General features: G+C 30.1%; 58 protein-coding genes (1 of these 58 running past the window's edge). 29 read left to right on the top strand and 29 right to left on the bottom strand.

The window, feature by feature from the left end:
* The 10 genes from EAH69_RS06000 to EAH69_RS05955 all read right to left on the bottom strand — a co-directional run.
* Positions 1 to 383: the 5' portion of an SRPBCC family protein gene (locus EAH69_RS06000; RefSeq protein WP_121934280.1), read on the bottom strand. It extends 73 nt beyond the left edge of the window; the window shows 383 of its 456 coding nt (coding positions 1-383); it begins with the start codon at positions 381 to 383; the stop codon falls past the left edge of the window.
* 68 nt (positions 384 to 451) lie between these two features.
* Positions 452 to 1264 (bottom strand): purine-nucleoside phosphorylase, encoded by an 813-nt coding sequence (locus tag EAH69_RS05995; RefSeq protein ID WP_121934279.1) that lies wholly within the window; start codon positions 1262 to 1264, stop codon positions 452 to 454.
* Positions 1248 to 2276: a tetraacyldisaccharide 4'-kinase gene (gene lpxK / locus EAH69_RS05990; protein ID WP_121934278.1), complete on the bottom strand. Its 1029-nt coding sequence runs from the start codon at positions 2274 to 2276 to the stop codon at positions 1248 to 1250. Before lpxK ends, EAH69_RS05995 begins: the two co-directional genes overlap by 17 nt.
* A gap of 107 nt (positions 2277 to 2383) precedes the next feature.
* A complete protein-coding gene (locus EAH69_RS05985) occupies positions 2384 to 2995 on the bottom strand; it encodes a DUF4230 domain-containing protein (protein ID WP_121934277.1) in 612 nt (203 codons plus the stop codon).
* On the bottom strand, positions 2992 to 3552 hold the full coding sequence (locus EAH69_RS05980; protein WP_147439097.1) for a TlpA family protein disulfide reductase: 561 nt from the start codon (positions 3550 to 3552) through the stop codon (positions 2992 to 2994). The genes EAH69_RS05985 and EAH69_RS05980 overlap by 4 nt, the downstream gene beginning before the upstream one ends.
* A gap of 31 nt (positions 3553 to 3583) precedes the next feature.
* Positions 3584 to 4741 (bottom strand): M14 family zinc carboxypeptidase, encoded by a 1158-nt coding sequence (locus EAH69_RS05975; protein WP_121934275.1) that lies wholly within the window; start codon positions 4739 to 4741, stop codon positions 3584 to 3586.
* 1 nt (position 4742) lies between these two features.
* Positions 4743 to 5864 carry a GNAT family N-acetyltransferase gene (locus EAH69_RS05970; protein WP_121934274.1) on the bottom strand — a complete coding sequence of 374 codons (1122 nt, stop codon included), beginning with the start codon at positions 5862 to 5864 and terminating at the stop codon, positions 4743 to 4745.
* A gap of 93 nt (positions 5865 to 5957) precedes the next feature.
* Complete coding sequence (locus tag EAH69_RS05965) at positions 5958 to 6545, bottom strand: hypothetical protein (RefSeq protein WP_121934273.1); 588 nt, start codon at positions 6543 to 6545, stop codon at positions 5958 to 5960.
* A 77-nt stretch (positions 6546 to 6622) separates the two neighbouring features.
* Entirely contained in the window at positions 6623 to 7321 is a 699-nt protein-coding gene (locus tag EAH69_RS05960; protein WP_121934272.1) for a pseudouridine synthase, read from the bottom strand.
* 63 nt (positions 7322 to 7384) lie between these two features.
* Positions 7385 to 8179 carry a prohibitin family protein gene (locus EAH69_RS05955; RefSeq protein WP_121934271.1) on the bottom strand — a complete coding sequence of 265 codons (795 nt, stop codon included), beginning with the start codon at positions 8177 to 8179 and terminating at the stop codon, positions 7385 to 7387.
* 296 nt (positions 8180 to 8475) lie between these two features.
* On the opposite strand from EAH69_RS05955, the gene EAH69_RS05945 reads away from it, so the two are divergent.
* Entirely contained in the window at positions 8476 to 9219 is a 744-nt protein-coding gene (locus EAH69_RS05945) for a Rossmann-fold NAD(P)-binding domain-containing protein (RefSeq protein ID WP_147439096.1), read from the top strand.
* Positions 9220 to 9409: 190 nt separating this feature from the next.
* Here EAH69_RS05945 and EAH69_RS05940 read toward each other — a convergent pair whose 3' ends face one another.
* The 4 genes from EAH69_RS05940 to EAH69_RS05925 form a co-directional block, all read right to left on the bottom strand.
* A complete protein-coding gene (locus EAH69_RS05940) occupies positions 9410 to 10309 on the bottom strand; it encodes a tetratricopeptide repeat protein (RefSeq protein WP_121934268.1) in 900 nt (299 codons plus the stop codon).
* Positions 10310 to 10389: 80 nt separating this feature from the next.
* Positions 10390 to 11790, bottom strand: coding sequence for a dihydrolipoyl dehydrogenase (gene lpdA, locus EAH69_RS05935; protein WP_121934267.1), 1401 nt, complete (start codon positions 11788 to 11790; stop codon positions 10390 to 10392).
* A 282-nt stretch (positions 11791 to 12072) separates the two neighbouring features.
* Positions 12073 to 13083, bottom strand: a complete 1011-nt coding sequence (locus EAH69_RS05930; protein ID WP_121934266.1) for a 3-oxoacyl-ACP synthase III family protein — start codon at positions 13081 to 13083, stop codon at positions 12073 to 12075.
* 117 nt (positions 13084 to 13200) lie between these two features.
* Positions 13201 to 14082: a DMT family transporter gene (locus tag EAH69_RS05925; RefSeq protein ID WP_121934265.1), complete on the bottom strand. Its 882-nt coding sequence runs from the start codon at positions 14080 to 14082 to the stop codon at positions 13201 to 13203.
* Between the two features lie 149 nt (positions 14083 to 14231).
* Between EAH69_RS05925 and EAH69_RS05920 the strand changes: the two genes are divergently transcribed.
* The 3 genes from EAH69_RS05920 to EAH69_RS05910 all read left to right on the top strand — a co-directional run bounded on the left by EAH69_RS05920 (position 14232) and on the right by EAH69_RS05910 (position 16890).
* Positions 14232 to 15038, top strand: coding sequence for a TerC family protein (locus EAH69_RS05920; RefSeq protein ID WP_121934264.1), 807 nt, complete (start codon positions 14232 to 14234; stop codon positions 15036 to 15038).
* A gap of 36 nt (positions 15039 to 15074) precedes the next feature.
* Complete coding sequence (locus tag EAH69_RS05915; protein WP_121934263.1) at positions 15075 to 15872, top strand: HAD family hydrolase; 798 nt, start codon at positions 15075 to 15077, stop codon at positions 15870 to 15872.
* A 145-nt stretch (positions 15873 to 16017) separates the two neighbouring features.
* Positions 16018 to 16890, top strand: coding sequence for a polysaccharide deacetylase family protein (locus EAH69_RS05910; RefSeq protein WP_230466723.1), 873 nt, complete (start codon positions 16018 to 16020; stop codon positions 16888 to 16890).
* A 25-nt stretch (positions 16891 to 16915) separates the two neighbouring features.
* Here the strand turns inward: EAH69_RS05910 and EAH69_RS05905 are convergent, their stop codons facing one another.
* A complete protein-coding gene (locus EAH69_RS05905; RefSeq protein ID WP_121934261.1) occupies positions 16916 to 17389 on the bottom strand; it encodes a DUF1810 family protein in 474 nt (157 codons plus the stop codon).
* Positions 17390 to 17505: 116 nt separating this feature from the next.
* Entirely contained in the window at positions 17506 to 19278 is a 1773-nt protein-coding gene (gene argS / locus EAH69_RS05900) for an arginine--tRNA ligase (RefSeq protein WP_121934260.1), read from the bottom strand.
* 138 nt (positions 19279 to 19416) lie between these two features.
* Between argS and EAH69_RS05895 the strand changes: the two genes are divergently transcribed.
* Together EAH69_RS05895 and EAH69_RS05890 are read left to right on the top strand one after the other, a co-directional pair.
* Entirely contained in the window at positions 19417 to 20766 is a 1350-nt protein-coding gene (locus tag EAH69_RS05895) for a DEAD/DEAH box helicase (RefSeq protein ID WP_121934368.1), read from the top strand.
* A 72-nt stretch (positions 20767 to 20838) separates the two neighbouring features.
* Entirely contained in the window at positions 20839 to 21048 is a 210-nt protein-coding gene (locus EAH69_RS05890) for a cation transporter (RefSeq protein ID WP_121934259.1), read from the top strand.
* A 74-nt stretch (positions 21049 to 21122) separates the two neighbouring features.
* Here the strand turns inward: EAH69_RS05890 and EAH69_RS05885 are convergent, their stop codons facing one another.
* From EAH69_RS05885 to EAH69_RS05875, 3 genes are all read right to left on the bottom strand, one after another.
* Entirely contained in the window at positions 21123 to 21887 is a 765-nt protein-coding gene (locus tag EAH69_RS05885; RefSeq protein ID WP_121934258.1) for a T9SS type A sorting domain-containing protein, read from the bottom strand.
* A gap of 185 nt (positions 21888 to 22072) precedes the next feature.
* Positions 22073 to 22819 (bottom strand): T9SS type A sorting domain-containing protein, encoded by a 747-nt coding sequence (locus tag EAH69_RS05880; RefSeq protein ID WP_121934257.1) that lies wholly within the window; start codon positions 22817 to 22819, stop codon positions 22073 to 22075.
* Positions 22820 to 22944: 125 nt separating this feature from the next.
* Positions 22945 to 24297 carry a T9SS type B sorting domain-containing protein gene (locus EAH69_RS05875; RefSeq protein WP_230466722.1) on the bottom strand — a complete coding sequence of 451 codons (1353 nt, stop codon included), beginning with the start codon at positions 24295 to 24297 and terminating at the stop codon, positions 22945 to 22947.
* Positions 24298 to 24484: 187 nt separating this feature from the next.
* Between EAH69_RS05875 and EAH69_RS05870 the strand changes: the two genes are divergently transcribed.
* From EAH69_RS05870 to EAH69_RS05850, 5 genes are all read left to right on the top strand, one after another.
* Complete coding sequence (locus tag EAH69_RS05870) at positions 24485 to 25801, top strand: WD40/YVTN/BNR-like repeat-containing protein (RefSeq protein ID WP_121934255.1); 1317 nt, start codon at positions 24485 to 24487, stop codon at positions 25799 to 25801.
* An 80-nt stretch (positions 25802 to 25881) separates the two neighbouring features.
* On the top strand, positions 25882 to 26649 hold the full coding sequence (locus tag EAH69_RS05865) for a sulfite exporter TauE/SafE family protein (RefSeq protein ID WP_121934254.1): 768 nt from the start codon (positions 25882 to 25884) through the stop codon (positions 26647 to 26649).
* Positions 26630 to 27421, top strand: a complete 792-nt coding sequence (locus EAH69_RS05860) for a hypothetical protein (protein ID WP_121934253.1) — start codon at positions 26630 to 26632, stop codon at positions 27419 to 27421. The genes EAH69_RS05865 and EAH69_RS05860 overlap by 20 nt, the downstream gene beginning before the upstream one ends.
* 7 nt (positions 27422 to 27428) lie before the next feature.
* On the top strand, positions 27429 to 28049 hold the full coding sequence (locus tag EAH69_RS05855) for a deoxynucleoside kinase (protein ID WP_121934252.1): 621 nt from the start codon (positions 27429 to 27431) through the stop codon (positions 28047 to 28049).
* Positions 28050 to 28142: 93 nt separating this feature from the next.
* Positions 28143 to 29117 carry an EamA family transporter gene (locus tag EAH69_RS05850; RefSeq protein WP_121934251.1) on the top strand — a complete coding sequence of 325 codons (975 nt, stop codon included), beginning with the start codon at positions 28143 to 28145 and terminating at the stop codon, positions 29115 to 29117.
* Between the two features lie 30 nt (positions 29118 to 29147).
* On the opposite strand, the gene EAH69_RS05845 is transcribed toward EAH69_RS05850, so the two are convergent.
* Both EAH69_RS05845 and EAH69_RS05840 read right to left on the bottom strand, forming a co-directional pair.
* Positions 29148 to 29942 carry an alpha/beta fold hydrolase gene (locus tag EAH69_RS05845; RefSeq protein WP_121934250.1) on the bottom strand — a complete coding sequence of 265 codons (795 nt, stop codon included), beginning with the start codon at positions 29940 to 29942 and terminating at the stop codon, positions 29148 to 29150.
* A gap of 494 nt (positions 29943 to 30436) precedes the next feature.
* The gene (locus tag EAH69_RS05840) at positions 30437 to 31408 is read right to left on the bottom strand and encodes an N-acetylornithine carbamoyltransferase (RefSeq protein ID WP_121934249.1); all 972 of its coding nucleotides are present in this window, start codon (positions 31406 to 31408) and stop codon (positions 30437 to 30439) included.
* Positions 31409 to 31544: 136 nt separating this feature from the next.
* On the opposite strand from EAH69_RS05840, the gene EAH69_RS05835 reads away from it, so the two are divergent.
* Positions 31545 to 31877: a hypothetical protein gene (locus tag EAH69_RS05835; protein WP_121934248.1), complete on the top strand. Its 333-nt coding sequence runs from the start codon at positions 31545 to 31547 to the stop codon at positions 31875 to 31877.
* Between the two features lie 131 nt (positions 31878 to 32008).
* On the opposite strand, the gene EAH69_RS05830 is transcribed toward EAH69_RS05835, so the two are convergent.
* Entirely contained in the window at positions 32009 to 32896 is an 888-nt protein-coding gene (locus EAH69_RS05830) for a DUF72 domain-containing protein (RefSeq protein WP_121934247.1), read from the bottom strand.
* A gap of 127 nt (positions 32897 to 33023) precedes the next feature.
* On the opposite strand from EAH69_RS05830, the gene htpG reads away from it, so the two are divergent.
* Positions 33024 to 34901 carry a molecular chaperone HtpG gene (htpG, locus tag EAH69_RS05825; protein WP_121934246.1) on the top strand — a complete coding sequence of 626 codons (1878 nt, stop codon included), beginning with the start codon at positions 33024 to 33026 and terminating at the stop codon, positions 34899 to 34901.
* A 1054-nt stretch (positions 34902 to 35955) separates the two neighbouring features.
* Here the strand turns inward: htpG and EAH69_RS05820 are convergent.
* From EAH69_RS05820 to EAH69_RS05810, 3 genes are all read right to left on the bottom strand, one after another.
* Positions 35956 to 36732 (bottom strand): succinate dehydrogenase/fumarate reductase iron-sulfur subunit, encoded by a 777-nt coding sequence (locus tag EAH69_RS05820; RefSeq protein ID WP_121934245.1) that lies wholly within the window; start codon positions 36730 to 36732, stop codon positions 35956 to 35958.
* 62 nt (positions 36733 to 36794) lie between these two features.
* Positions 36795 to 38807 (bottom strand): fumarate reductase/succinate dehydrogenase flavoprotein subunit, encoded by a 2013-nt coding sequence (locus tag EAH69_RS05815; RefSeq protein ID WP_121934244.1) that lies wholly within the window; start codon positions 38805 to 38807, stop codon positions 36795 to 36797.
* Between the two features lie 12 nt (positions 38808 to 38819).
* Entirely contained in the window at positions 38820 to 39500 is a 681-nt protein-coding gene (locus EAH69_RS05810; protein ID WP_121934243.1) for a succinate dehydrogenase cytochrome b subunit, read from the bottom strand.
* Positions 39501 to 39828: 328 nt separating this feature from the next.
* Here EAH69_RS05810 and EAH69_RS05805 point away from each other — a divergent pair, with 328 nt between their 5' ends.
* The 8 genes from EAH69_RS05805 (at position 39829) to EAH69_RS05770 (ending at position 46208) form a co-directional block, all read left to right on the top strand.
* A complete protein-coding gene (locus EAH69_RS05805) occupies positions 39829 to 40329 on the top strand; it encodes an RNA polymerase sigma factor (RefSeq protein WP_230466730.1) in 501 nt (166 codons plus the stop codon).
* Entirely contained in the window at positions 40329 to 40964 is a 636-nt protein-coding gene (locus EAH69_RS05800) for a hypothetical protein (protein WP_121934242.1), read from the top strand. Before EAH69_RS05805 ends, EAH69_RS05800 begins: the two co-directional genes overlap by 1 nt.
* 19 nt (positions 40965 to 40983) lie before the next feature.
* Positions 40984 to 41292 carry a hypothetical protein gene (locus EAH69_RS05795; protein ID WP_121934241.1) on the top strand — a complete coding sequence of 103 codons (309 nt, stop codon included), beginning with the start codon at positions 40984 to 40986 and terminating at the stop codon, positions 41290 to 41292.
* A gap of 45 nt (positions 41293 to 41337) precedes the next feature.
* Entirely contained in the window at positions 41338 to 43722 is a 2385-nt protein-coding gene (locus EAH69_RS05790; RefSeq protein ID WP_121934240.1) for a TonB-dependent receptor, read from the top strand.
* Positions 43723 to 43724: 2 nt separating this feature from the next.
* On the top strand, positions 43725 to 44042 hold the full coding sequence (locus EAH69_RS05785) for a hypothetical protein (RefSeq protein WP_121934239.1): 318 nt from the start codon (positions 43725 to 43727) through the stop codon (positions 44040 to 44042).
* Between the two features lie 54 nt (positions 44043 to 44096).
* On the top strand, positions 44097 to 44540 hold the full coding sequence (locus EAH69_RS05780; protein WP_121934238.1) for a DUF4625 domain-containing protein: 444 nt from the start codon (positions 44097 to 44099) through the stop codon (positions 44538 to 44540).
* Positions 44541 to 44636: 96 nt separating this feature from the next.
* Positions 44637 to 45494 carry a BadF/BadG/BcrA/BcrD ATPase family protein gene (locus tag EAH69_RS05775; RefSeq protein WP_121934237.1) on the top strand — a complete coding sequence of 286 codons (858 nt, stop codon included), beginning with the start codon at positions 44637 to 44639 and terminating at the stop codon, positions 45492 to 45494.
* 12 nt (positions 45495 to 45506) lie between these two features.
* On the top strand, positions 45507 to 46208 hold the full coding sequence (locus tag EAH69_RS05770; protein WP_121934236.1) for a formyltransferase family protein: 702 nt from the start codon (positions 45507 to 45509) through the stop codon (positions 46206 to 46208).
* Positions 46209 to 46286: 78 nt separating this feature from the next.
* Here the strand turns inward: EAH69_RS05770 and EAH69_RS05765 are convergent, their stop codons facing one another.
* The 4 genes from EAH69_RS05765 to EAH69_RS05750 all read right to left on the bottom strand — a co-directional run bounded on the left by EAH69_RS05765 (position 46287) and on the right by EAH69_RS05750 (position 52075).
* Positions 46287 to 47843 (bottom strand): hypothetical protein, encoded by a 1557-nt coding sequence (locus EAH69_RS05765; RefSeq protein WP_121934235.1) that lies wholly within the window; start codon positions 47841 to 47843, stop codon positions 46287 to 46289.
* A 291-nt stretch (positions 47844 to 48134) separates the two neighbouring features.
* Positions 48135 to 49583, bottom strand: coding sequence for an efflux MFS transporter permease (locus EAH69_RS05760; protein ID WP_147439095.1), 1449 nt, complete (start codon positions 49581 to 49583; stop codon positions 48135 to 48137).
* A 109-nt stretch (positions 49584 to 49692) separates the two neighbouring features.
* On the bottom strand, positions 49693 to 50742 hold the full coding sequence (locus tag EAH69_RS05755) for an HlyD family secretion protein (RefSeq protein WP_121934233.1): 1050 nt from the start codon (positions 50740 to 50742) through the stop codon (positions 49693 to 49695).
* Positions 50743 to 50749: 7 nt separating this feature from the next.
* Positions 50750 to 52075 carry a TolC family protein gene (locus tag EAH69_RS05750; protein ID WP_121934232.1) on the bottom strand — a complete coding sequence of 442 codons (1326 nt, stop codon included), beginning with the start codon at positions 52073 to 52075 and terminating at the stop codon, positions 50750 to 50752.
* A 148-nt stretch (positions 52076 to 52223) separates the two neighbouring features.
* Between EAH69_RS05750 and EAH69_RS05745 the strand changes: the two genes are divergently transcribed.
* From EAH69_RS05745 to EAH69_RS05710, 8 genes are all read left to right on the top strand, one after another.
* Positions 52224 to 53036, top strand: a complete 813-nt coding sequence (locus EAH69_RS05745) for an AraC family transcriptional regulator (RefSeq protein WP_230466721.1) — start codon at positions 52224 to 52226, stop codon at positions 53034 to 53036.
* Between the two features lie 26 nt (positions 53037 to 53062).
* Positions 53063 to 53983, top strand: coding sequence for an SRPBCC family protein (locus EAH69_RS05740; RefSeq protein WP_121934230.1), 921 nt, complete (start codon positions 53063 to 53065; stop codon positions 53981 to 53983).
* Positions 53983 to 54615, top strand: a complete 633-nt coding sequence (locus EAH69_RS05735; protein WP_121934229.1) for a hypothetical protein — start codon at positions 53983 to 53985, stop codon at positions 54613 to 54615. The genes EAH69_RS05740 and EAH69_RS05735 overlap by 1 nt, the downstream gene beginning before the upstream one ends.
* Before the next feature lie 78 nt (positions 54616 to 54693).
* The gene (locus tag EAH69_RS05730; RefSeq protein WP_121934366.1) at positions 54694 to 55221 is read left to right on the top strand and encodes an NADPH-dependent FMN reductase; all 528 of its coding nucleotides are present in this window, start codon (positions 54694 to 54696) and stop codon (positions 55219 to 55221) included.
* An 82-nt stretch (positions 55222 to 55303) separates the two neighbouring features.
* Positions 55304 to 55852, top strand: a complete 549-nt coding sequence (locus tag EAH69_RS05725; RefSeq protein WP_121934228.1) for an NADPH-dependent FMN reductase — start codon at positions 55304 to 55306, stop codon at positions 55850 to 55852.
* 391 nt (positions 55853 to 56243) lie between these two features.
* On the top strand, positions 56244 to 56870 hold the full coding sequence (locus EAH69_RS05720; RefSeq protein ID WP_038336698.1) for a peroxiredoxin: 627 nt from the start codon (positions 56244 to 56246) through the stop codon (positions 56868 to 56870).
* 158 nt (positions 56871 to 57028) lie between these two features.
* Positions 57029 to 57346, top strand: a complete 318-nt coding sequence (locus EAH69_RS05715; RefSeq protein WP_121934227.1) for a thioredoxin family protein — start codon at positions 57029 to 57031, stop codon at positions 57344 to 57346.
* Entirely contained in the window at positions 57327 to 57575 is a 249-nt protein-coding gene (locus tag EAH69_RS05710) for a DUF6952 family protein (RefSeq protein ID WP_121934226.1), read from the top strand. The genes EAH69_RS05715 and EAH69_RS05710 overlap by 20 nt, the downstream gene beginning before the upstream one ends.
* Positions 57576 to 57671 lie beyond the last annotated feature (96 nt).

The following is a 57671-nucleotide window of genomic DNA, read 5'->3' as shown; positions in this document are numbered from 1 at the left end:
TGATGAAATAAATCGCCAAATCTCCCAAAAGGCAGTTCATATTCAACCTCATCAATCATTTTCACTCCATTATCAATTTCGATAAATGTATGCGTATGTTTCCATAATCTAAATGGTCCTTTTTTCTGAATATCAATAAATTGGTGTTTATCTTCTAATTTTATAATTTCAGTCTCCCAAAAAACTGGAATATGAAATAATGGCGAAACGAAATAAGCAATTTTCATTCCTTCAAAAAGTTCCGTTACTTTTAAATCAGAAATAACTTTCATATTCATTTCTTTCGGCGTTAATTCTTTCAAATTCTTCGCATCAGAAAAGAAGTTCCAAACCTCATCAATCGATGCATTAATATGTTGTTCGTAATATAATTTATGTTTCATACGTCAAAATTAAGCATAAAAAACGCCTAAGTTCCCTTAGACGTTTGAAATTATAATTCGAGCTTGAATTAACAAGTTTCGATCACACTTTTTACAATGCTAATAACGTTTGGCATTGCTTTGTTTGCTGCATCTAATACTTCTTCGTGAGAAACTGGGAAAGCAATTTCTGGACCACCTAAGTCAGTAATTACAGAAACACAGAAAACACGCATGCTCATGTGTTTAGCAACAATAACTTCTGGTACAGTAGACATACCTACAGCATCACCACCAATGAAACGAACTAATCCATATTCTGATGGAGTTTCGAAAGTTGGCCCTTGTAAACCTACGTAAACACCTGTATGAACTAAGATATCGTTTTTAGCTGCGAAGTCTACCGCTGCATCTAACATTTCTTTGTCATACGCTTTTGACATATCTACGAAACGAGGTCCTAACTCGTCGATATTTTTACCACGTAATGGGTGCTCTGGCATCATGTTGATGTGATCTTTTAAAATCATAACATCACCCACTTTGAAGCTTGGATTAACACCTCCCGAAGCATTTGATAAGATTACTTTTTCGATTCCTAATCCTTTGAAAACTCGCATTGGGAAAGTAACTTCCTGCATAGAGTATCCTTCGTAGTAGTGGAAACGACCAGCCATCATTAATACATTTTTACCTAAAATTTTTCCAAATACTAAATGACCTTTGTGTCCTTCTACAGTAACTTGTGGAAATCCAGGAATATCTTGGTAGTTGATTACAATCGGATCCTCTACTTCATCTTCTAATTTTCCTAATCCAGATCCTAATACAATTACGAATTCTGGCGTAGTAGGAATAATATTATTGATGTATTTTACAGCTTCATTAATGCGTTCTAACATACTCTAAAATAGTTTGATTAAATTTCTCTTTATCGTTTAACTCGATTCGAATCGGCAAATAGTACATATTATCTTTTAACGAACCTTCTTCTAGCAACCTCATATAATCTTTCTCGGTTGTTAAAATAATTTTATCACCTTCAGTTTCATCAAATCGTTTGCGAATATAGTCAATTTCTACGTCTTTGAAATTATGATGATCTGGATACATTAAATGCAATACATTTTTAAAGTTTGCTTCAGCAAAATTCACTAAACTTGTCGGATTTGCAATTCCGGTAACTAAAATCACATTTTTGTTAATCCATTCAGTTTGTTGAAGATTGTGCGTAGCACCAATCAATTGATTATCATAAATAATACGAGAGAAAAATAATTGTTGATTCTCTTTCAACTTAATTTTATCTTGAAATACCTGAAATCTTTCGTTTGGAATAGAATCTGGACATTTTGTTACGATGATAATGTCTGCACGTTTAGCACCTGCTCTACTTTCTCTTAAATCACCACCTGGCAATAAAAAATCCTCGAAAAATGGTTGATTGTAATCTGTTAAAAGAATATTGAAACCTGCCTTAATTTGTCTATGCTGAAAAGCATCATCCAAAATTATAAGTTCTGGATAATAGTGTTTTAATAAATTCTGAACACCTAATACTCTGCTTTCGCAAACTGAAATCAAGATTTTATTCTTAAATCTTCTAAAAAATTGCATTGGTTCATCACCAATATCAAAAACTTTAGAATCATAATTTGCGATACGAAAACCCGAAGTTTTGCGGCCATAACCTCTACTTAAAGTACAAGTCATTTTTTCGTCTTTTAAAAGATCGATCAGATACATTACATGAGGCGATTTTCCGGTACCACCAACTGATAAATTCCCTACATTAATGATAGGTAAATCAAAAGATGTTGTACGCATCAATCCCAAATCGTAAAAAACATTACGTATAGTTGTTATTCCCCAGTAAATTCCAGAAAAAGGTAGTAAAAGTCTACGCCAATTCATAATAATTTTAATATTTAGCGAAAATAAAACTTTAATATTTTATTAGGAAAAAGAATTTATTAAATTTTTAATATAAAAAAATCCACCCCTCAGGATGGATTATATATTTAAAGAAATATCTTTTTTAATTCTGTTGCGTAAATAGTTTTATCCTCTACTTCCCAACCGTATATTTTAGCAATTTGATAGATATCAGATAAATTTTGAATCAATTGTTGATGCGCTTCTGTTTTTAGTTTATTACGATCAATTTTCTCCTCCATTTTCGCGATTCCTCGTTTTTTAATTTCGTTTAATTCACTTTTCTCAAACTTATTAAAGACACTTTGATCCATATCGTAAAAATCAACATCTGGGAAAACCTTCAAATCGACTTCTGGAATTGATTTGATTAGAATTTTTTTATTGACTGAGTCCAATTCTACTTCCATTTTAGATAAGTCATAACTCGCCTGTACTTTACCATTAACAAGCATCGTTACTTTTTTATCGGCAGAATATATACTTCCTAAACCTGGTAAAGATTTCTTTGATGTGTGTGTATAAATCTCTGATAAAGATTGTTCTGCAACAACCATTTTATTCATTTTATTGATTTGATACGCTATCACTCTTGAATCTTCTGAATATGTTTTTTTCTCACAAGATTTTACACCCCAAATCGTAAGAATTGATCCAAGTATAAAAGCAATTATTGATATTAATCCTGTTTTTTTCAATCTTCAGCGTAATTTGGTGTTAAAGGATTTCCATTAACAATCTTTTCAAAATCTTCTTCTAAGTAACCAGAAACTGGACTTTCTACTATTCGACCTATTTCTTTTCCTTTTTTATAAACGATAATTGTAGGAACATGTGTGATATCTTTTCCTATCTCTTCTCCGTAGAAACTTTTCTTTTGACGATTAACACCATATACATTTAACCTACTTTCAATAGGAAATTTTAAGTTTTCTAAAATTTTGTAAAAACGAGGTAATTCTCTCTGAGAATCGCTACACCAAGTTCCAACAAAAACTTCAATTTTTAAAGATTTAAAATCTGATTTTTTTAAATTGACTAATTTTGAGTTTTCAACTTCATAAGCATCATACTCTTCATTATACCAATTTATATAATGTTTTTGTTGTAATGCATTTCTATCAAATTCTCCGATCAAAAATCGCTCACCAGTTTCAGATTTTATTTCTCTATTTAATACTTTATGTTGAGTTTGACAAGCCGAAAAAGTAAAAACTAAAATGGTTAATAAGGTTAGTTGATATATTTTTTTCATTGCGTTTTTTCTTGATTTAAATATAGTATTTTTATTGAATAATACGTCCATTCACTAATTTATATTCTCCAACTTGAAATGTTGCTTTTTGATTTAGTTGCGGAAATTGATTGGTTAAACCTATATATTCAGCTTCTTTTACATCTATATCTATATGTCCAAAGAATTTTCTTAAATCTCCCAATTCAATAATAGAACCTTTCTCTACCACTTCATTCAATAAAGGATCATACACATCATCATAGTAAATTCCTAAATCTAAAACAGAAACTTTATCACCATTTACCACTTTTACATTACGTAAAACTATATCTAAGAATTTTTGACCATTTTGTGGAATTAATTCATATTGATCAAAATCAAATTCTGTTTGAGTTGCAATTGCATTTAAACCTGCTAAAATAGCCAAAGCATTGTATTTACGTGTTTCGTTTCTTTGGTAATCATTTGGATAATGACCCGCCTCAAATAATACACATGGATACCCCATCTTTGTAAAATTGTCTCCTGTTGACATCGGATAAAATTCTGATGTATAACGACCTATTTTACCCGGAATCACTTTTTGTAATTCAATATTCATAGCTTGGATAATTCCCATTGTTTGCTGTCGAACTTCGTTCACATCTTCTTCTAAATTATAGGAAGGTGCCAAAAATGATAATGTAGCAGGTTCTTTCGTTTGACCTACATTGAAAATTGTACGTTGATCGTGTAAATTAAATAATATTTGATAATTATTTGATTCTATTTGACTTAACAACACATGTATTTCTGTCGATTGTTGAGCTAAAAAATCTCGATTGATATCAATACCAACAGCATTACGACGAATATTTACATTTGCTCCATCTGGATTTAACATCGGAATAAAATCAAATGTTATATTATCTAAAATCGTTTTTGCAACTGAATGATTTGTTTCTAAAAAATTTAAAACATCAAACATTGCACGTGTACCCGAAGATTCGTTTCCATGCATCTGTGACCAAATCAATACACGTTTTGGTCCATTACCGAATGAAAATTTATAAATAGAGTTCCCTAAAAATGATTTACCAATTTCTACTTTATCAAAATTTACTTTATCAAAATATTGATTTAAAGCAGCATAGTTTAACCATTTATTATCAAAACCTTCTTGTCTAAAAGAAGGATATAGTTCTTTAAGTTGTTTAATATCAAACATATTATAATGCTCTTCTAAAAGTTTTACGTCTTTTATGATTTACTGGATCATACGCTTTCCATAAAACTTGAATACTTTCATTTTCTACTAACTCTGGGTTAGTTTCTAAATATTTAATTTCGTTTCGTTTAAACGTTTCATACATTGCTTTAAAAATTAATGCAGTAACGCCTTTTCCTTGATATTTTGGATCAATTCCAATTAAATAAAACGCAGCAGAATCATTCTTTTTATTTGCTTGTAATAAATGCCACCAACCAAATGGAAATAATTTACCGTTTGCTTTTTGCAATGCTTTTGAATAAGAAGGCATTGTAATCGCAAAAGCAACCATTTTATTATTTTCATCCACAATAATATTTACAAAATCTGGATTAATAAACGGAATATATTTTTCTTTGTAATGCTTAATCTGGTAATCTGCAATTGGTACATAAGTATCTAAAGAAGAATAAGTTTTATCCAACAAATCAAACATTTCATCAACATAAGGTAAAAGTTCTTTCGTTTTCGTAAACTTTAACTCACTTAATTTATAACGTTCTTGAATAATTTTATTGAATTTAATTACTTTTTCTGGTAAAACCTGAGGTGCTGGTAATGCATATTCAACCCATTCATTTGCTGTTTCGAAACCTAATTGTTCATAATGGTCGGCATAATAAGACTCGTTATATAAACCAACCATTGTTGCTAATTTATCAAATCCCATGGTTAGTAAACCAGCTTTATCCAGGTTAGAAAAACCTACTGGACCTTCAATATATTCTAATTTATTTTCACGGCCAATTTTTTCAACCTCCGCTAAAAGTGCTTTTGTTACTTCGATATCATCAATCGTATCAAACCATCCAAAACGCATTTTGCTTTTACCTTGTTCTTTTACTTCTTTCCAATTGATAATAGCAGCAATTCTACCTACTATTTTATCTGCTTGATAAGCAAGAAAAAATTTAGCTTCTGCATCTTTAAAAACTGGATTATGTTCTTTACTCATCGATTGTTTTTCATCGTTGATAATTGGAGGAACATAATATGGATTGTTTTTATATAAATTCATTGGAAACTTCACAAAAGCATCCAAATCTTTTTTATTCTGAACTTCTTTAACCTGAATTTTCATAGCTCACAAATGTACGGAAATCAGAAATTTTATTCTAAACTCAATTCACAAATAATTGTCAAAAAAAGGAAGTTCATTTGAACTTCCTTTATATTATAAATAATATCTTCTATCTAAAACTAAGTATTCTCCGTTTGAATTAAATTTCCATTGTTGATCTTTCTTACAGTTTTCATTTTCCGTTACAGTAACTATACTAAATTTAACTTCTTTCCCATTCATAGTAACTCTAGTATCATAATCACACTCCCCGATATTAACTGTTGATTTTACCTCATCTTGGGTTAAAAAATCATTTTCTGGAATTAATTTTAAAGACTCATTAATAATATCCAAATCCATTTCGGTATAAAGTAGATCAAATTGTTCTTTCACAACATCTGTAGATAATCGAGAAGAATTTAATTCAATTGCATTTCTAATTTTTGAATTATTCATGGATAACTCAATTTCTTCAACCCGTTTTGGACAATCAAAATAATCAGGAATTTTATCTAATTTTCGATTTTCAATATCTTTCTGAAAAGAAATAATCTCTGAAACAATTTCTTTTTTCTCGTTAGTAACTTGAGAAAGATCTACAATCTCTACTTTTCCCTCTGCATCTTCTTTTTCTTTAATAGAATTTCCACAGCTTAACAAAGTAAATAGTACAATAAAAGAAAATAAAGGTTTAATCATAGTTTTAATGGTTTAATTACATTATTCAATTTATAAATTATTTAAATGAAAATCAACCTTTTAACATAATTAAAATTTTATTGATATTTTGATAAATCTAATTTTAAGATATCTCCTACTTTAACAAACTCTTCATTGACTTTAGCATTTATCTTTAAAGGCTTGTTTGTAATAGGATGATTAAAGCATAGCTCGTGCGCATGCAGCATCATACCTGTTAAACCAAAAGTTTCTAACCACAACTTATTTTGTTTGTTACAACCATGTGGACGACTTCCTAAAATTGGATGAAAAATATGACGGAAATGTTTTCTTAATTGATGCATACGACCAGTTTCTGGAATCGCTTCGACCAAACAATATCTTGAAGTTGGATGATTATTGTATTCTAAATCAATTTCGGCAGTTTGTAAACGATGAAAATACGTAATAGCATTTTGCTTTACACCATCATCATTAGTCAAATCATAATCAATCGTTTGTTCTTCTGGAGCCCAACCACGTAAAATTGCTAAATATTTCTTTTCAACTTCACGTGTAGCGAAACGATCATTCATAATCTTCAACGTTTCTTTATCCAAAGCAAATAATAAAACACCCGAGGTTTTACGATCTAAACGATGTATTGGATATACGTGTTGTCCTCCAATTTGATTTCTTAATTCTTGCACTGCAAATTCCTTTGCATCTCTTGCATAATACGATTTATGAACCAATAATCCACTTGGTTTATTAATCGCGATAATATATTCGTCTTGGTAAAGAATTTCTAACATTTGGCAAAAATAAAAAGAGATTCCAAAACAGAATCTCTTTCTATCATAATATTTAAAAGGATTTTAATTTACAGATTTAAAAAACGATGGAGCGTTTCCGTAAATTGCAGTTTTACCATCCCATTTTTCTATAAATTGTTGCTGAATTAATAATTGATTCAAAGAAACTTTTCTTAATTCGTTTGCTTTAGCCTCTGCTTCTGCCTGAACAATTAATTTCTTAGCATTTGCTTCTGCGACTTTCAATTCATTTTCTACACGCTGTGCTTCTTGTATTGCAGCATTTTTTTCGTTAATAGCTTTTGTTATCGCTTCAGGATATTGAATTCCGCTTGTTAATTGCTCTAAAATAAAACCTTCCTCTTTTAAGAAAGCAATCATTTTCGCTTGCACACCATTTTCAAAAGCTTCACGGCTACTAATTATTTGATCAGTTGTATATTTATTAAACTCAATTCGATAAACATCCTTGATATGATTTACCAAAGTATTTTGTAAAACTTCGTTTATTCCTTTACGGTATTTTTTAAAGATTTTTGGAGATTGACCATCTATCACTTTTAAAGAAATAGTAGGATCAACCGTAAAAACCGAACCATCTTTTGCATTTACAGTAAACGCATCATAATTTACAGTTTGTACATAAGTCGGAATTTCAAAAACTTGTTCTGTTAACGGATTATACCATACGCGCCCTGTTACCAAAGCAACATCTTGCACACCTTTATCCGAACCATACATTTTAACTTTTAATCCTTCGTGACCAGCATCAATTCGTTCTGTACACGCTAAAGCAGTAATTAATAAGATTAAGAAAGCAATTCCACCGGCAGTTAATTTAATAAGATTTTTATTCATGGTTAAAATAGATTTTTTTAAAGATTAATAATGTAATAAGTATTAGGCAGCTTAACAAAACAACTCCAATTGCTACCTTTATGGAATCAGGTTCGCTTATCAATCCAAAAATGTATTGAATAGCAAATAAAATAAACAGTAACCAAATGGGTACAAATGCAATTTTAAAGATTGTTTTATTAGACATAGATGATTTATTTTTCTTAAAATTATCATAAATAAATTTAATTTATAATAACAACCATCATTGTAAATATTATTTATTATTACTATCTTTATAAAATGATTTGATGAAAATGAAGAAAGGACTAATTATAGGAAAAGGTTGGATTGGAGAAAAGTTAGAAAAGTACCTAATTACCGAATTTCTAATTACAACGACTAAGCGAATTTCTGATACTGAAAACTGTATTTCTATCGATTTTGATCAAAAAGACTTCACTCATTTAGATATTAATCAATTTGAATTTATTGTAATAACAATTCCGTTTGGTAAGAGAAATACTACTGAAGAACTATTCTTTCGTTTTGATAATTTGATTGAATTTATGGGAAACTATAATAAACAAATCATTTTAATTAGTAGTACAGGCATTTATCCAGATTCGAATCAAATTGTTTCTGAATCGACATATTCAGATTCAGAATTAAACACTCCCTATATTTCAATCGAGAATAAGGTAAAATCTCAATTTCCACAAACAACAATTCTTCGTTTAGGAGGAATTATGGGTGATAACCGTTATTTGTCTAAGTATTTAAACTTAAATCGAGAAGATTTAGATGAAGTAGTAAATCATATTCATTACCAAGATATTTTAGCTGTAATAAAAACTTGCGTTGAGAGAAATCTAATCTCATCAATTTATAATGTTGTTGCGCCACTTCATCCAAGTAAACGTGAGGTTTTAGAATTTCAATTGAATCAAAATTTGATACAATCGGATATAAAAAAAGGTAAAACAATTTCGTCTGAAAAACTCATCAACGAATTGAATTACCTATTTATTTTTGAAAATCCTGTATATTTTAAAGGTTAATTTTAGTATTAGTTCTCGATACAAAAATCAAATATTTTCAATCGAACTGACGAAAATAGTCATCCTAAACTCGTTTCAAATCACTTTATGAGAAGCTGAAATAAGTTCAGCTCAATAAACAAAATTGTCATTCTGCGCTTGTCGAAGAATCTTTCAATCACTTCGAAAAGCTCAGTGTGACAAAAAAATATTATTTATTTCTCCCTTTCTTATTCTTTCTATTCAAAACAAATATAAAAGCTACAACAGAAATAATTGAAATTAATATTGTATCCCAATGATTTGTAATTATTTTTTGGAATGAAGAACTTTCTTTCTCCACAACACTTGCTAATTCTAAGCGATTCTGAAGTAAAGGTGAATTAAAACCATATTTTAAAGCCATTTCGTAAACTTCTTTCGCTTCAGCTTTTTTATCAATTAATAATAACGCATTTCCATAGTCAAATAATAATTGAGCTACAATTTCATCTTTTGGTTCCACAAATGATTTTCTTTCATTTAACTGAAAGTACATTTGATCAATCAATTCTTCTAACTTTACTTTTGATAATTCAGTTTTCGGATAATCCTCTTCTCCAAAATCTGTATGAATCAAACTATTTGAAGACAAAGGAAATTGACCTAATTTAATTTTTAAAATATTTACATGAATCCATTCTGATTTTTGATGCGAATCTGGATTTAACTCTAAAGCGCGTTCAATCCATTTTAATGCATTTTTATTGTCACCAATTAACTCATAAGCCGTTCCAAGATTAGATGCTGTACTGTATTGATTTGGATTCTTTTTTTCAATATCTAAATACAAATCAATCGCTTTTTGATATTCTTTTTTAATAATCAATACCAAACCTTTTTCAGTTAAATATTGTACATCAGGTTTAACTTGATATAAACTATCTAATTTTTCAAGATCTCGACCTTCTAAATCCAACCAAAAATCATGTCCATACGGCACATAACCTTCACGATCAATATACAAAGTTGTTCCTGTAGACAGATTTTGTTCAGCTCCATTTAAACAAGCAAAAGATACTGAAGTTGATAAAATAGAAGTAGTTAAAAATATCGTTTTTAATAATTTCATGTTTTGTATTTAGACTTTAAAAATAATAAAAAAGCGACTTCGAAAGAAGTCGCTTTTAAAATATATATCAAATAGATTGATTAAGCGTGAATTGCACGGTTATCAGTTGCAGCTAAAGCAGCTTCTTTAATTGCTTCTGAGAATGTTGGGTGAGCATGAGACATTCTTGTTAAATCTTCTGCAGACGCACGGAATTCCATTGCCGTAACACCTTCAGCGATTAAATCAGCAGCACGAGCACCAATAATGTGCATACCTAAGATTTCGTCTGTGTTTTTGTCCGCTAAAATTTTAACGAAACCGTCAGTATCCATAGAAGCACGAGCACGTCCTAAAGCAGCAAATTTGAAAGTTCCTGATTTGAATTCAACACCAGCTTCTTTTAATTGCTCCTCAGTTTGTCCTACACCTGAAACCTCTGGCCAAGTATAAACAACACCAGGGATTAAGTTATAGTTAATGTGAGGTTTTTGACCTGCTAAGTACTCAGCAACTAAAGTACCTTCCTCTTCCGCTTTGTGAGCTAACATTGCACCAGCAACAACATCACCAATTGCATAAATGTTTGCTACATTAGTTTGTAAGTGACCGTTCGTTTTGATACGACCTCTTTCGTCAACTTCGATTCCTACATTTTCTAAACCTAAAGATCCAGTAAACGCACGACGACCAACAGCTACTAAAGCGTAATCTCCTTCGATTGTTAATTCTTCACCTTTCTTAGATGTAGCAGTTAAAGTAACACTATCTCCATTGTTTGTTACAGAAGTAACTCCCGTAGAAGTGTGGAATTTCATTCCTTGTTTCTTTAAGATTTTAGTTAACTCTTTAGATAACGCTCCGTCCATTCCTGGGATAACACGGTCTGCATATTCTACAACAGTAACTTCTGATCCTAAACGTAAGTAAACAGATCCTAATTCTAATCCGATTACTCCACCACCGATAACGATTAAGTGTTTTGGAACTTCTGGTAATTCTAACGCTTCTGTAGAAGTAATAATTCTTGTACCGTCTGTTGGAGCGAATGGTAATTCTGAAGAAACAGATCCTGTAGCGATAATTGTGTATTTCGCTTCAATTTCTTGAGTTGATCCGTCAGCAGCAGTAACAACAATATGAGTTGCATCTTTGAATGCACCTGTACCTTCTAAAACGTCAATTTTGTTTTTGTCCATTAAGTATTTGATACCAGAAACAGTTTGATCGATAACTCCTTGTTTACGAGCGATCATTTGTCCAAAATTAACTTTAGGCGCTTCGATTTCGATTCCGTGCTCAGCAAAATGCTTAACAGCATCGTGGTAGTGATGAGATGAATCTAATAAAGCTTTTGATGGAATACAACCAACATTTAAACAAGTACCACCTAATTTATTTTTTTCGATGATAACAGTTTTAAATCCTAACTGAGCAGCACGAATAGCTGCAACATATCCACCAGGTCCAGCACCGATAACGGCAACATCATAAGAACTCATATAGTTTATATTTTAATTTTTATTATTTTTTCTTAAAACGTTACAAATATAACGTATCTATAAAGAAATGTGATAATAAAATCAAGGAATTTTATTTGATGAATTCACAATTATTTTAACGAATTTGAAGCTTCATTATGAATAAATTACATTTCCGAATAAAATAACTATTCTTAAATTTATCAATTAACTCTTATCTATTAGTGTACAGAATCCACTATTTTTTGGAATAAAAAAATCCTTCCACAAACGTGAAAGGATTAAATTTATAATGAATAAATATTACCATTTAATTAGGACAGATCCCCATGTAAATCCTGCACCAAAAGCAGTCATTAAAATTGTATCACCTGCTTTTACTTTTCCTTCTGCTTTAGCTTCACTCAAAGCAATTGGGATAGAAGCTGCCGTAGTATTTCCGTAACGTTGAATGTTGTTGTAAACTTTCTCATCTGGGAAACCTAACTGACGTTGTACAAATTGAGAGATTCTTAAATTAGCTTGATGCGGAATAAATAAATCAACATCTTCTGGTTTTAATTGAGCATCTGTTAATGCTTCTACAATTGATTCTGGGAAACGAGTTACCGCATGTTTAAAAACGTAATTTCCATTCATATACGGGTAAATTTCTTTTTTTGTTAATCCATGATTATCTTTCAATAATTCATCTGCCCAACCAGTCTTTGTACCTGGGAAAGTAACTGCTAATTCTTCAGCAAATTCACCTTCTGAATGCAAGTTAGTTGAAATAATTCCACGATCTTCAGCCGTAGCTGAAACAATCACAGCTCCTGCTCCATCTCCGAAAATAACAGAAACACCACGTCCATCATCAGACATATCTAATCCAAAAGAATGAACTTCGGCACCAATTACTAAAATGTTTTTGTATTTTCCTGCTTTAATAAAAGCATCTGCAGTTGATAAAGCATACACAAAACCTGAACATTGGTTACGAATATCCATTGCACCAATTGTATTACAACCTAAGGCTTTTTGTACTAAAACACCATTTCCTGGAAAATAATAATCTGGAGATAATGTAGCAAATAATATAAAGTCGATATCTTGTGCTGTAAGACCAGCATCTTTTAAGGCATTTTCTGCTGCTTTTACTCCTAAGTCTGTCGATGATATTTTAGAACCTGGTTCAATATGTCTTCTTTCTACAATTCCTGTACGTTCTTGTATCCATTCATCATTCGTATCCATTACTTTCGCTAAGTCATGGTTTGAAACGACTCTTTCCGGAACGTAATGCCCTACACCTGTAATAATAGAGTTAATCATTTTTTTGTTTTCTTTTTTGATAAAAACAAATATAAAATAAACTTTATTATCTTGACATTCTACACCTTAAATAATTACTAACTTAATAATTATTAATACATTAAATTATGAAATTAATTAATCCAGCACTTTTCTTTGTCTGTTTTTGATAATTCCATTAGCTATTATTGATAAAATCATGATCCCTGTTGCGATATAAAATACTGGTTCCATCTTTTCTGATTCACCAAAAACTAAACTCGCTAAAATAATTCCGTAAATAGGTTCTAAATTAACATTCAGTAAAATGGTATAAGGTGTAAAATATTGATAAAGATTAACAAATTCTATTTGTGCAAAAGCAGTAAAAAAAACACCTAATAACACTAACCAAATAAAATTAGACCAACCAACATTTATAACTTCAGTAAAGGTATCAGGTTGAAAACCTATCATTAATAAATTAATCATTATAAAACCTCCAATCATTTCATAAAAAGTAATTGAAGCAGGTTTTACCTCATCTTTAAAAGTCGAATTTAGAACGGAGAATAATGCAGATAAAAAACTACAAATTGCGCCATAAATAATTCCTAATTTATATTCTGGTGAAGCCTGAAAAATCCAAATAACGCAAGCAGATACAATGGTAGCAAGTATAATTTCAGACAAAACTACTTTACGTCTAAAAATAATAGGTTCTATAATTGATGTAAATAAAGCACCCAAGGAAAGCGTACTTAAAGCTATTGCAACATTTGAAACTTTAATCGATTGATAAAAAGTAAACCAATGCAATCCTACAATAACCCCAATTCCTAATAGTTGAAATAAATGCTTTTTAGAGACTGTAACACTTTGTTTTTTCCATTTAATATAGATAAAAATAGCAAGTGCAGCAATCGACATTCTGTACCAAACCATTGGTAAGGCAGAAATGGTAACTAATTTTCCAAAAAGACCTGTAAATCCCCATAATAAAACTAAGAATTGTAAGCGTAATTGAACTTTAGAGAGCATAAAAATATTTTTGACAAATGTAATATCAATTTCTAACTCCTTCTATTTTATTTCAAAATGTCAAACAATGTTAATTTTACATTAACTTTATGATAAGCTATTATTAATAAACAGTTTTAAATGTATTTTTAAACAATTGAAACAAAACAATGGATTTTAGTATTTTTTTACAACCTGATGCATTAATTGCATTATTCACCCTTACAATGTTAGAGATTGTATTAGGTATTGATAATATCGTATTTATATCAATTTTAGCTGGTAAACTTCCCAAAGAGCAACAGAAAAAAGCCCAACAATTAGGTTTATTCTTAGCTATGTTTACACGTGTTTTATTATTATTCTCTTTAAGCTGGGTAATGAGTTTAACTAACCCTTTATTCAATTTAGGCGAATTTGTTGGTATCACTTCTGGGGAATGGCACGATAAATTAGCAATTTCAGGCCGAGATTTAATCTTATTAATCGGAGGTTTATTCTTAATTTATAAATCAACTGTAGAAATTCACCACAAAATTGAAGGTGTTGTTGAAGAAGAAGGTAAAGTTAAAGTACATTCTTTTGCAGGAACAATCGTCCAAATTTTAATTTTAGATATTGTTTTCTCATTAGACTCTGTAATTACAGCTGTTGGTATGGCAGATCAAATCGAAGTAATGATTGCCGCAGTTATAATTGCTGTTGGTGTTATGATGTTATCTGCATCTACAGTTTCTAAATTCGTTAACGATCATCCAACGGTTAAAATGTTAGCCTTATCATTCTTATTATTAATCGGAGTTTCATTATTAGCAGAAGGATTTGATCAACACATTTCTAAAGGATACATTTACTTTGCAATGGGATTCTCTGTATTAGTTGAATTCTTAAACTTAAAAATGAAGAAAAATCATTCGAATCCAGGAATGGTTCGTAACATTGTTGGCGACGCAGAAGAACAAAATAAAAATTTATAAATTTACAGACCTCTACGGAGGTCTTTTTTTATAACTATGAACTACGAAAATATTAAACTGATCGTGTCTGATATGGACGGAACTTTGTTACGATCGAACCACGAATTAAGTCCTGAATTTAAAACAGTTTACAATCAATTATTAGCAAAAGGAATTCAGTTTGTTCCTGCAAGCGGACGCCAGTTTTACAGCATTACAAGTTATTTTGAAGAAGATCAAAACAACATGGCTATAATTGCTGAAAATGGAACTTATGTTACTTATAAAGGTGATGAAGTTTTTGTTGATGAATTGGATAAAGATTTAGTAAAAGATATAATTCTTGAATCAAGAAAAATTGATGGTGCTAATTTGGTTTTAGCTGGTAAAAATGCTGCTTATGTTGAATCTAAAGACGCTGATTTTTTAGAATTCTTCCAGAATTTCTATTCTAAAAATATTGTTGTTGATGATTTATTAGCCATCGAAAATGAACAATTTATAAAAATTGCAATTAATCATTCTGGTGGTTCTGAAAAGAATTTATATCAAAATTTTAAACGTTTTGAAGCAAATGATTTAAATATTGTAATTTCTGGTGAAGTTTGGTTAGACATTATGAATAACGGAACCAATAAAGGAAAGGCTTTAAAGGAACTACAAAATCAATTGAAAATATCTGATCAAGAAACAATGGTTTTTGGTGATTATATGAATGATATCGAAATGCTAAAACTGGCAAAATATAGTTTTGCAATGCAAAATGCACATCCCGACGTAAAAGCGGTTGCAAATTACGAAGCTCCTTCAAATGATGAAGATGGCGTAATTCAAATTATTAAAAATCTAATTTAAAATATACCAAAAGGAATGAAGAAATTCATTCCTTTTTTTAATCTAAAAATAATGTATAAATCTTATCGTTATTCATTCAAAATTATTATTTTCGCGATATAATCGCACAAAATTGAGAATAACTACCTACACATACTTAAACCTATTGTCTATAAGCTTTTTAACTATTTTTTTAAGCTGTAAAAAGTCTGAATCTAATACTTTTTTAAATAATTTAAATTTAAGTGAAATCTATTCTGGTTTTAAACCAAAAAATGAAACAATTTCAACCAAAGATTCTACTTCCAATATTGTTACAACAGATTCATTATACTATCAATACAAAGATCGTGTACAAGAAATTGATTCTACAAAACAATATGTTTATTTGACCTTTGATGATGGTCCTTTTAAAGGAAGTCAAAAAATAAATAAAATAATTCAAGAAGAACAAGTTAAAGCAACTGTTTTTGTTGTTGGTATGAATGCATATACTGATAAATTACAACAATATTTAAAAGATTACGAAGATAATGATTGGATTGAAGTTTCTAATCATACTTTTTCGCATGCAAATCGTAACAAATTCAAACAATATTACGATAATCCTGAAATGGTTTTGAGCGATGTAATTAAAAATGATAGTGCTTATAACTTCAAAAATCGTTTTGTACGTTTACCTGGCCGAAATGTTTGGCGTCTTGGCGATCATAAGAAAAATGATTATGATAATGGTTCTAAAATATCTAGCGATTATTTAGCTCAAAATCAATACTTTGTTTTTGGATGGGATTACGAATGGAATAAAATAAGTAAGAAAAAATCTTTAGATAATAGCAGTGAAATTTATGATGGAATCGTAAAACGATTAAATAATAAAGAAACATTTAAAGAAAAACATTTAGTGATTTTAATGCACGATGATATGTTTGATAATGATGATGATGCCGAACAATTAAGAGCCTTAATCAAAATGATAAAAAACAATAAAAATATAGTTTTTGAAGTTGCTTCTAATTACCCAATTTCATTAAGTTAAAACAAAAAAAAGGTTAATCGTTTGATTAACCTTTTTTTTGTTTCATCTGTTTGATGATATCTAATGTCTTCTTATCTGTTTGTCCTTGATAAAATATCTCTAACACCTTTTTGATAATTGCTTCTTTTGGTTTGATAAAATTAAATAACGTTAAAGATGACTTTAATTTCATTGCATCATTCTTGCCAAAAATCAATTGAGGTAAAGTTCCTTTGTGCATCATTAAAACTTCTAAAAGTTCTAAATAATTTCCGTACAATTCTTCGTTTTGTACATAAGCCCTCGCCTCTTCTATCGATCCAACTCCGAACTCTAAAGATGAATCACTTTTACCCAATCCAACGACTTGCGGAAATGTAAAAATAACCCAATTTGTTTGTACTTTACCTGCGTGTACTTCCATCAACGCTTCATCAAATACAAATGCTTGTGCATTTTCAAAACGTTGAAGATTATATCTATCATTTGGCTTTTTTTGTAATAAATCGCCTAACTTCATTTTCTATACTTTAAAATCTGTTGCAAAGATACGATTTCATGAAGATTATAAAGGATAAATAAAAAATCCCTCACCAAGATGATGAAGGATTTTTAAAATTATTATAAAATCAAATCTTACATTCTTTCAGGAACTCCAATTCCTAATAAACGTAAAGCTGACTGAATTGTATTTGCAACCCATTGAGATAAGTATAAACGGAAATATTTCACGTTTTCGTCTTCTGCTTTTAATACTGAATTATTTTGGTAGAACGAGTTGAATTGCTTCACTAATTCGTACACATAATTTGCAATTAAAGCTGGAGATAACTCATCAGATGCTTTCTTAATTGTACTTTCAAAATCATTTAACGTACGGATAATTTCTTTTTCAGCTTGGTTTAATTCAATTGTAGTTAAATCAAAAGCTTGTGGAGCTTCTTTTCTTAATAACGACTGAATACGAGCGTAAGTATACTGAATAAAAGGTCCTGTATTTCCGTTAAAATCTACAGATTCTTGTGGATCAAATAAAATACGTTTCTTAGGATCAACTTTTAAGATGTAGTATTTTAAAGCTCCCATAGCGATTTTCTCGTATAAAGCAGCTTTTTCATCTTCTGTATAACCATCTAATTTACCTAACTCTTCCGAAATTTCTTTCGCAGTTTTATAAATCTCAGACATTAAATCATCAGCATCAACAACTGTACCTTCACGAGATTTCATTTTACCATTTGGTAAATCAACCATTCCGTAAGATAAGTGATGTAAAGCATCAGCCCACTCGTAACCTAATTTCTTTAAGATTAAGAATAAAACTTTAAAGTGATAATCTTGCTCATTACCTACAACGTAAGTTAACTCTTCTAAAGAAGGTGTATTTTTAAAACGCTCTACAGCTGTTCCTAAATCTTGTGTGATGTAAACTGAAGTACCATCTGAACGTAAAACTAATTTCTCATCTAATCCATCTTCAGTTAAATCAATCCAAACAGAACCGTCTTCTTTTTTAAAGAAAACACCTTTATTTAAACCTTCTTCAACAATATCTTTTCCTAAAATATACGTATTAGATTCGTATAAAACCTCATCAAAAGCAACACCTAAACGTTTGTAAGTTTGTGCAAAACCTTCATAAACCCATCCGTTCATCGTTTGCCATAACTCGATAACAGCTGGTTCGTTCGCTTCCCATTGACGTAACATAGTTTGAGCATCTAAGAAAATCGGCGCTTGTTTTTTCGCTTCATCTTCAGACATACCACCTTCTACTAATTCCTTAATTTCAGCGCGGTAATGTTTATCAAATTCAACATAGTATTTACCTACTAAATGATCTCCTTTGATACCTGCTGAAGCTGGAGTTTCACCGTTTCCGAAACGCTCCCAAGCAATCATAGATTTACAAATATGGATACCACGGTCGTTGATAATTTGTGTTTTTATTACATTATTTCCAGCTGCTTCAACAATTTGGGAAACTGAAAATCCTAATAAATTATTACGAACGTGTCCTAAGTGTAAAGGTTTATTTGTATTCGGAGAAGAATATTCTACCATTACTGAACGGGATTCAGCAGTAGGAATATTAATTCCGTAATTTTCATTTGTTGCATTCTGAGTGAAGTCAGCTAAAAATTCTGCTGAATTCATACTCATATTTAAGAAACCTTTTACAACATTGTATGCAGTGATTTTTCCGGTTTCAACTAAATTATCACCAATTTTTGCACCAATATCTTCTGGTTTACCTTTTAAAGCACGAATTAATGGGAAAACAACTAATGTATAATCACCTTCAAACTCTTTCCTTGTAAATTGGATTTCAACAGATTCTGGAGTTAACTGATACACGTTTTGAATCGCGTCTAAAACGTATTGCGTGATTTGTTGTTTTAAATTCATCTCTTATTGTTTATAAATCGACTGCAAAAGTACGAAATTTTAAGCTTCTATATAATCAAAAATTGGTTCTTTTCTATTAATCTATTGGATTTTGAAAATCATTTTATCAGAAAGCTATATCTTTGCATAATGGATTATATGGATATTACATTTGAAGATTTCAATTTTCCCAAACAATTGAATGAAGCTTTAGAAAAGCTAAACATTACAACACCTACTCCAATTCAGGTAAAAACGTACAAACCAATCTTATCTGGAAAAGATATTATGGGGATTGCACAAACTGGTACAGGTAAAACATTAGCTTACTTATTACCTTTATTGAAGGAGTATCAATTCTCGAAATCGCATATGCCTAAAATTATGATTCTTGTGCCTACACGAGAATTAGTAGTTCAGGTTACAGATATATTAGATCAATTAACTGAGTTTATCAATGTACGTGTTTTAGGTATTTACGGTGGTGTAAATATCAATACACAAAAAGAATTACTTTATGATGGTGTCGATATTTTAGTTGGGACACCTGGACGTGTGATGGATTTAGCTTTAAACAACGATTTACAGTTTAAAGATTTAAAGAAATTAGTGATTGATGAATTTGATGAGATGTTAAGTTTAGGTTTTAAACCACAGTTACGAAACATCTTTTCAATGATGAGTGAAAGACGTCAAAACATCTTATTTTCGGCAACGATGACAGATGAAGTTAATGATATGTTACACGAATACTTCAACAGTCCTGAGGAGATTTCATTAGCTCGTTCGGGAACACCAGTTGAAAAAATTGCACAATCTGCAATTCCTGTAAAAAACTTCAATACGAAATTAAATTTAATTGTTAATCAATTAAAAACTAATGATTCAATTGAAAAAGTTTTAATCTTCGCGAACAATAAGAAGCATGCTGATATTATTCACGAAACTTTAGAAGAAGAATTCCCAGAACAATTTGGAGTAATTCACTCAAACAAATCTCAAAATTATCGTTTACGTGTTATGGATAGCTTCCGTAAAGACGAAATTAAAGGTATTGTAACTACAGACATTATGGCTCGTGGTTTAGATTTTCCGGATATTTCTCACGTAATCAACTTCGAGATTCCTGAAGTTCCAGAACAATATATACACCGTATTGGACGTACAGGTCGTGCTGATAAAACTGGTAAAGCTATTTCTTTCTACACAGAAAAAGAAGAAGTTTTATTAATCGAGATTGAAAATTTAATGGGTAAAGAGGTAGAAATGATCACCTTCCCTGATAATGTTACAATCAACCCTTCTAAAAGAGATTTTGAAAAAGATGTTGTAAAAATGAAAAATACAACTACTGTAAAAATCGATAATGAAAGAGGTGCTGCTTTCCACGAGAAAAAGGATAAAAACAAAAAAGTGAACTTAGGTGGACCAACAAAACGTAAACCGCCAAAGACAAAAACTGCAAACCGTGGTCAGCAAAAACAAAAAGCAAGAAAAAAAGGTAAATAAAATTAAAGCACTCATATTAGAGTGCTTTTTTATTAAATATTTATAAATTTGAAAGAAAGTAAATTAAATATTATGGCAGAATTAAAATTCAAGACCAATATTAATTGTGGAAGCTGTATTAAATCAGTAAAACCATTTTTAGATGAAGTTGTTGGTGAAGGAAATTGGGCTGTTGATACTGATAATACAGAAAAAATCTTAACGGTAAATACTGATGAAGAGGTTTCTGAAGTTGTAGAGGCAGTTAGCGATGCAGGATTTAAAATCCAAAAAATAGATTAATTCCCTTAGGAAAAAGATAAAATGCAAAAGCCACTCATTGAGTGGCTTTTACTTTATAATTCAAAATATTTATTTTATTTTTTAACAACTTTTGTTGTTACAGTTTTACCATTCTCTATAGAATTAACGACATAAACACCAGGAGCTAAATCAGAAACATTTACATTTTTATTTCCGTTAACCTCAAAAGATTTTACTAATTGTCCATTTGTATTAAATACCTCTATTTTAGCATTTGATTTAGTTGAAAAAACAGCTGTATTTGTCCAAATTGTATTTTGGATTGCTTTAGATGCTTGCGCATAATCGATAGTTGATAAAGTTTGACCAAATGCAGACCATTGCACATTATCTATTGTTACTTGTCTATTACCTGTAGCCGTATCAGTAGGATAAGTAATTTTAACATTAACTGATCCATTAACTTCAATAGGCGTTGTATAAGTATATACAGTTGCATTAGCTCCTGATCCTTCTCCAAATACCTCTGTCATTACTTCCTCACCATTTACTACAACAGCTAATTGACGTGGACTTCCTCCTGTGAATGCTTTTCTGTATTGAAATCTAAACTCTCCAACACCAGATGGAATCGTGAAAGTTACTGAACTAGGTTCATCAGCTCTACGCAACATGATTCCTTTACCTTCTATACTATAATCATCCGTTGAACCTAAGCCTTCGTTTCTTGAATGTACATAGGTTACTGTTACAGGTCCTTCTTGAAAAGACCCATCTGCGTAAGAAGATGTAATTGTCGAATTTTCAAAATTAACTGTACCTTGAGCAAAACTGAAAGATGTTATTAAAACAGCCATTAAAGAATAAAATTTTTTCATAGTAAAAATTATTAAATTTATTTTTAGATTGTCTTACAAATATATAACATATTTTACTATATACAACTACTAATCAATTGATTACAATCTGAAACATAAAACAATATAGTAAATATACAAATTAGTACTACAAAAAAAGCCTCGTAAAACGAGGCTTATATAAATTTATTAGAATTTTAATCTAATTATTTCTTTACAACTTTAGTTGTAACAGTTTTACCATTTTCAGTAGATTTAACTACATAAACACCAGATGCTAAATCAGAAACATTAACGTTTTTATTTCCGTTAACTTCGAAAGATTTAACTAATTGTCCATTTACGTTGTAAACTTCAACTGAAGCATTAGCTTTTGTAGAGAATGCAGCAGTATTTGTCCAAACTGTGTTTTGAACTGCTTTAGAAGCCTCAGTATAGTCAGCAATGCTTAATGTTCTTGAATAAATAATTTCAATTTCTTGAATTCTAATTTGAGCAGATGAACCTGTTTGACCATTTTTAATAGTAACATTTTGAGCAGGCGTATCAAATTCAATGATATAAACTCCATCTTCAATGAAGGTAGGTTTAACAACTCCATCAACTGTAATAATAGCAGTACTTGGAGCGTAATCAGAATAAGTATCTGTTTTAATTAAAACTGAATGAATTCTAGCTTCTCCAACTGTTTTTAATGAATATGAATTTCCGTTACCATCAGCATTATTAGAATATAATCTTAAATTAGATCCTGTATCGTAATATTTAGGTCCATTTGAAGATCCATTTTTCTTTGCTTCATAAGTAATTAAACCTGAAATAATGTTTCCAGTATTTACATCTTGAGCATTAGAGAAACCTTGTTCAGCTAAAACATAATTTAAAGTTTCTTGTTGTGCATTAACAGTTAAAGATAAAGCAGCTACAGCTACTAAAGAGTAGAATTTTTTCATATATATATAATTTTTAAAGTTTATTTACGTTTAGCAATATTGCGGTGCAAATATAACTTTTAAAATTAATTATATATAATAAAAGGAAATCATTAATGTTAAATTAATTCATAGTTAACCTTAAATTAATGGTTCTTAATTACCAAACTACCTATTTTTACCTCAACGGAATCTTTAAAAATCCTATACCAATAAGTACCAGAAGCTAATTTACGGTTATTGTATTTACCATCCCATGGTAAGATATCTTTTAATTTTCCTTCGGTAAGAATTTTACCTTTTCGATCAAAAATTTGAATACTATAATCATTTTCTTCTAATTTTAAATTAGATCTAATATCCCATTTATCATTAAAACCATCTGAATTTGGACTTATAAATGTAAAAAAGTTAGAAACATCATACGAAAATGGTCCAAAGACACAACCTTGATTATTTTTAAAATAAAAAGAGAAAATTAGATCAGTAGAATTATTAAAAACATTTGATTCTTGCCAAATAATACCATCTAAAGAATAACCAGATATTAAATTAGCATTATTAGGCTCTATAATTATCTGAGACATTGATGAACGGATATTTTTTATATAACCTTCCCCATTTTCTTCTGTAACATTAATTGTTAAAAAAGATCTGCATCCCGTACTAATATCAAAATAAACAACCCATTCACCTATTGCATCAATATTTACATTAAAATTATTTGATTTTAATACTCCATCATGATACCATTCAAAATTAGAAAATTGGTAAACATTATTAAGATCAAAAGGACCATTAATTTTAAATGGTACACCACAAAAAGTATATGATTTATCAGGTAAATAAGAATCAAATTCTTTAGTGTTTAACAATAATTTAAAAATTGAGGAACATGGAGAATCTGAATAAGAAGGCAAATATTTAACTTTTAGATATACACTATTTACTGTATTTGAAACTGTGTAATTTTCCCAGTCGAAATCTGGAATTGGATTTCGTTCCAAAATTGCATCTTGATGACTTTGATAAAAAGAAAACTCGTAATAATGATTGAAACTATAAATATCAAATAAAGCTTTATCTAAATTATATACATTATTTTCATTATCAATTTCACATCCTATAACTTCAAAATTATTTCTTCCCGAAGGTTGAATTGAATAATTATATTGAAAATGAATAATTACTATTCTTTGATTTTCAAAAACATTCTCCTCTAATCGAAGAAAAAAATTTGCTGGATTTGAAATATCAAAACTTACAGATCGAGCTACTCTATCTCTTGGGTAAGCGTTTGCATTATTATAAGCATCATCTGCAGTTGGGTAAACATAGTTTGCCATCGTCCAATATATAGGATCATACTCCGGATATTCATTAACAAAATCATTCATCAAAGTTCTATAGCTCGGATTAGATCTAGGATCTTCAAAAATAGTTAAAGTTAAAGGTAAACTTGATACACATTCATATTTAACTACTTTTTCTATTTTCATTTGTGAAAAACAGAAAATAGTGCTAAATAAGAATAAAATTATATTTAATTTCATATTAACTATTTAAAATTATGTAAGATACTAAAATATTCTATAAAGTTAAAATAAGAATCTAATCATTTATTTTTAAAAACTCATATATTGTATTGTTTTTTTAATTACATTAGCTTAATTAATTAACACTTATATGAATAAAAAATTACTTTCGCTATTAGCAGTAGCTTTTGCGTCATTTTCATTTGGACAATATCAAACACAAAACTTTGCTATTCCTCTTCAATATGCATATCCTAATGTAATTTCTATAGTAGATGCAAATACAGTATGGGCAACAGCACGTGACGGTTCAGGAAATAATACTTATCCTCGCTATGCCTCTATTACAACAAATGGTGGAACAAACTGGGCAGCTAAATTAATTTCAGCCCCATCAAATGCTTTAATTTCTGATATCCATGGTGTTGATGGTCAAACAGCATTTGTTGTTACAGCTCCAGCTTCTGGAAGTGGTGCAGCAAATGGATTATACAAAACAACGAATGGTGGAACTAGCTGGTCAAAAATTTCAGGAGTTTTTGGAAATGCTTCTTTTGGTAATATCATTCATTTCTTTGACACTCAAACTGGTTTAGTTATCGGTGACCCTGTAAATAATAAATACGAAATGTATAAAACTACTGATTCAGGTAATACATGGTCAGTTTTAACTACTGCCCCAATTCCATTACATGCTGATGAATATGGATATGTTGGTGGAAAAGTTGGATTTGGAAACAGTTTATGGTTAACTTCTAATACAGGTCGTATTTTACATACTACAGATTTTGGAGCTACATGGAATTCTTATACTGGTGGTCCAGTAGATGATTTCTCTGGGCAAGACTCAAATGCTACGATGTCTTTTTCTAGCGAAACTTATGGATTACTTGTAGATAATATCGGGTTTTTATGGTATACTGAAGATGCTGGTGCAAATTGGGATATAAAAGAAACTACAGGTTATTTTAATGGTGATGTAAAATATATACCAGGTTCAAATTCTAATTTCATGACAACAAATATGAATTTAGATTCAACTCTTGGGATAGGTTCTTCTTATTCTAATGATGGTGGAAACACATGGATTTCAATAGATGGTGATGAGCAAAGAGGTCATATTGGTGCATACGATTGTAGTACAATTTGGGTTGGATATTTCACATCAAATACAGCAGGTAATGAAGGTATGCTAAAATTAACTGATCCTATTCCTGGATGTTCTTTAGCTGTTTCAGATACAAACATTATTAAAACAGAATTAAAAGCTGTTGTTTCTAATGGTGTTTTAAATATTGTAACTAATAAAGATATCAAAGACGTAGTTGTTGGAGATATGTCTGCAAGATCTTTAGCTTCTGCAAACAAAAAAGAAGTTAATGTATCTCAATTAAAAGCTGGAGTATATTATGCTCGTGTAGCTTACGTTGATGGATCTTTCGGAACAGTTAAGTTTGTAATTAAATAATCAAATTTTATTTAATATTTAAAAAGGACAAGGTTTTAACTTTGTCCTTTTCTTTTTTACATTTGTTCAAATTTTATCATTTGGAATTTGAACTCATTCTTATCTTATGTTCTGTCGCATTTTGTGCAGGATTTGTAGATTCAATTGTTGGTGGCGGTGGATTAATCCAAACACCTTTATCACTTGCCTTATTACCTAATTATCCTGTAGCTACAATTATTGGTACATTAAAAGTTCCTGCATTTACAGGAACAGCTTTAGCTACTTCACAATATCTAAAAAAGATAAAAATTCAATGGAAATTATTTACCATTATGGCAATGGTCGCATTTATTGCAGCATTTTTAGGTTCTAAACTCTTAACTATGGTTAACAACGATTTTATGAAGCCTCTCCTATTTATCGTGTTAATTATTTTATTTATCTATACTGTTTTTAAAAAAGATTTTGGACAAGCGCAAGCTCGTACAATCGAAAAAAAAGAGAGTATAATAAAAGGAATTTTAATTGCTTTTGTTGTTGGGATGTACGATGGATTTATTGGTCCAGCTACCGGTACATTTTTTATCGTTGCTTTTGTAAGTATGCTTCGTATGGATTTTTTGCAAGCCTCTGCTACTGCCAAATTAGTAAACCTCGCTACAAATTTTGGGTCAATATGCTTATTCCTTATTACCGGAAAAATCATTTGGGCAATTGCAATTCCGATGGCTATTTGTAATGGATTAGGTGGTTTTATTGGTGCTAAATTAGCCATTGCGAAAGGAAATACGTTTATTCGTTATATCTTTATGTTTGTCATATTATTATCAATTTGTAGATTCGGTTATGAAGTCTTTATTTCCTAAACTAATAGTAATTCTTGGTCTTATTTCGTTTCAATTCACAGAAGCGCAATATAAAATTACAGACTCTATTTTCTTTGAAACGACTAATATTTCTAAGTTAACGACTAATTCTATCGGTGATCTTCATTTAATTTTGAATGAAAAAGAATTACTCAAGATTAATAAACAAAAGCAGATTAAAAGATACCCTTTAAACAAAATCGTAACTAAGATTGATACTAATCTAAGTTTAAAAACCTCTTTGGTTTATAATTATCAAGAATTAGAGATTTTAGATGACAATTTAAATCCAATTCAAGATAGAATAAACTTGAATAAATATGAAATATTCCCTTCAGCTATATCTATTTCTGACAGTCAATTACTTTGGTATTTTGATCCTATTGAACTTCGCTTAATTCAATGGAATTATCAATTAAAATCGGTTGTTAATAAATCAAATATGCTCTTTTTTAAAGAAGGCGATTCTACCATTGAAGATATTTATCAAATAAAAAACAGATTATTTCTAAAAAGTCAGAACTGGATATATGAATTCGATTTTTTTGGTAATTTTAAAACTTCAATTCATCTAAAAAAACATATAAAATATTGCTTTTCAGAAAGTTTCATTCATCTTTTAGATGAACAAAACATTACAACAATCAACTTATTGAACAATGAGATTTCAATCGCTGATAATTTTTTTAATGTAAAAGATTTTACTATGAGCGGCGATCAACTTTTTGTGATAAAGAATAAGGGTTTGTATATTTACACCCGAATAAATTAATAGAATAATGCATATCGCAATCGCCGGAAATATTGGAGCAGGTAAAACTACTCTTACAAATCTTTTAGCAAAGCAATATAATTGGATAGCCCAATTTGAAGATGTTGAACACAACCCTTATTTAGATGATTTTTACAATGATATGGAGAAATGGGCTTTTAACTTACAGATTTATTTCTTAGGTAGCCGTTTTAATCAAGTAAAAGAAATTAGAGAAAGTGGTAAAGACATTATTCAGGATCGTACGATTTACGAAGATGCACACATTTTCGCAAGCAATTTAAACGATATGGGATTATTGTCTACACGTGACTATAACAATTATTTGCGTGTTTTTAATTTAATGACATCATTCGTTGAAGCACCAGATTTATTAATTTATTTAAAGGCATCAATCCCAACATTGGTAAAACAAATCCAAAAACGTGGACGTGATTACGAAAACTCTATCAGTATTGATTATTTAAGCAGATTAAATGAAAAATATGATAAATGGACATCGAATTATACAGAAGGAAAAATCTTAATAATTGATGTTGATGATTTAGATTTCGTTGAAAATAAGGAAGATTTAGGTTTAATCTTTAACAGAATCGATGCAGAAATCAACGGACTATTTAACAAATAAATATCAGATTTATACAATATCTTTGATGGCTTGTTTCTTCGGGAGCAAGCCATTTTTAACGCAAACTATTTACTATTTATATTTCAATTAATTATGCAGAATAATAACCTATTAAAAGGCGTATTATTTGTAGGTTTAGGTGCCAGTTTCTACGGAATGCTCGCCACCTTTGTAAAATTAGCCTACGGTGAAGGATATTCTACAGCAGAAGTCACAGCTTCCCAATTTGTTTTGGGTATTTTAATTCTATTAGTTATTAACGGATTCATGTACATAAAAGGAAAAAACAATGTTCCGTTCCTTGGCAATGATAGAATTAAACTAATGGTAGCCGGAAGCTCACTAGGATTAACAAGTTTATTTTATTACATCGCAGTACAATACATTAACGTATCTATAGCTATTGTATTATTAATGCAAACAGTTTGGCTAAGTATTTTAGTTGAAGCTATTTTTACAAAAACATTCCCAACGGTTAAGAAATTAATTGCTATGGTAATTGTATTAATTGGAACAGCAATGGCAACTAATTTAATAGGTCAGAATATAGATTTGGATTGGCGAGGTGTTTTTTGGGGATTCCTTGCTGCTTGCTCATTCACAACAACTATGTTTACTGCTAACGGAATTGCTAACTACTTACCTCCATACAAAAAAACATTATTTATGGTTTTAGGTGGAGGAATATTAGTTTCAATATTTTGTTTAATCACACAAATAGGTCCTTACTATTTCCCTAATTTTGTTGATTATAAAACTATATTAGGTAATGATTTTGTAGTTGAAAAGGCATTTGATACATCAATTTTCTTTACATGGGGAATTGCTTTATCTCTTTTTGGAACTGTATTACCTCCTGTCCTATTAAATTTAGGTTTCCCAAAAACAGGTTTAGGTTTAGGAAGTATTGTTTCATCAATAGAATTACCAGTTTCTGTAATGATGGCTTTTATTTTATTGAGTGAACAAGTTTTATTAATACAATGGGCTGGAATTGTCGTAATTCTATTCGCAATTGTATATATGAATTTCGATCAAGTTTTTCCAAAAAAATCAACTCAATCATAAACATAAAGCCTCGCAATTGCGAGGCTTTTTTTATGCTACATTATTTACATATTCTTTCTCTAAAATTCCATCAACTACACGATCTACTTGTTCAATATTCTTTTTTAAGTAAATAGTGTCTTCAATTTCATCTAATTCGTAGAAATTTACATTTTTCTTAACCTCGCTTAATTTTGTATAAAAACGACGAAGCTCACGTTTATCGTAATTCGAATCATTTTTTACATAAATAACGTGAATATTAGATTTAATTAATTGTGCGACTTCTAATATATGATGTCTGTTTCTACTAATATCTACACTGTAAAAGACAGATTTAATAAACTCATTCTTCGCAATTGGCTCTTTTACTAACCAATTTTCTGTAATTGGCGAACTTGCGATTGAGATCAAATTTAATACTCGTTTAGGGAAAAGTGTTGTCATTTCCCAAGCAATTCCACCACCTAAATCTGCTCCGATCACCGCGAATAATTCATCAATTTCTAATTCAAACAAAGTCAACCAAAACAAAACAGCCACATCTCTTGCCGATATTTTATCAAAAGGCAAGTGATCGTATCTTATTTCTTTAGCGACTTCGTTCCCTGGAATATCAATAGAAATGACAGTATATTCTGATAAATCTATGGATTTATCCTTACCAATAACTCCATCCCAATGAAACATACAATCTGAATCACCGTTTAAGGAGTGATTAATCAAAATTACAGGTGCCGTTCCGATTGGTAATCCATACTGACGATATGTTACCGATACATTATTTACTATTGTATTATCCTCAAGCGGCCAAACTGGGATTGTGATTTGATTTAAAGTTTGCATTGTTTTAAATTTTAATGGTTGTTTCTGTTTAATGATTTATTCAAAAAAAATCCTCGTTAGATTAATATCTGACGAGGAAATTATAGTATCATAAAAAATAAAGTTCAAATTTATATACACGAATTTTCCACGTCTGGATTTGGCGTCCATACCTGCTTGCAAATTGACATATATAACGAATTAAATTTCACTTTTCCTGTACTTTTCTTATTCAAATGTAGGTATAATATTTTTATAAAAACAAGCATTTTTCGTTTTTAAACGAATTATTAACATTTAAAATAGTTTAAAATAAATAATATTAAACTTATTTATCCTTTATGATTTACATTATTCAGAACATTATTCTTTAAATCTTGCAATTCAAATTGAAAATTTTTCTATTTAAGTTTAAATTTTAGAATATTATTATAATTATAAATTTATTAAAATTTTAAGCAAAAAAAAATGCTGATTAAACAATCAGCATTTAATATATAGTAATCTTAATTAGATTATTTGTTTTTCAAAATTTCGTGGAAAACAGTTTGAGCTGAAAAAATACGATTTGTAGCTTCGTCAATTACAATAGAAACGTCAGAATCTAAAACTTCATCAGAAACAACAACATTACGACGAACTGGTAAACAGTGCATAAATTTTCCGTTGTTTGTTAAGTTCATTTTTTCCATTGTTACTTGCCAATCCTTATCTCCTTCGTTTGCTTGTCCGTAGTTTTCGTAAGAAGACCAGTTTTTAGCATATACAAAATCTGCATCTTTTAAGGCTTCGTCTTGGTCGTGCATAATTGTAGCACCTTCTGTAAATTTAGAATCTAACTCTAATCCTTTTGGTTGTACAATTGTAAAATCAACCCAATCTACTTTAGAAAACCATTCTGCAAACGAGTTAGGTACAGCTTGCGGTAAACGACGTGGATGCGGAGCCCAAGTCATTACAACTTTCACTTTTTTAGCTGGTTTAACACCTGGCGTATATCCTGTTTTTTCTGCAATTGTAATTAAATCTGCAAAAGATTGTAAAGGGTGTAACGTTGCACTTTCTAATGAAACTACTGGTACAGATGATAACGATTTTACTTTATTAAACATTACCTCTTGGTAATCTTCATCACGATCAACTAATTTAGGAAATGTACGAACTCCTAAAACATCACAATACGCACTCATTACTTGGATTGCCTCTGTAATATGTTCTTGCGAATCTCCATCCATCACAGTTCCGTCTCCCATTTCTAAAGTCCATGAATCTGCACCTGCATTTAAAACCCATGCATTAGCACCTAAATTATAAGCTGCTTTGATAGAACTTAAACGAGTACGTAAACTAGGATTGAAAAAAATTAAACCAACAGTTTTATTTTTACCAACTTCTTGTTGTGCGAACGGATTAGCTTTAATTTCTAAAGCTGTTTTTAATAATTCGTCGATGTTCTCTACATCATTAACCGACGTGAATTGTTTCATAGCTGTAATTCGTTATGTTTATTTGTTTTGCAAATTTACTTTAAAGTATTGATGTTTGCTGAATTTTGAGTATTTATTTTTTATCTTTCAGATAAATTAATTTAGTTCTGAAACACAAACGGTTTCAACTTAAAATATGAAAAAAACTCTACTAATTACTCTTTCTATCATTGTCTCTACATTTTGTTTTGCTCAAAATATTTCAAAGGAAAATAATCTGATAGAATTAAAAAAAACGCAAGAAAAATATCGAAATTTTGATAATAAAACGGAACGTGAAATTTATGATCGACACTTTAAATCTTTAGAAAATAGAATTGAAAAAGGATATTCAAAAGATCTATTTATTTTTGATAAAAGTTATAGAAATCTCATTCAAAAGATCTTTTCAGAAATTAAAATTGCAAATAATTCGTATCAAATAAGCGAGCCTAATTTTTTTATTATTAAAAATAATGGTGAGTTATAATAACCCATCCTATTTTATGTTTACACAGTTTTTTGGATACTGCCTTCTTCGTCATTATACATAATATACATATCTTATTACCTATGAATTTATTGATTAGAACTAAAATAAAAATCACTATTTTAAGATAATTAAAATAATAAATTCTCACGGTATACTTTCGGAACACGAATATTTATTCCCAATTCTTTATTCAACTGCTCTACAAAATAAGTAGCATACAATTCTTCTTTTCCTGTTAAACCTTGATGAATAAAGAAATATACATTTTTAAGACCTGCATTTTTCAGCTCTTTTATCCTTTCTATCCATTCATCTAATCTTGTATAATCAATGGGAGAATAAGCACTTACAAAACGTACAAATAAGTCTGGAGTTGTTAATCGCATATGCAAAATATCTCGTCTACCAGGCGTATCCACAATAATATTTGTGATATGATTATTTTCTAATAATTGAACATATTGATTGAAAATCGTTTGATCTTCAAACCATTCTTCATTCCTAATTTCGATCGCCAAAGGATAACCATTCGGAAAATTTTGCACAAACTCAGCTAAACGATCAAAATCCTTTGGTTTATAATTATCATGCATTTGTAAAAATGTCATACCTAATTTTTCTTCAAACATGGTTACAGCATCCAAAAAAGCAGTCAATTTTTCTTTTACATTTAGTAATCGACCATAATGGCTAATACTCTGAGAAATTTTAGGAAAAAACATAAAATCATCTGGCGTCTTATTTTTCCAAGTAATAACTTGTTCTTTTGTTGGTGAACGATAAAAGGTTCCGTTCATTTCAATCGAATTAAATTGAGTTGAATAATACGTTAATTCGTCTTTCGTTTTAGGTGGAAAAAATCCTTTCAATTCTTGTTTTGCCCATCTTGCACCACCTACATAAACCCCAAAATCTTCATCAATTGGATATCGTTCCAAAACTTGAAAAGTATCTGCATGTATTGGTGGTAATGTAAAATCTACTTTAGAAACGTCTTCTACTTTTCCGAACTTCATTCAATCTAAATTTTTCCGAAAAATACTCATTAAAAGTCAATAATGGGACAAAATGTCAGAAAACCTTGATTGGTACTTGATTTGAAAAAGAAATAGCATCTTAATTATAAAAAAAACAAAATATAAAATGAGCAAAGGAAGTATTAATGTATCGGTAGAAAATATTTTCCCGTTAATTAAAAAGTTCTTATACAGTGATCACGAAATCTTTTTACGTGAATTAGTTTCAAATGCCACTGACGCAACTTTAAAACTAAAACACTTAACTAATATTGGTGAAGCCAAAGTTGAATATGGTAACCCAATGATTGAAGTGAAAGTAAATAAAGAAAATTCTACTTTACATATTATTGACCAAGGTCTTGGAATGACAGCAGCAGAAGTTGAAAAATACATCAACCAAGTTGCTTTTTCAGGAGCTGAGGAATTTATCAACCAACACAAAGATGCAGACGGAATTATCGGTCACTTTGGTTTAGGTTTCTACTCAGCATTTATGGTAGCTGATAAAGTTGAGATTATAACTAAATCTTATAAAGACGAGCCTGCTGCTCATTGGACATGTGATGGATCGCCGGTGTTTACTTTAGAAGTTTCTGATAAAACGAATCGTGGAACTGAAATTATTTTACACGTTGCTGAAGATTCTAAAGAATTTTTAGATGATTATAAAATTCGTGAACTTTTAACAAAGTACAACAAGTTTATGCCTGTTCCGATTAAATTTGGAACACGTAAAGAAACTTTACCATTACCAGAAGGTGCTGCAGAAGATACAAAACCAGAAGAAATTGAAGTAGATGATATCATCAACAACCCTACTCCTGCTTGGACTAAAGCGCCATCAGAATTAGCTGAAGAAGATTATCAAAACTTCTACCGCGAAATGTATCCAATGCAGTTTGAGGATCCATTATTCCACATTCATTTAAATGTTGATTATCCATTTAATTTAACAGGAATTTTATTCTTCCCAAAATTAGGAAACAACATTAACATTGATAAAGACAAAATTCAATTATACCAAAATCAAGTATTCGTAACAGATGAAGTAAAAGGAATTGTTCCTGATTTCTTGATGTTATTACGTGGTGTGATTGATTCGCCAGATATTCCATTAAACGTTTCTCGTTCTTACTTACAAGCGGATGGAGCAGTAAAGAAAATTTCGGCTCATATCACGAAGAAAGTAGCGGACAAAATGGGTTCTTTAATCACTCAAAATCGTGATGATTACGAACAAAAATGGAACGACATTAAAGTTGTAATCGAGTACGGAATGGTAACTGAAGATAAATTCTATGAGAAATCTGACAAATTTGCTTTATACCCAACTACTAGTGGTTCCTACTATACTTGGAATGAATTAATTGAAAAAATTAAAGATAACCAAACAGACAAGAACAATAAAACTGTAGTTTTATATGCAACAGATAAAGATGCACAAGATCAGTACATCCAAATCGCAAACGAAAAAGGATATGAAGTTATTTTCTTAGATTCTCCTATCGCTGCACATTTAATTCAGAAATTAGAAGGTTCTAAAGAAAATGTAACTTTTGCACGTGTTGATGCGGATCATATCAATAATTTAATTGATAAAGATGAAGTTAAAATTTCTAAATTATCTGATGAGGATAAAGAAAAATTAAAAACTCAGATTACTGAAGGTATCAATAATCAATCGTACACAGTACAATTAGAGGACTTGTCAGCTTCTGATGCACCTTTTATCATTACACAATCAGAATTTATGCGTCGTATGAAAGACATGCAGGCTACCGGTGGAGCTGGAATGTTCGGAATGGGTAATTTCCCTGAAATGTATAATGTTGTAGTCAATTCAAATTCTGAATTAGCTACACAGATTTTAGCAAAAGAAAATCAAGAGAAAAGAAATGAAGTTATTTCTCATGCTTTAGATTTAGCAAAATTATCTCAAGGATTGTTAAAAGGTAAAGATTTAACAAACTTTATCAATAAATCTTTCGAGAGTTTAAAATAAGTTTTAAAACGAGCATAAATAAAGAATCTCAATCAAATATGATTGAGATTTTTTATTTCTAAAATATATTATTGAAGTGTTAAACTTTAAAAATCATGAGGTTATAATTTGCAAAACATGATAATTATCACTAATTTTACTACAAGAAATAAAGTTAGTAGTTCTCATACTTTAAAATTAATGAGGTTTTAAAACAGAACATTTATTATTAATTTATTTCGAAGTTAATACGAGATTTTAATATGTAATAAAGATAGTTTCTTTAAATGAAATTATTTTCATTATCAAATTTCGGGAAGGATTTCAAGAAATTGAAATCCTTTTTAACCAGAAGTTCATTTAAATTGTAGTAAAAATAATATTCAGTGTCAAAATAATACTCTGTAATTAATAGTTGTTTAAAAACTATAATAATTATTTTGTTCATAGTTACTACAATACATTTATATATAGAACTTAACAAATAATATACAACGAGTATATTATTTGGAAAGGATTTTAAGCAATTGAAATCCTTTTTTTAACCTGATTCGTTCTTTAATTATTGTAGATTAATTAGTTTAACTTGACTTATCAAATAATATCTAAAAAGTATGTATTTATAATGAGTTTTTATCATCAAACCATTAAATGTAATTAATCAAATTATCATACAATTAATTAAAATGAACTATATACAAAATTTAAAATCATAATTATTTTGGTTAAAATTTTGGGAAGGATTTCAATTATAAAGAATTGAAATCCTTTATTAAAGGTTCAATTTAGAATTGTGAAAAAATAATACAAGCCGCATAAAACAAATGTTTAAAACATTTAAAATTGTGTGAATGTAAAGAGATAATTCATTCAGACGTCTTATTTATTTAATATTATTATATTATTTTTTATTAAAAGCAATTCAATTATATATTTGAGCGTTACAAAAAAGTATTACCAAACGGTAAATAATTTTTTGTTGAGGATTTCAATCAAATTGATTGAAATCCTTTTTTTTTACATAAAAAAAGGTGTAGAAAATCTACACCTTTTTAAATTATAATAATATTATTTATTATGCATGTTCTGGAGAAACAATTTTCGCAGATAAGAACTCACGGTTCATACGAGCGATATTGTCTAAAGAAATTCCTTTCGGACATTCTACCTCACAAGCTCCTGTATTAGTACAGTTACCAAAACCTTCTAAGTCCATTTGAGCAACCATTTTCTGTGCACGACGAGAAGCTTCAACTTGACCTTGTGGTAATAAAGCAAACTGAGAAACTTTAGCTCCTACGAATAACATCGCAGAACCGTTTTTACAAGTTGCAACACAAGCACCACATCCAATACAAGTAGCAGCGTCGAATGCTTCGTCAGCAGCTTTCTTGTTAACAGGAATAGCGTTAGCATCTACTGTACGTCCTGAAGTGTTTACAGAAATGTAAGCACCTGCTTGTTGGATACGGTCGAAAGATGAACGGTCAACAATTAAATCTTTAATAACTGGGAATGCAGCAGATCTCCATGGCTCGATATAAATCGTCTCACCATCTTTGAACATACGCATGTGTAATTGACATGTAGTTGTTCCTGAATCTGGTCCGTGTGCTTGTCCATTGATGAATAAAGAACACATACCACAGATACCTTCACGACAATCGTGGTCAAAAGCAACTGGCTCTTTTCCTTCTTCGATTAATTGCTCGTTTAATAAATCAAGCATTTCTAAAAATGAAGAATCAGTCGAAACATCTTTAAGAGAATATGTTTCCATTTTCCCTTGAGCATTAGCGTTTTTTTGACGCCAAATTTTCAGTGTAATACTGATTGTTTTTGATGATGCCATATTAATTTTTGATATTTTGACATTCAGTTGAGCTCGAAAATGAGCTCAACCAAATGATTTTATTATTTATAACTACGAGCTTTTAACTCAATATATTTATACTCTAACATTTCCTTGTGTAACACCTCTTTGTTGATGTCAGCACCTTGATATTCCCAAGCAGCTACGTAAGCGAAATTTTCGTCATCACGTAAAGCTTCTCCTTCTTCTGTTTGGTAATCCTCACGGAAGTGACCACCACAAGATTCATTACGGTGTAAAGCATCAATCGCCATTAATTGACCTAACTCTAAGAAGTCAGCAACACGCATAGCTTTCTCTAACTCAGTATTTAACTCGTCAGCAGATCCAGGAACCATTACTTCTTTGTAGAATTCTTCTCTTAAAGCAGCAATTTCAGCGATAGCTTCATTTAAACCTTGTTTGTTACGAGCCATACCAACTTTATTCCACATAATGATACCTAAACGTTTGTGGAAATGATCTACAGACTTAGTACCTTTATTATTGATAAAGAAGTTTAATTGATCTTTAACTGATTTTTCAGCCTCGTCAAATTCTGGAGAATTTGTTGGGATTTTACCTGTACGGATATCAGCAGATAAGTAATCAGCAATAGTGTAAGGTAATACGAAATAACCATCAGCTAAACCTTGCATTAATGCAGAAGCTCCTAAACGGTTAGCTCCGTGATCAGAGAAGTTAGCCTCTCCTGCTACGAAACATCCTGGAATTGTAGATTGTAAGTTATAATCAACCCATACACCACCCATTGTGTAGTGAATAGCTGGATAGATACGCATTGGATTTTCGTAAGGATTCTCATCAGTAATTTTCCAGTACATTTGGAATAAGTTACCATATTTCTCCTCGATCCATTGTTTACCTAATTTTTCGATTTCGGCATCTGATGGATGTTGATCACCATTAGCAAAAGCTACCTCACGACCTTTTTTCTTGATTTCGTCAGTAAAGTCTAAGTAAACTCCTTCTCCTGTTTCGTTTGCCTCAATACCATAACCAGCATCACAACGCTCTTTTGCAGCACGAGATGCAACGTCACGAGGTACTAAGTTACCGAATGCAGGGTAACGACGCTCTAAGTAGTAATCTCTATCTTCTTCTTTAATATCAACAGCTTTTAACTTTCCTGCACGGATTGCTTCAGCATCTTCTTTCTTTTTAGGAACCCAAATACGTCCAGAGTTACGTAATGACTCTGACATTAACGTTAATTTAGATTGATTTGTCCCATGGATTGGAATACAAGTTGGGTGAATTTGTACATAACATGGGTTTGCGAACAATGCACCTTTTTTGTGAATTTTCCAAGCTGAAGTTACGTTAGATCCCATCGCGTTAGATGATAAGAAGTAAACGTTACCGTAACCACCTGTAGCGATAACTACTGCGTGAGCTGAATGTCTTTCAATCTCACCTGTAATCATGTTACGAGCGATGATACCACGAGCTTTTCCATCAACAATTACAATATCCAACATTTCGTGACGGTTGTACATCTCGATTTTCCCTAAGTGGATTTGGTGATTCATTGCTGAATAAGCACCTAATAATAATTGTTGTCCTGTTTGTCCTTTAGCGTAGAAAGTACGAGAAACCTGTACACCACCAAAAGAACGATTATCTAATAAACCACCGTATTCACGTGCAAAAGGAACCCCTTGCATAACACATTGGTCAATAATATTACCAGAAACCTCTGCTAAACGATAAACGTTAGACTCACGAGCACGGTAATCACCACCTTTAATTGTATCGTAAAATAAACGGTAGATAGAGTCATTATCTCCTTTATAATTTTTAGCAGCATTTACCCCACCTTGCGCAGCAATAGAGTGTGCACGACGTGGAGAATCTTGGTAACAAAATGCTTTAACTTTGTATCCTAACTCAGCTAAAGTAGCAGCAGCAGAACCACCAGCTAAACCAGTTCCTACAACAATAACATCAATTTTATCACGGTTGTTTGGAGCTACTAAGTTTAAGTGAGCTTTGTGCTCGCTCCATTGATTTGCGATATCTCCTGTTGGAGTTTTAGAATTTAAAATACTCATTTTCTATTGATATTATAAGTTATTAACAAAATGGTAAACTGCGATTACGATGAATAATGCAGGAACTAAAATTGAATACCATTTTCCGAAAGCAACTAAACATGGAGTATATTTTGGGTGACGAGCTCCAATAGATTGGAAAGCTGACGCAAAACCATGTTGTAAGTGTAATGATAAGAACACGAATGCAACTACATATAATACTAATGTAACAACAGAAGTAAATACGTGGTTCACGTGATCCATAAAGAAGTTACCTTGACCAAAATTAGGATCAACATTAACATAGTGTGCGTTAATTGTAGGAACCCAAAATTGCCATAAGTGAACTAATAAGAATAATAAAATAACAGCACCAGAGATAATCATATTTCTTGACATCCAAGTTGCATTAGCAGCTCCGTTATACTTAGCATAAGCAACCGGACCACGTGCTTTTTTGTTTTGTATTTCTAATACAAACCCCATAACGAAGTGATAAACCACCCCAATTAATAAGATAGGTTGCAAAACAAATTGTACAATTGGGTTAGCACTCATGAAAGCCGAAACTTCATTAAACCCATCAGGATAAACCATAGATAATAAGTTTATCACTAAATGCTGTAATAAGAACACTATTAAAAATAGGGCTGAAATAGCCATAGCGAACTTCTTACCAATCGAAGATTTTAGTAATGATTCATTTGCCATAAAGCAATACGTTTTATTTTTTAGATATTTCCACAAATTTAATCAACCTATAACTCTATTCACAATGAAATATATCATTTAAAGCCGTGTTTAGCTTAGTTTAGAACGATTCTTATTAAGATGTTAAATTTATTTTAAAACTTCTATAAAAAAATCACGTTTTATTATTGTATATATATAATTTTTAATAAATTTGTCACTGATAAAGCCGTAGCTTTTTCATAGGTTTAAGTTAGTTAGGAAAATCTCCATGTCTTCGGATATGGAGATTATTTTTTTTGTAACAATTTGTAAATTTACACTACTAATATATTCAAACAAAGATCAATTGTTGGACAAGGCTACAAAATTTACTGAATTAATAGAAGATAATCAAGGGATTATTCATAAAATCTGTCGTATATATACAGATGATGAATTTTCTCACGAAGATTTATTTCAAGAAATTGTATTACAGCTTTGGCGCTCTTTCGATAGCTTTAAAGGAAATTCTAAGTTTTCAACTTGGATGTATCGTGTTAGTCTTAATACTGCAATAGTTTTAATACGTAAAAAGAAGAGAACTATTGAAGTTTCTTCACTCGAAAATCAACTTTTTAATATTAAAGCAGATGATATTGACGCTGAAACAGAAGAAAGACTTCAGCTGCTTTATGCTGCAATAAAAATGCTGAATGATGTTGAAAGAGCATTAGTCCTCCTCTATTTAGAAGATTTACCATATAAAGACATTGCTGATACACTTGGAATATCTGAAGTTAATGCACGTGTAAAAATGAATAGAGCTAAGATTAAATTAAAAGAATTAATCACTAAAATGGAGCAATAATGGAGTTAGATGATTTAAAATCGGCATGGAAATCAATTCCGGACGAAAAAAAATACGATAGAGATACTATTTTTAATATGTTGAAGAAAAAATCATCTTCAACAATACAATGGTTTTTTAAATTTACTTTAGTTGAGTTTATATTAGTTATATTATTCACCGTTATATCAATTTTTAAAGGAAAGCTAATTAACGGTGAAGAATTATCTTTAGAGAATACTCTTGTTTATAGAAACTACATTATTGGATCTGTATCTACAATTATATTCACTTTCTTTTTTTTAATATACAGTTACAATACCTATAAAAAAATCAATGTAAATGACTCTGTTAAAAACTTGATGGATCATATTATTAGATATAGAAAAATGGTAAATATTTTTATTTTCTTAATAGTAATTGCACTTATATCTGTATCTATACCTTATTATTTTGAATTAGGTAAAAATATTTATATCGATAAAATTGGTAATAGTTTCAATATAGATAAAGCAAACACAGTTGGTTACATAGCTGTAACCATAGCTATAATATTTATCTTATTAATTACTTCTATCTATTATGGAATAATTTATTGGCTGTTTTTAAGAAAATTATCTAAAAATTTAAATGAACTGAAAGATATTAAGTCATAATACTTTAATTTTGTACTAAATGTTAGCGAGAGTAAAACATATCGTCTTATTATTATGTATGCTGGTTTCTGTAAATCAGTCTGTACATATATTAAGTCATGTTTTCTCCTCTCATGAAGATTCTCAATCAGAATTAGTTCATATTAATGATCACAAATGTCAATTGTGTCATATAGATGTTCAATCATTGATTCCAGATTCTGATTTCGAAAATTTTCATTGGATTGAAGCATCAAAGCACGCTATCACATATTTTTATACTATTCCGCAACAATATAAAGTTGTTAATCAATATTTTAGTCTTAGAGCACCTCCTGCATTGATATAAATTCAATTTTAAATTATTTTTTTTTTATATCTAAATCAAGACGTTATGTCATTTTCTTTAAAAAGTGCTGTAATTGCTGCAATCATGTGTAGCAATGCAAACGCTCAACATACCATTACAGGTCAAATTATTGATCAAAATCAAAAACCAATTCCATTTGTTACTATAGAATTTAATAATGAAGCTCATCAAACAGATGCTTTAGGTAAATTTTATGTTACAAACTTAACTAATGGAACGTACAACTTATATATTAATGAACAAGGATACTCTCCTATTCATAAACAAATAATCATTAACCAATCTCAAAATTTACAATTTGTATTGGTTCATGACCATAGTTATTCTTTAAATCAAGTTGATGTTATTGCACATAAACACGATTTTACAACTGGAAATTCTGAACATATTGATCAAAAATATGTACGAGAAAATTATGCAGGATCATTGGCTAAATCTTTAGAGAATATGGCTGGTGTAAATGCATCTGGAATTGGATCTGCAGCTTCAAAACCAATCATTAGAGGTTTAGGTTTTAATCGACTTTTAGTTTCTGAAAACGGAATAAAACAAGAAGGACAACAATGGGGAGCAGATCACGGTTTAGAGATTGATGCTTTAAATATTGAAGAAGTTGAAGTAATAAAAGGTCCTGCTACTTTAGAATATGGAAACGAAGCTATTGCCGGAGTAATTCGAATCAAAAACAATCAAATCCCTACAAAAAATAGTTCAAAAACAAATTTAGGTTTAATGTACCAATCGGTTAACGATAATTACATTACCTCTATCAATCATCAAACTCGTGGCGATAAATTCTTTTATAAATTAAAAGGAACGTACAGCGATTTTGCTGATTACAGAACAACAACTGATAAAATTAGATACCTTGATCGATGGATGCCGATTTACAATAATCGTGTAAAAAATACGGCAGGTCAAGAAATGAATGTGCAAGGACAAGTTGGTTATGTAGACCAACAATTCCGTAGCATTTTAACGGTTTCTAATGTCAATCAAAAAATGGGATTTTTCCCTGGATCGCACGGTGTTCCTTCGTTGGACAGACTTACACACGATGGAAATTACAGAAATGTAGATTTTCCACATCAGAAAGTAAATCACTTTAAAGTTATTTCTGAAAATGAATTTAAGATTGATACTAAAAATTTAATCAAGTTCAATTTTGGATACCAAAATAATCATCGTCAAGAAATTAGTGCTTTTCATACACATTACAGCAACCAAGAAGCGCCAACAGTTGACCCTGATTTAGAATTAGATTTCAAATTATCTACTTACGATGCGCAAGTAAAATTTGAGCATACACACAACCAAAATTTCAAAACAATTATTGGTGGTCAAACTCAAATTCAAGACAATAGAATTGCTGGTTACAACTATCTTTTACCACAATATAATAGAAATATTTATAGTGGATATTTGATTGAGGAGTTTCAAAAAGCCAAAACATGGAAAGTAACTGCCGGAATACGTTTTGATTATGCAGATTTTGATTCGAATGGTTATTTTGATGAAACATTGTATAATTATTTAATCGGAAAGGAATACGCTCCTGCTATTGCGAATTTCTATGCTGAAAGAAGTCAAGATATTTCTCGTTCATTTACAAATTGGAACGGAATGATTGGTGCTACTTTTCAACCAAATGATTTTTGGGATTTTAACCTAAATGTTGGAACAAACTTTCGTTTACCAACTGCGATAGAATTAGGATCAAACGGAATTCATCACGGATCTTTTAGACACGAACGTGGAGATGCAAATTTAGATTCAGAAAAAGGATATGCTATTGACTTTAAAGCAACATATCACAAAAATAATTGGGATATTGCTGTTAGTCCTTATGCCTATTACTTTAGTAATTATATATTTTTAAAACCTTCAGGACAATTTTCAATATTACCACACGGAGGTCAAATTTACCAATATACGCAAAGCAAAGCTTTACTTACAGGTTTTGAAGTGAATGTAAAAAAGCGATTCACAGATAATTTAGATGCACAAGTTATTTATGAATTCGTTAATAATCGTCAGCTAACTGAGGATAATGAGTTAAGTTATTTCTTACCATTTACTCCACCAAACACATTATTTTCTAAAATAGATTATCGAATTGATCAACCAATTTCAATTTTTGACAATTTCGAATTTAATGTTTCTGGGCGATATGCTTTCGAGCAAAGTAACATTGCGCAAAACGAAGACATTACCAAAGATTATTTCTTATTGGGTGCAGGTATAAAAACAAATATTTTAATCAATAATTTCAAAGCTACTTTAACTGTACAAGGTTCTAATTTATTGAATAAAAAATATTACAATCATACAAGTTTTTACCGCGCTTTACAATTACCGGAACAGGCAAGAAATATCCAAGTTATGTTGAGTATTCCTTTTGGTAAATAAGAATGAAACAAAACACTAAGCAAAGAATTTTAGTTTTTTTCAGTAGCATTATTCTATTGCTACCGATTACTAATGCGCTTCACTTTGTTTTAGTCGATCATACCGTAAATCAAGATGCTGGAATAATAAAAGTATCTCATCAATGTGATGATTTTATTCTGAATCAAACCTATACAATTCATGATTTTACATTAGAAATTGAACAACCAATTTGGCTCGACTTTTACTACCATTTTAATGTCAATTATTTAAAAAATTATCAATCGAAATTCTTGGTTGATATTAATAATAAAGGTCCTCCAAATTCTATTTTGATTTAGAAAACCAACAAACCTTTATTTTAAATTAATTACAAAACATTAAAAATTTAAACAATGAAATCTTTTTTCAAAACATTAATAATAGCTGCAACTCCAATCTTAATCTTATCATCTTGTTCATCGGACGATGATAAATTAGATACAGAAAAACCAAAAATCGTATTAGGAAAACCAACAGATCACCAAGCATACGAATTAGGTTCGACTATAGAAGTACAAGCTATTTTAACTGATAATGTAGAATTAGGATCTTACAAAATCGATATTCATACAGATGGTGATGGACACGAGCATAGATCGATGACTACAAATTGGGATTATTCTGATACTGGAGTGATCGAAGGAAATAAAGAATATATTTTAAATAAAACTATTCAAATTCCAGCGGGCGATATTACAGAAGGGCATTATCATTTAGGTATTATGGTAATTGACAAAGCAGGTAATGAAACTGAATCATACATCGAAATCGTTGTAGGAGAAGATCACCACCATTAATCAAAATAAATTATCACAAAGGCTCGGAAATTCCGGGCCTTTTTTGGTTATAAAAATGAAAGTTTTGTTATTTTAGCAAACATCAAATAAAATACAATGATAATTATTGCAGATAGTGGTTCAACTAAAACGGATTGGGTTGTTTTAGACGAATCTCAAAATGAAGTATTCAGAACAAATACAATTGGTTTTAATCCATATTTTGTTACAAGTGTAGACATTACAACTGAAATAGCTAAAAACGAAGAATTAGCAAATATCGCATCAGAAGTAAAACAAGTTTTCTTTTACGGAGCTGGAACATCTTCTGAAGCAAACAGAGAAATCGTTCGTATCGGTTTAAATGGTTTATTTACAAATGCAGAATTTGTTGTAGATCATGATTTATTAGCAGCTTGTTATGCTACTTACATGGGAAAACCTGCAATGGTTTGTATCTTAGGTACTGGATCTAACTCTTGTTACTTTGACGGTAAAGAAATGAGAGAAGAAACTAAATCTTTAGCCTATATTTTAGGTGATGAAGGATCTGGAAACGACTTAGGTAAACGTATTTTAAGAGCGTATTTTACGAAGAAAATGCCGCCACATTTAGCAAAAGCATTTGACGATTATTACAAATTAACTGTTGAAGAATTAAATAAAAACGTATATCAAAATAAATTTGCAAACGCATATTTAGCTTCTTTCAATAAATTTGTTGTTGAACATAAAGATGATCCATTTATCCAAAAAATCATTTATGATGCAATGACTGGATTTATCGAATTTCAAATTTTACCTTACGAAGAAGCTCGTAATTCAGAATTAAACTTTATCGGATCTATTGCACATATTTACGAACCAATTATTCGTTCAGTTGCTGCGCAATATCACTTAACTGTTGGTCATATTATCCGTAAACCGATTGATAATTTAGTTGAGTATCACAAAAATTATTTAATCAACGCTTAATATAGTATCCGAATGACTCAACCACAAATTGCTGTAATAACTTACAATACACCTCATCGTAAAACTCAAGATGTTTTACATGGTTTAAAAGCAAAAGGCTATAAAAATGTAAAAGTGTATGCTTTGCCATTTATTCAGCGCGAAAATCCTTTCAAACCAATTTACCAACATCGTCCAAGTAAAGCGATTAACGTAGAAGTAGAAACGTATACAAATAATTTTGACTATCAATTTGAAACGACAACTGCTGATACATTAAATATGCAATTATTAAATGATAAAGCTGATTTCGTAATTATTGCTGGTGCTGGTTTATTACCTGATGAATTGGTAGAAACACATAAAATTATCAATACACATCCTGGTTTTTTACCAAAAACACGTGGATTAGATTCTTTAAAATGGGCAATTACTAAAGGTGTAGAAATTGGAGTTACAACGCATTTTGTAGATACTGAAGCTGATGCTGGATTTTTAATTGAACAACAATTAGTTCCAGTTTATAGCAATGATACTTTTCATTCGGTTGCGCAACGTCAATACGAAATTGAAATTGAAATGTTAGTGAATTCAATTGAATTAATACCCACATTGAACGACTTCCCTTCACTTTCGACTACTGAATTTGAAGCAACACGTAGAATGCCTAAAGCTATTGAAGAAGTGTTAATGAATTCTTTCGAGAAGTATAAAGAGCAATTTAAAATTGATTAAAAGAAATTTCAATTTAACATAATTAAAAAGGTCATTCTGCAAAGAATGACCTTTTCTATTGATCAAGGAATTATAACATTATATAATCATTTTCTTTAGAGGATGATATAGCAACAAAAAAATTATCATCAAAACTCCGCATACAAAAAGAGTTCTAAAAATCTGAATATCTGTTATTAATAAAGCTTGATTATATAAATTAGATTTTAACTGTGATGTTGTTAAACTAACAGCATCGTTAAATAAATGTGTTGTACTATTTGCATTGAAAAGCGAATCCCATTGCGATTGAAAATTTGTCTTTGTTCTATCCAAATTCTCAGTCATATAAAACTGATGTTTAGTCGTTAAATAAAGAACTACATTTTGCATTAAACTGAATCCGATTGTAGATGTCCAATATCTTGTTGCAACTGCAGCTTGCATCGTATTCATAGAATAATTCGCATGTACACTACCTACCATATATTGTAATATTGGCGAAAATAAAATCCCTTGCCCTAACCCTTCTACAATTAAAGGAGGAATTACTTCTGATGGTTTTGCATCTGGCACCAACAAATAACTAAACCAAAGCATACTAACGGATAAACATAAAAATCCTAAAACAAACACTGTTCTGTAACTTACGCCTTTAACAATCATTAAATAAGATAAAAAAGCTCCAAAAAACACGCCGTAACAATTGTAGTATTGTATATCCAAAACAAATTCCCAGTGCCATTTCCAAACAACATTCATTACTTGGTAAACATTACTCATACTTGATTTAAAAATGTAAAGAACAAAAAAGATTAACACTCCAATTATAACGCGTTCTGATTTTAAAATGCTAAAATGAAATATTGGTTTTTTAGAGGTTAATTGTTGTAAAACAAAAATTCCGGAAAAGACACAGAATCCAGTAAATGCTGCAATAATATAAGGCGATTGGAACCAATAATAACGTTTTCCGTATATTAAGACGAAAGCACCCGAAATAAGACTAAACATCAATAATATATAACCGGGAAGATTTAATTGATATAGAGGTTTTTTCGGGTACAAACGACCATGGCTAAATAAAAAAACATAGATAAATAATGCAATGATATATGAAATCATTACAGTATATAACATCATGTTATACGTATAATTTTCGATTGCAAATTTTACGATTGACGTTGAAAAAGTAGCTCCTGTCATCACAAAACAATACAAAAATGAATTTCCTAATAATCGCGAATAAGGATTTTTTAAACGCGACATAATCAAAGGAACAGCAATACAACTTTGTAAATAAGCTGATGTTCCTTGAATGGCTCTTAAACAATAAACCAATTCTTTATTTGTTGAAATTGATAACATCAACAAAACTAAAATATTAATTATTGTAATTATTAATAAATATGAACGAATATTAAAGAAATGAAATAATCGTTCGTTAATGCATAATCCACAAACTATGGTAGCATATGCCAATGAAAAAATAAATTGTAAATCGTCTACATCTACGTCTAAAAATGAGGCAGTGAAAGTACTGTTCATATTAAAAAACGGGATAATCATAGCATAAGGAATCATCGTTACAATTAGTAATGGAATGATTAATTGCTCTGGAACCCATTTTTTGAATATGGAGTGATTATTATGCATTAAATGCTCTAGTATTGAAATTATTTATGTTTTATAAAATAATAAACTGAAGATCTAGCTTTATCTTAATTGATGAATATCTTAAAATATATTTCAATTTTTTATTATCTTAAAAACGTGAGCAAACTTAAGGGCAAATCAAGTATATTGATTTTTATATTCAGTCAATATATTTGTTCATTTAAGCCAATATCAGTTTCATTTAGCTATATATTTTACACAATATTTGGTAATAAAAAAGATTGAATAAAATTCAATCTTTCAAATACAAAACATTTATTAAGCTAAAAATCAATAAATTATTCTTCGAAAAGGTCTATAAAATATTATTCCACAAACGACTAAAGCTCCAATTATAAATAAGTAATAAAAAATTTCTATGCTACTAACTAATAAAGCTTGGCTATATAATTTTGCTTTAATAGAAGACATCGTTAAACTAATTGTATCATTTGCTAAATAACTCGAATCAAATTTATTATATAATTGATTCCATTCTTGCTGAAAAATTGGATTGGTTACATCTAAATTTTCATTCATAAAAAATTGATGTTTTGTCGTAAAATGTAACATAACATTTTGCATCAGACTATATCCAATAGTACTAGTCCAAAATCTAATTGCAGTTCCGGATTGTGCCGCACTTCCCGATATCGATGGATGTACTGATCCTAACATATACATCGCAATTGGAGTGAATAAAATACCCTGAGAAAAACCTTGTAGAAATAGTCCCGGAATCACCATTCGTACTCTTGTATCTGGAGTAAAAATTGTACTGAAGTATAACATACATCCAGATAATAAAGTAAATCCAATGGTAAAAATAATTTTAAAATCGACTTTTTTACTTAACATAAAATATGAAAAAAATACACCTAAGAAAGAACCTAAAACATTATAATACTGCAAGTTTAAAACATATGTCCAAGGATATTTCCAAACCTGTGCCATTACTTGATAAACATTACTCATGCTCGATTTCATAATGTAAAGAAAGAAGAATAAAATCAATCCTATAATTACACGATCTGATCTAAAAATTTCAAAATGAAACAATGGACGTTTAGACGTTTTTTGATGGTATATAAACAATCCACTGAAAAGTAAACACAACGAAAATGCTATTGTGATATTAGTCGATTGAAACCAATATAATTTTTTACCATAAATAAAGAAATATGCTCCCGAAACCAAAGAAATTGCCATTAAAAGAATACCACCTAAACTTGTTTGATACAATGGTCTTTTAGGAAATAATCTATTTTGATTAAATATCAAAGCATATAAAACCAATACGAAAATATGAAACAGTATAATCGTATAAACAATCATATTATGCGTATAATTTTCTATCGCAAATTTGATGATTGATGTGGTAAATTTATCACCAGTCATCATAATTGCATATAAACATGAAAATGCTATAAATTTAGCATTTTCATGTTTAATACTAGAAATAATAATTGGTAAAAGAATACATCCCTCGAACATTGATATTGGCGCTTGTAAAATACGTAATACCAAAAGAACTTGAGTGTTTGTCGTTAATGACATTCCATACAAGACGAGTATATTTAAAATCGTCATTAATAACAAATAGGAACGAACATTAATACGTTGAAATAAACGGGTATGAATGAAAAGTGAGCATACAATTAATGCATACGCCATCGAAAAAAGGAACTGTAAATCATCTACTTCTAAATCCAAAAATGACGCAGTAAATGTACTGTTCATATTAAAAATCGTTAATAGCATAAGGTGCGGAAACAGAGCTACAATCAAGATTGGAGCTATATATTTCTCGGGAACCCAACTTTTGAATATAGAATTAGGATTTTTCATGTTACTTCACTTTTTCGGTAGACACTATCACGTTCATACCAGTTCTTAATTTTTCATTATTTTTTGATTTTTTCAATAGAATTTTAATTGGAAAACGCTGTTCAATTTTTACGAAATTTCCAGTTGCATTATCAGGTTTAATTAAAGAAAATTCAGAACCAGAAGCTGGAGATAAAGACTCTATCACCCCTTCAAATTCAATATTTGGATATGCATCAGCTGTAATTTTAATTGGTTTATCTAAATCAATTTCTCCAATTTGCGTTTCTTTAAAGTTTGCAACAATCCACTTTTCTTTAGAAACTACTTGCACTAAAGCCTGTCCTTCTTTAATTAATTGACCTTCTTGAATATTTTTTACACCAACCCAACCGTCATAAGGCGCAATGACATAAGTATACGATAATTTTAATTTCGCATTATTTAATTCAGCTCTACGATGAGAAATTTGCGTTTTAGCAGGTGCAACTTTTGTTTGTTCTTCCGAAGTACTTACGTTAATTAAATGTACTTGTTGTTCTAGCGCTAATAAATTTGCTTTCGCTTGTTTGTATTTAGCTTCAACTTCTTCAAATTGTTGAACTGTTGCAGCATCTTGTTGCACTAAATTTCTGAAACGTTCGTAATCTTTTTGTGTACGCCAAACTTCAATTTTAGCGGCTTCTATATTTGCATTAATTACATTCGCATTAGTCGCTTTTGTATTCACTGCACTTTCGTAAGTTGCTACAGATTCTGATGTACTTTCTAAGTTTGCAGCTGCAATGTTTACTTCATTAATATATTCTCTGTTATCAATTAAAACCAAAGTATCACCTTTATGAACATATTGATTTTCTTCAAAATAAATTTTATCAATAAAACCAGGCACACGGCTAGAAACTGGCGTAATGTATTGTCTTACCTGTGCATCGTTTGTATTAACATGCGTACTCGAAAAAAAGTAAAACCACACCATGGCTCCTAAACCTATAATTATAAAAACCCATGCGATTAAAGACAATATTTTATTCAGTCTTTTTTCTCCTTTCGTTAATTGTTTTGCTGCCATAAAAAGATTAGATATTACCTAAAATATACTGTAGTTGATAGTATTTTAATTGTTTATTAATTTGTAATGAAATCATTTGAGATTCGGCTTCCAAATAAGCATTATCCGCATCGATTAATTCGGTAATCAAACTCAATTGATTCGCATATTTTAATTTTACGATACGATAATTTTCTTTTGCTTGCTCCATAGCTTCTTTAGCAATTTCTATTTTCTCAATTGCTTCTTGGTATAAGCGAGTTGCACGAAAAACATCATTTCTGATTTGTTCTTCTTTTTCCTCAACTTCCAACTTCGCGATATTTATTTTCTCCGAAGCAATTGCCATTTTTTCTTTGTTCTTATAAAAATTAGCTAATGGAACTTTCACGCTGAAACCTACTGCTCCGAAACGATATAAATTCGCAACCGGTGGGAAAAACATAAAGTTGGGATAACTATACCCATATTCTCCTCCACCTGTGATCGTAGGTAATTGATTTGCTCTAACTATTTTCTTCTCGATATTTTTTATCGAAATATCCTTTTTAGCAATTTCTAAAGCTTCATTTTTATCATAAGCTTCTTCAACCAATTGCTCTTCAAATCCAAATAATTCTGTATCAGTAATTAACCCCTTTGTTGTGATATGAAATTCTTCGTGTTCAGGAAAAGAAATTAAAGTCTTAATCTGGTGTTCAACAATCGCTATTTGATTATCTAACTCCGTGAACGCCATTTTGTGATTCGATAATTGCAATTTTGCTCTTAAAACTTCGTTATTCGTTACCACTCCATTTTTGCGTAATGCGTCAATGTGATGAATATTAACGGAATCTTCGTGCATTTTTTCACGCAATAATTCTTGCTGATCTTCGATATGTCTTACCTGTAAAAATCCAGTTATTATTTCTAAACGTAAATCTTTACCTGTTTTCTTTGTTTTTAATTTAGAAATCTCAGTTTCTATTTCTGCTTTTTTTTCATCATTTTTTAATCGACCTCCCAAATAAATTGGAATCTCTGCAGATAAAGTGAAATTATATTGTTCTCTTGGAACTTCGTATTTTGTAGCTGGATGCAAAAAACCACTTTCAAATTGTCGGATATTACCTAATACCTTAAATCCTGTTTTAAAGTCAATATCTGGTAACTTTTCCATTTTAAGGTCTTTTTCTTTTGTTATCGCTACTTGTTCATTGATTGAATTAATTTGTAGTATCTTGTTATTATTCATACCAATTTCAATCGCATCATTTAAAGAAAATCGATGATTATCTTTTTGTGAAAATGCTTGAATTGATAAAAAAAGAGCACACAAAAGCAGTTGATATTTAACGGATGTTAAAACCATATAATAATTCTGTTGTTAAAATGTTCTTGGAAAATTTTGATACAAATGTACAAGCGACTAATAAAGTTTACTTGGCGAAATAAGAAAACAATTTGTTCATTTAAGCCATTTTTCGGAAATTTGTTAGGTTAAAAAAAGGAGAAGAATTATGTTCGATTGGAAACCCACATTTGAAGAAGTTGATCAGCAAGGAATTGAATTTTATATTAATCATTTCCAAATTGATAAAGTTGAATCCATTAAGCATCAGCACAATAAGACACAACTGCTATACGCAGAGGGTGGAATCGTACATATCTTTACACAAGAGCAACACTGGTATTTACCTGCACGTTGTTTCATGATAATTCCGGCTGATATTCCACATTATATTTTAAGCTTAAATCAAAACATTCAGTTATTTAACTATTATTTTGAAATTGATGAATCTGATAATGAATTTTTCAAGAAAAAGAATATTTATTTTGCAAATGATCTCTTACGTGAAATGATTTTGTATACGAGAAATTGGAATGGACCTTTAAAGAAAAATACTACACCATATTTCTTTCTTAGAGCAATCAAATCTGTTCTTCCTGATTTAATTGATAAAGAGATTCCTTTTCCTATCCAACATCCATTTCCAAAAGATGAAAAATTAATAGAAATAGCACGTTTTTTAAACCGAAATATTGAAAAAAATTTTACATTAGAAGAAGTTGCTAAAGAATTTGGCATGAGTTCTCGTACACTTTCAAGAAAATTCAAAACTAATATTGGAATGAACTATGTCCGTTTCTTACGTTCACTACGTATTACTAAATCATTAGAATTGATTGCTGAAAATAAATATAATATGTACGAAATTGCTATGCTTGTTGGATATAACAGCTTATCTACTTTTAGTAATATTTTCTTTAAAGTATTAAATATGAGACCGACTGAATATCAACAAATGATACAACATCGTAAAGATTTTTAAGTAAATTCACATAATAATTAACACAAATGAATTTTAAATACAACTACTACTTAATTCCAATTATTATTGGTGTAATATTATTATCAATTGGAGTAAAATTTATTGAATCCTACGGAATCGCAATATTTTTAATACTGCCTTTTTTTATTGGTGCTTTAACAACCATTTTACTAAAAAAGTATCGCCCTGAAATCTATTCTTTAAAAAATGCTATTTTCTCTGGATTTGCAAATATATTAGTTATCTCATTGGCTATTTTATTGGTAGGAATCGAAGGGTTAATTTGCATTTTTATGGCCAGTCCAATTTTATTATTATTTATATTTATTGGAGCTGCAATTGCGCACACTTATGTAGATAAAATAAAAAATACCAACGCAATTATTATCTTTTTTTCAACGGCTATTTTAGGACTTTCTTTTGCAGAAAAAGATAAAACACCAAGCTTATCCAAAGTAAAAACCTCGATAATAATCAACGCACCAATTGAAAAAGTTTGGGAAAATGTCGTGGTTTTCCCACAATTAGAAGAACCGACAGAACTTTTATTTAAAGCAGGAATTGCTTATCCAATCAATGCAACTATCGAGGGTGAAGGTGTTGGCGCAATTAGATATTGTAACTTCACAACAGGTAGTTTTGTTGAACCAATCACGACTTGGAACGCTCCTACTCATTTAGCTTTTGATGTTTTAGAACAACCAGAACCTATGAAAGAAATTTCGTATTGGAATTTTGATGCGGCACATTTACATGATTATTTTGTTTCGAAGAATGGTGAATTTCGTTTGAAGAAAATTGACGAAAACACTACTGAATTAACCGGAACAACTTGGTATACACATAAAATTTATCCAGAATTCTATTGGAGAATTTGGAGTGATGAAATTATTCATCTAATTCATAACCGTGTATTAACACATATCAAAAAAGAAGCAGAAAAATAATGCCTCACGAATTTTCTATATATACACCAAAAGAGAAATCTTTATTCACAGATATTAATCTAAAGCCTTTAGCATTTTTAGGATTGGTTTTCAGTTTATTTATTTTAAATGAATTAATTGACTTACCACAAGAAGAAAAATTCAGAACAATACTTTTAAATAGTCTTTGGATTACAGTTGCTCTTGTAGGATTTTATTATTACAGTTTAATGAGAATTGATGTTATGATTACGGAAGATCAACTCACAAAAAAATTAAAATTTCATCCAAATTATATTCAAATTGACACAACAATAATACCTTTAGATACAATCAAGTCTATCAATTTTATACTCAAAGATTTTAAGATTAATCCTATAGAAGATTTAATCCTAAGGAAACGAAATCCTTATAAAAACCTGAGCATAGGTATTGGAAATTATCTAACAATTGAACTTAAGAATCTCGAATCGCAGAAAATTCAATTTCAAAGAATTTCCGAAAAAGAATTACTAAAAGTAAAAGATGAATTAATTCATTATTATCAAAAAGGAAAAATCTCTTTACTTAATGTAACTGAAGCTTTACATATTACAAAATACGAGGATATTCAACAATTTATAGAAGATTACCCAACAAAAAACGTCAACTAATTAGTTGACGTTTTTTGTTTTATACTTAATTTTTAAATACTTATGATTAATATTTTCCGTAAATTGAAAAGAAAACCTATGAGTACAATCGCATTTGCCGGAAGTAACAGTAAAACTTCCATCAACAAACAATTAGTTACGTATGCTATTCATATTTATGGAAAAGCTGAAATTTTAGATCTTAACGATTATCAAATTCCAACCTATGATATTGATATCGAAAAAAACGAGGGTTTTCCTAATGATGTAAAGAAATTCTTTGATACAATAAAAGCTGCATCTACAATTTTCATTTCCTTTTCAGAACATAATGCCTGTTTTACTGCTGTATTTAAAAGTTATATGGATTGGTGTTCTCGAATAGATCCTAAATTTTTTACCGACAAAAAAGTTTTTGCATTAAGTACATCTCCTGGTGGATATGGTGGAAGAAATGCTTTGGAAGCAGGAATTAAATTAGTTACAAAATTTGGTGGAACTGTTTTACAAGAATTCGCTCTGCCGAAGTTCAATGATAATTTTGTGAATGGAAAAATAAACGATGAAACGTTAGATCAAGAATTAAAGTCTAAAATTGAATTATTCCGAAGTGAAATTTCTAAATAATTTTACAGAAAATAACATACATCAATCCATAATAGATAAGAACATTATTACTTTTGCTTCAAATTAAGATAAAAAATATACAATGAAAATAGTTGCATTTGCAGGTTCTATAAGCAAAAAATCAATTAATAAAGAATTAGTTAATTACGTGGTTAACCAAATTAAAGGTCACGAAATCAAAACTTTAGATTTAAATGAATACGAAATGCCAATTTATTCTATTGACCGTCAATTAGAAAATGGTTTTCCTGCTGAAGCAGAAGCTTTTTACAAAGAAATTAAGGAAGCTGATGGAGTTATTATCTCTTTAGCAGAACACAACGGAAACTTCGCAGTTGCATTAAAAAACATTTTAGATTGGGTTTCTCGCATTGAAATGCCTTATTTAAAAGACAAAAAAATCTTATTATTATCTACTTCTCCAGGTGGATATGGTGGAGGAAATGTGATGGAAGTTGGTTTAAAATACTTTACACATTTTGCAAGTGGACATGTAGTAGCAAATTCTACTTTCCCATCATTCAATGATCACTTTAAAGATGGTGAAATTATTCACGATGAATTAAAAGCTAAAATCGACGAAAAAATTAAAGCATTTGAATGTGCTTTATCTGGAGTTGAAGCTTTCTAAAAAAAGATACAATCAAATAATAGCCTTCATTTTCATGAGGGCTATTATTATTTATAATCAAATTACTTTACACAAACCACTACAAAAAAAGGGTTATATCTAACTTTTATCATTTTTAAACAATCATATTATTTTTACTTTAGTGCAAGAAAAGTAAGAGAAATTTAAAATTCTATAATAGACAGATAATATATTATACAATACTGATTATCAGTGTATATAGATTTAACAAATGATATACTATAAAAATATCTTATTGTTTTATCTAAAATAGAAATTGAAAAACATTTGCATCGGTTATTATCAGTAATACATTTGCAGTAGAAAAAGTAACAAAACACACTTTTACTTTTAAAAAAGAATATTTAATAAATATAAAAACATTACAATTATGTCATTAGTAGGAAAAAAAGCGCCTTTATTTACAGCGCCTGCAGTAATCGATGGAGATGAAATCGTAGAAAACTTTTCAATGCCAATCGGAGAGAAAAATATCGTTTTATTTTTCTACCCAAAAGACTTTACATTTGTTTGTCCAACAGAATTACACGCTTTCCAAGCTAAATTAGCTGAATTCGAAAAAAGAGATGCTGTTGTAATCGCTGCTTCTTGTGATTCAGAAGAAACTCACTTAGCATGGTTAAACACTGCTAAAGATAACGGAGGTATCGAAGGTGTTACTTACCCAATCGTTGCAGATTTAGCTAAAACTATTGCTATGGACTACGGTGTATTAGCTGGTGAGTACGTTTACAACGAAGAAAACGATTCATTAAAATTCGAAGGTGCTCCAGTAGCTTACCGTGGAACTTTCATCATCGACAAAAACGGTGTTGTTCGTCACGAAACTATCAACGACTTACCATTAGGACGTAACATCGATGAGTACGTACGTTTATTAGACGCAATTTTACACGTTGAGAAATACGGTGAAGTTTGTCCAGCTAACTGGGAAGAAGGAAAAGATGCTATGAACGCTACTAAAGATGGTGTAGCTTCTTACTTAGCTTCTCACTAAAAAATAACTTGGAATCTTAGAATTCCAAAATTCACGAAGAGGCTGTCTAAATTTTGACAGGAGATTTTTAAGGGATTCATTTTCAATATAAAATCACTAAGTTAATACCTTAGACAGCCTTTTTTATACCCAATTTTTAACTTTTAAAAATTAAAAAAATGTTTGCAGAATTAGAACAAGATAACTTAGCACAAGTAGTTGCTGACAATAATATAGTAATCGTACAATACGGTGCAGGATGGTGTGGAAACTGTCGTTTAGTAAAACCAAAATTCAAAAAATTAGCTGCTGAGTACGAAGGACAAGCCGAATTTTTATACGTTGATGCTGAAAAATTACCAGAATCAAGACAATTAGCTGAAGTTCCAAACTTACCAACTTTCGCTGTATTTAAAGGAGGAGTTAATGTAGGACAAGTAACTGCATCTAAAATTGATGCTGTAAAAGAATTGATCAATGAAGCTGCCGGTATTTAAGAATTTAGCAAAAACTGTTTCTGTAGAAGCTATGGAAACTGCATTAGAAGTTTTAGAAGCTTACGCTGATTCTCCTGCGGTTAAAGAACCGGAACAAGAGGTAATCGGTGAAATGATTTCTAACATTTGTGGAGCAATCGAAATGAAACAAATGATGGATGAAGGTATGGACGAGCGTACTGCTGCAAATACTTTTATGCAACGTGTAATGGGATCTATCGATAAATAAGATATCAGATACTTTATATATAAAAAAGCCAACTTTTAGACTGCACCCAAAAGTTTGGACAGATTAAAAATTAATAATTATAAAAATGAGTTCGAT

The organism is Faecalibacter macacae (assembly GCF_003687725.1).
In the GTDB taxonomy this organism is placed as follows: domain Bacteria; phylum Bacteroidota; class Bacteroidia; order Flavobacteriales; family Weeksellaceae; genus Empedobacter; species Empedobacter macacae.
This window is presented reverse-complemented; position numbering and strand designations above follow the sequence as displayed.

Excerpts from the sequence above, each read along its gene's own strand:
- EAH69_RS05870 (WP_121934255.1), top strand. The coding sequence starts at position 24,485 with ATGAATAAAAAATTACTTTCGCTATTAGCAGTAGCTTTTGCGTCATTT.
- argS (WP_121934260.1), bottom strand. The coding sequence starts at position 19,278 with ATGAATTTAAAACAACAAATCACGCAATACGTTTTAGACGCGATTCAA.
- EAH69_RS05740 (WP_121934230.1), top strand. The coding sequence starts at position 53,063 with ATGAATTTTAAATACAACTACTACTTAATTCCAATTATTATTGGTGTA.
- EAH69_RS05715 (WP_121934227.1), top strand. The coding sequence starts at position 57,029 with ATGTTTGCAGAATTAGAACAAGATAACTTAGCACAAGTAGTTGCTGAC.
- EAH69_RS05765 (WP_121934235.1), bottom strand. The coding sequence starts at position 47,843 with ATGCATAATAATCACTCCATATTCAAAAAATGGGTTCCAGAGCAATTA.
- EAH69_RS05710 (WP_121934226.1), top strand. The coding sequence starts at position 57,327 with ATGAAGCTGCCGGTATTTAAGAATTTAGCAAAAACTGTTTCTGTAGAA.
- EAH69_RS05795 (WP_121934241.1), top strand. The coding sequence starts at position 40,984 with ATGTTAGCGAGAGTAAAACATATCGTCTTATTATTATGTATGCTGGTT.
- EAH69_RS05750 (WP_121934232.1), bottom strand. The coding sequence starts at position 52,075 with ATGGTTTTAACATCCGTTAAATATCAACTGCTTTTGTGTGCTCTTTTT.
- EAH69_RS05725 (WP_121934228.1), top strand. The coding sequence starts at position 55,304 with ATGAAAATAGTTGCATTTGCAGGTTCTATAAGCAAAAAATCAATTAAT.
- EAH69_RS05890 (WP_121934259.1), top strand. The coding sequence starts at position 20,839 with ATGGCAGAATTAAAATTCAAGACCAATATTAATTGTGGAAGCTGTATT.
- EAH69_RS05790 (WP_121934240.1), top strand. The coding sequence starts at position 41,338 with ATGTCATTTTCTTTAAAAAGTGCTGTAATTGCTGCAATCATGTGTAGC.
- EAH69_RS05945 (WP_147439096.1), top strand. The coding sequence starts at position 8,476 with ATGAAGAAAGGACTAATTATAGGAAAAGGTTGGATTGGAGAAAAGTTA.
- EAH69_RS05965 (WP_121934273.1), bottom strand. The coding sequence starts at position 6,545 with ATGATTAAACCTTTATTTTCTTTTATTGTACTATTTACTTTGTTAAGC.
- lpxK (WP_121934278.1), bottom strand. The coding sequence starts at position 2,276 with ATGAATTGGCGTAGACTTTTACTACCTTTTTCTGGAATTTACTGGGGA.
- EAH69_RS05970 (WP_121934274.1), bottom strand. The coding sequence starts at position 5,864 with ATGAAAATTCAGGTTAAAGAAGTTCAGAATAAAAAAGATTTGGATGCT.
- lpdA (WP_121934267.1), bottom strand. The coding sequence starts at position 11,790 with ATGAGTTCTTATGATGTTGCCGTTATCGGTGCTGGACCTGGTGGATAT.
- EAH69_RS05940 (WP_121934268.1), bottom strand. The coding sequence starts at position 10,309 with ATGAAATTATTAAAAACGATATTTTTAACTACTTCTATTTTATCAACT.
- EAH69_RS05720 (WP_038336698.1), top strand. The coding sequence starts at position 56,244 with ATGTCATTAGTAGGAAAAAAAGCGCCTTTATTTACAGCGCCTGCAGTA.
- EAH69_RS05815 (WP_121934244.1), bottom strand. The coding sequence starts at position 38,807 with ATGAGTATTTTAAATTCTAAAACTCCAACAGGAGATATCGCAAATCAA.
- EAH69_RS05995 (WP_121934279.1), bottom strand. The coding sequence starts at position 1,264 with ATGTTAGAACGCATTAATGAAGCTGTAAAATACATCAATAATATTATT.
- EAH69_RS05845 (WP_121934250.1), bottom strand. The coding sequence starts at position 29,942 with ATGCAAACTTTAAATCAAATCACAATCCCAGTTTGGCCGCTTGAGGAT.
- EAH69_RS05880 (WP_121934257.1), bottom strand. The coding sequence starts at position 22,819 with ATGAAAAAATTCTACTCTTTAGTAGCTGTAGCTGCTTTATCTTTAACT.
- EAH69_RS05980 (WP_147439097.1), bottom strand. The coding sequence starts at position 3,552 with ATGAAAAAAATATATCAACTAACCTTATTAACCATTTTAGTTTTTACT.
- EAH69_RS05875 (WP_230466722.1), bottom strand. The coding sequence starts at position 24,297 with ATGAAAATAGAAAAAGTAGTTAAATATGAATGTGTATCAAGTTTACCT.
- EAH69_RS05850 (WP_121934251.1), top strand. The coding sequence starts at position 28,143 with ATGCAGAATAATAACCTATTAAAAGGCGTATTATTTGTAGGTTTAGGT.
- EAH69_RS05920 (WP_121934264.1), top strand. The coding sequence starts at position 14,232 with ATGGATTTTAGTATTTTTTTACAACCTGATGCATTAATTGCATTATTC.
- EAH69_RS05895 (WP_121934368.1), top strand. The coding sequence starts at position 19,417 with ATGGATATTACATTTGAAGATTTCAATTTTCCCAAACAATTGAATGAA.
- EAH69_RS05930 (WP_121934266.1), bottom strand. The coding sequence starts at position 13,083 with ATGATTAACTCTATTATTACAGGTGTAGGGCATTACGTTCCGGAAAGA.
- EAH69_RS05955 (WP_121934271.1), bottom strand. The coding sequence starts at position 8,179 with ATGAATAAAAATCTTATTAAATTAACTGCCGGTGGAATTGCTTTCTTA.
- EAH69_RS05835 (WP_121934248.1), top strand. The coding sequence starts at position 31,545 with ATGAAAAAAACTCTACTAATTACTCTTTCTATCATTGTCTCTACATTT.
- EAH69_RS05840 (WP_121934249.1), bottom strand. The coding sequence starts at position 31,408 with ATGAAACAATTCACGTCGGTTAATGATGTAGAGAACATCGACGAATTA.
- EAH69_RS05780 (WP_121934238.1), top strand. The coding sequence starts at position 44,097 with ATGAAATCTTTTTTCAAAACATTAATAATAGCTGCAACTCCAATCTTA.
- EAH69_RS05810 (WP_121934243.1), bottom strand. The coding sequence starts at position 39,500 with ATGGCAAATGAATCATTACTAAAATCTTCGATTGGTAAGAAGTTCGCT.
- EAH69_RS05905 (WP_121934261.1), bottom strand. The coding sequence starts at position 17,389 with ATGAAGTTAGGCGATTTATTACAAAAAAAGCCAAATGATAGATATAAT.
- EAH69_RS05925 (WP_121934265.1), bottom strand. The coding sequence starts at position 14,082 with ATGCTCTCTAAAGTTCAATTACGCTTACAATTCTTAGTTTTATTATGG.
- EAH69_RS05885 (WP_121934258.1), bottom strand. The coding sequence starts at position 21,887 with ATGAAAAAATTTTATTCTTTAATGGCTGTTTTAATAACATCTTTCAGT.
- EAH69_RS05800 (WP_121934242.1), top strand. The coding sequence starts at position 40,329 with ATGGAGTTAGATGATTTAAAATCGGCATGGAAATCAATTCCGGACGAA.
- EAH69_RS05770 (WP_121934236.1), top strand. The coding sequence starts at position 45,507 with ATGACTCAACCACAAATTGCTGTAATAACTTACAATACACCTCATCGT.
- EAH69_RS05755 (WP_121934233.1), bottom strand. The coding sequence starts at position 50,742 with ATGGCAGCAAAACAATTAACGAAAGGAGAAAAAAGACTGAATAAAATA.
- EAH69_RS05975 (WP_121934275.1), bottom strand. The coding sequence starts at position 4,741 with ATGTTTGATATTAAACAACTTAAAGAACTATATCCTTCTTTTAGACAA.
- EAH69_RS05745 (WP_230466721.1), top strand. The coding sequence starts at position 52,224 with ATGTTCGATTGGAAACCCACATTTGAAGAAGTTGATCAGCAAGGAATT.
- EAH69_RS05860 (WP_121934253.1), top strand. The coding sequence starts at position 26,630 with ATGAAGTCTTTATTTCCTAAACTAATAGTAATTCTTGGTCTTATTTCG.
- EAH69_RS05915 (WP_121934263.1), top strand. The coding sequence starts at position 15,075 with ATGAACTACGAAAATATTAAACTGATCGTGTCTGATATGGACGGAACT.
- EAH69_RS05960 (WP_121934272.1), bottom strand. The coding sequence starts at position 7,321 with ATGTTAGAAATTCTTTACCAAGACGAATATATTATCGCGATTAATAAA.
- EAH69_RS05785 (WP_121934239.1), top strand. The coding sequence starts at position 43,725 with ATGAAACAAAACACTAAGCAAAGAATTTTAGTTTTTTTCAGTAGCATT.
- EAH69_RS05775 (WP_121934237.1), top strand. The coding sequence starts at position 44,637 with ATGATAATTATTGCAGATAGTGGTTCAACTAAAACGGATTGGGTTGTT.
- EAH69_RS05820 (WP_121934245.1), bottom strand. The coding sequence starts at position 36,732 with ATGGCATCATCAAAAACAATCAGTATTACACTGAAAATTTGGCGTCAA.
- EAH69_RS05730 (WP_121934366.1), top strand. The coding sequence starts at position 54,694 with ATGAGTACAATCGCATTTGCCGGAAGTAACAGTAAAACTTCCATCAAC.
- htpG (WP_121934246.1), top strand. The coding sequence starts at position 33,024 with ATGAGCAAAGGAAGTATTAATGTATCGGTAGAAAATATTTTCCCGTTA.
- EAH69_RS05855 (WP_121934252.1), top strand. The coding sequence starts at position 27,429 with ATGCATATCGCAATCGCCGGAAATATTGGAGCAGGTAAAACTACTCTT.
- EAH69_RS05760 (WP_147439095.1), bottom strand. The coding sequence starts at position 49,583 with ATGAACAGTACATTTACTGCGTCATTTTTGGATTTAGAAGTAGATGAT.
- EAH69_RS05735 (WP_121934229.1), top strand. The coding sequence starts at position 53,983 with ATGCCTCACGAATTTTCTATATATACACCAAAAGAGAAATCTTTATTC.
- EAH69_RS05830 (WP_121934247.1), bottom strand. The coding sequence starts at position 32,896 with ATGAAGTTCGGAAAAGTAGAAGACGTTTCTAAAGTAGATTTTACATTA.